The sequence below is a fragment of the Cystobacter fuscus DSM 2262 genome, assembly GCF_000335475.2.
In the GTDB taxonomy this organism is placed as follows: domain Bacteria; phylum Myxococcota; class Myxococcia; order Myxococcales; family Myxococcaceae; genus Cystobacter; species Cystobacter fuscus.
The window spans coordinates 114,177-171,847 of record NZ_ANAH02000074.1; the positions used below are offsets into that span (position 1 = coordinate 114,177).

At 70.1% G+C, this 57,671-nt stretch carries 38 protein-coding genes, 1 tRNA gene and 1 pseudogene (1 of these 40 only partly in view); 16 read left to right on the plus strand and 24 right to left on the minus strand.

The genetic code is table 11. The annotated features are described in order from the left end of the window. Positions 1–34 precede the first annotated feature (34 nt). Positions 35–487: a hypothetical protein gene (locus D187_RS48485; RefSeq protein ID WP_002632551.1), complete on the plus strand. Its 453-nt coding sequence runs from the start codon at positions 35–37 to the stop codon at positions 485–487. Between the two features lie 25 nt (positions 488–512). Here the strand turns inward: D187_RS48485 and D187_RS48490 are convergent, their stop codons facing one another. From D187_RS48490 to D187_RS48500, 3 genes are all read right to left on the minus strand, one after another. Then, positions 513–2,723, minus strand: a complete 2,211-nt coding sequence (locus tag D187_RS48490) for an RCC1-like domain-containing protein (protein WP_245592023.1) — start codon at positions 2,721–2,723, stop codon at positions 513–515. Positions 2,724–2,854: 131 nt separating this feature from the next. Then, on the minus strand, positions 2,855–4,915 hold the full coding sequence (locus D187_RS48495; RefSeq protein ID WP_245592024.1) for an RCC1 domain-containing protein: 2,061 nt from the start codon (positions 4,913–4,915) through the stop codon (positions 2,855–2,857). Positions 4,916–5,053: 138 nt separating this feature from the next. Continuing rightward, positions 5,054–7,285 carry an RCC1 domain-containing protein gene (locus D187_RS48500; RefSeq protein ID WP_002627718.1) on the minus strand — a complete coding sequence of 744 codons (2,232 nt, stop codon included), beginning with the start codon at positions 7,283–7,285 and terminating at the stop codon, positions 5,054–5,056. Between the two features lie 575 nt (positions 7,286–7,860). Between D187_RS48500 and D187_RS48505 the strand changes: the two are divergent. After that, a pseudogene (locus tag D187_RS48505) lies at positions 7,861–8,995 on the plus strand (hypothetical protein); the annotation flags it as partial. A 3-nt stretch (positions 8,996–8,998) separates the two neighbouring features. Here D187_RS48505 and D187_RS48510 read toward each other — a convergent pair. From D187_RS48510 to D187_RS56915, 5 genes are all read right to left on the minus strand, one after another. Continuing rightward, on the minus strand, positions 8,999–10,261 hold the full coding sequence (locus tag D187_RS48510) for a Gfo/Idh/MocA family protein (protein WP_002627725.1): 1,263 nt from the start codon (positions 10,259–10,261) through the stop codon (positions 8,999–9,001). Positions 10,262–10,413: 152 nt separating this feature from the next. Next, positions 10,414–11,010: a thioredoxin family protein gene (locus D187_RS48515; RefSeq protein WP_002627727.1), complete on the minus strand. Its 597-nt coding sequence runs from the start codon at positions 11,008–11,010 to the stop codon at positions 10,414–10,416. A gap of 47 nt (positions 11,011–11,057) precedes the next feature. Further along, positions 11,058–13,310 (minus strand): protein-disulfide reductase DsbD family protein, encoded by a 2,253-nt coding sequence (locus tag D187_RS48520; protein WP_002627729.1) that lies wholly within the window; start codon positions 13,308–13,310, stop codon positions 11,058–11,060. A 111-nt stretch (positions 13,311–13,421) separates the two neighbouring features. Continuing rightward, the gene (locus tag D187_RS48525) at positions 13,422–14,660 is read right to left on the minus strand and encodes a vWA domain-containing protein (protein ID WP_043435750.1); all 1,239 of its coding nucleotides are present in this window, start codon (positions 14,658–14,660) and stop codon (positions 13,422–13,424) included. A 307-nt stretch (positions 14,661–14,967) separates the two neighbouring features. Continuing rightward, positions 14,968–15,129: a hypothetical protein gene (locus D187_RS56915; RefSeq protein ID WP_002627733.1), complete on the minus strand. Its 162-nt coding sequence runs from the start codon at positions 15,127–15,129 to the stop codon at positions 14,968–14,970. Between the two features lie 415 nt (positions 15,130–15,544). On the opposite strand from D187_RS56915, the gene D187_RS48530 reads away from it, so the two are divergent. Further along, positions 15,545–17,749 carry a (Fe-S)-binding protein gene (locus D187_RS48530; RefSeq protein WP_002627735.1) on the plus strand — a complete coding sequence of 735 codons (2,205 nt, stop codon included), beginning with the start codon at positions 15,545–15,547 and terminating at the stop codon, positions 17,747–17,749. A gap of 95 nt (positions 17,750–17,844) precedes the next feature. Here D187_RS48530 and D187_RS48535 read toward each other — a convergent pair whose 3' ends face one another. The 3 genes from D187_RS48535 to D187_RS48545 all read right to left on the minus strand — a co-directional run bounded on the left by D187_RS48535 (position 17,845) and on the right by D187_RS48545 (position 19,631). After that, complete coding sequence (locus D187_RS48535) at positions 17,845–18,825, minus strand: TolB family protein (protein ID WP_002627736.1); 981 nt, start codon at positions 18,823–18,825, stop codon at positions 17,845–17,847. A gap of 133 nt (positions 18,826–18,958) precedes the next feature. Next, on the minus strand, positions 18,959–19,486 hold the full coding sequence (locus tag D187_RS48540; RefSeq protein WP_043435817.1) for a non-proteolytic archaemetzincin-like protein: 528 nt from the start codon (positions 19,484–19,486) through the stop codon (positions 18,959–18,961). A 74-nt stretch (positions 19,487–19,560) separates the two neighbouring features. Beyond that, positions 19,561–19,631, minus strand: a tRNA-Gln gene (locus tag D187_RS48545). A gap of 159 nt (positions 19,632–19,790) precedes the next feature. Between D187_RS48545 and truB the strand changes: the two genes are divergently transcribed. Continuing rightward, on the plus strand, positions 19,791–20,690 hold the full coding sequence (gene truB / locus D187_RS48550) for a tRNA pseudouridine(55) synthase TruB (protein ID WP_002627738.1): 900 nt from the start codon (positions 19,791–19,793) through the stop codon (positions 20,688–20,690). Between the two features lie 4 nt (positions 20,691–20,694). Here truB and D187_RS59060 read toward each other — a convergent pair whose 3' ends face one another. Next, entirely contained in the window at positions 20,695–24,534 is a 3,840-nt protein-coding gene (locus D187_RS59060) for a serine/threonine-protein kinase (protein ID WP_002627739.1), read from the minus strand. A 214-nt stretch (positions 24,535–24,748) separates the two neighbouring features. Here D187_RS59060 and D187_RS48560 point away from each other — a divergent pair, with 214 nt between their 5' ends. The 8 genes from D187_RS48560 to D187_RS48595 all read left to right on the plus strand — a co-directional run bounded on the left by D187_RS48560 (position 24,749) and on the right by D187_RS48595 (position 33,401). Beyond that, complete coding sequence (locus D187_RS48560; RefSeq protein WP_002627740.1) at positions 24,749–25,498, plus strand: energy transducer TonB; 750 nt, start codon at positions 24,749–24,751, stop codon at positions 25,496–25,498. Between the two features lie 55 nt (positions 25,499–25,553). Then, positions 25,554–26,312: a MotA/TolQ/ExbB proton channel family protein gene (locus D187_RS48565; RefSeq protein ID WP_002627741.1), complete on the plus strand. Its 759-nt coding sequence runs from the start codon at positions 25,554–25,556 to the stop codon at positions 26,310–26,312. Further along, complete coding sequence (locus D187_RS48570; protein WP_002627742.1) at positions 26,296–26,709, plus strand: ExbD/TolR family protein; 414 nt, start codon at positions 26,296–26,298, stop codon at positions 26,707–26,709. The genes D187_RS48565 and D187_RS48570 overlap by 17 nt, the downstream gene beginning before the upstream one ends. Positions 26,710–26,721: 12 nt before the next feature. After that, positions 26,722–27,159 carry an ExbD/TolR family protein gene (locus tag D187_RS48575; protein WP_002627743.1) on the plus strand — a complete coding sequence of 146 codons (438 nt, stop codon included), beginning with the start codon at positions 26,722–26,724 and terminating at the stop codon, positions 27,157–27,159. Positions 27,160–27,257: 98 nt separating this feature from the next. Continuing rightward, the gene (locus D187_RS48580) at positions 27,258–30,191 is read left to right on the plus strand and encodes a TonB-dependent receptor (protein ID WP_002627744.1); all 2,934 of its coding nucleotides are present in this window, start codon (positions 27,258–27,260) and stop codon (positions 30,189–30,191) included. Between the two features lie 33 nt (positions 30,192–30,224). Then, complete coding sequence (locus D187_RS48585; RefSeq protein WP_002627745.1) at positions 30,225–31,610, plus strand: beta-helix domain-containing protein; 1,386 nt, start codon at positions 30,225–30,227, stop codon at positions 31,608–31,610. Positions 31,611–31,987: 377 nt separating this feature from the next. Then, the gene (locus tag D187_RS54525) at positions 31,988–32,281 is read left to right on the plus strand and encodes a hypothetical protein (RefSeq protein ID WP_155894093.1); all 294 of its coding nucleotides are present in this window, start codon (positions 31,988–31,990) and stop codon (positions 32,279–32,281) included. Positions 32,282–32,285: 4 nt separating this feature from the next. Next, positions 32,286–33,401, plus strand: coding sequence for a LysM peptidoglycan-binding domain-containing protein (locus D187_RS48595; RefSeq protein WP_002627747.1), 1,116 nt, complete (start codon positions 32,286–32,288; stop codon positions 33,399–33,401). Positions 33,402–33,503: 102 nt separating this feature from the next. Here the strand turns inward: D187_RS48595 and D187_RS48600 are convergent, their stop codons facing one another. Further along, entirely contained in the window at positions 33,504–34,019 is a 516-nt protein-coding gene (locus tag D187_RS48600; RefSeq protein WP_002627748.1) for a hypothetical protein, read from the minus strand. 257 nt (positions 34,020–34,276) lie between these two features. On the opposite strand from D187_RS48600, the gene D187_RS48605 reads away from it, so the two are divergent. Beyond that, entirely contained in the window at positions 34,277–35,017 is a 741-nt protein-coding gene (locus D187_RS48605) for a hypothetical protein (RefSeq protein WP_002627749.1), read from the plus strand. A 166-nt stretch (positions 35,018–35,183) separates the two neighbouring features. Further along, positions 35,184–37,751: a serine/threonine-protein kinase gene (locus D187_RS48610; protein WP_020918790.1), complete on the plus strand. Its 2,568-nt coding sequence runs from the start codon at positions 35,184–35,186 to the stop codon at positions 37,749–37,751. A 327-nt stretch (positions 37,752–38,078) separates the two neighbouring features. On the opposite strand, the gene gyrB is transcribed toward D187_RS48610, so the two are convergent. Both gyrB and D187_RS48620 read right to left on the minus strand, forming a co-directional pair. Then, on the minus strand, positions 38,079–40,538 hold the full coding sequence (gene gyrB, locus D187_RS48615) for a DNA topoisomerase (ATP-hydrolyzing) subunit B (protein ID WP_002627751.1): 2,460 nt from the start codon (positions 40,536–40,538) through the stop codon (positions 38,079–38,081). A gap of 126 nt (positions 40,539–40,664) precedes the next feature. Continuing rightward, positions 40,665–41,123, minus strand: coding sequence for a PH domain-containing protein (locus tag D187_RS48620; RefSeq protein WP_043435751.1), 459 nt, complete (start codon positions 41,121–41,123; stop codon positions 40,665–40,667). A 102-nt stretch (positions 41,124–41,225) separates the two neighbouring features. Here D187_RS48620 and D187_RS48625 point away from each other — a divergent pair, with 102 nt between their 5' ends. Beyond that, on the plus strand, positions 41,226–42,020 hold the full coding sequence (locus D187_RS48625; protein ID WP_043435753.1) for a GNAT family N-acetyltransferase: 795 nt from the start codon (positions 41,226–41,228) through the stop codon (positions 42,018–42,020). Here the strand turns inward: D187_RS48625 and D187_RS48630 are convergent. The 8 genes from D187_RS48630 to gnd form a co-directional block, all read right to left on the minus strand. Next, positions 41,968–43,587 (minus strand): hybrid sensor histidine kinase/response regulator, encoded by a 1,620-nt coding sequence (locus D187_RS48630; protein WP_002627753.1) that lies wholly within the window; start codon positions 43,585–43,587, stop codon positions 41,968–41,970. The two genes, D187_RS48625 and D187_RS48630, sit on opposite strands and share 53 nt — an antisense overlap. Positions 43,588–44,171: 584 nt before the next feature. Then, positions 44,172–47,297 (minus strand): ATP-binding protein, encoded by a 3,126-nt coding sequence (locus D187_RS48635; RefSeq protein ID WP_002627754.1) that lies wholly within the window; start codon positions 47,295–47,297, stop codon positions 44,172–44,174. A 192-nt stretch (positions 47,298–47,489) separates the two neighbouring features. Then, on the minus strand, positions 47,490–48,074 hold the full coding sequence (locus D187_RS48640; RefSeq protein ID WP_002627755.1) for an HdeD family acid-resistance protein: 585 nt from the start codon (positions 48,072–48,074) through the stop codon (positions 47,490–47,492). 193 nt (positions 48,075–48,267) lie between these two features. Then, a complete protein-coding gene (gene fusA, locus D187_RS48645; RefSeq protein WP_002627756.1) occupies positions 48,268–50,328 on the minus strand; it encodes an elongation factor G in 2,061 nt (686 codons plus the stop codon). Between the two features lie 463 nt (positions 50,329–50,791). Then, positions 50,792–51,595, minus strand: a complete 804-nt coding sequence (locus D187_RS48650; protein WP_076606364.1) for a protein kinase family protein — start codon at positions 51,593–51,595, stop codon at positions 50,792–50,794. Between the two features lie 26 nt (positions 51,596–51,621). After that, positions 51,622–52,497, minus strand: a complete 876-nt coding sequence (locus D187_RS48655) for a hypothetical protein (protein ID WP_155894095.1) — start codon at positions 52,495–52,497, stop codon at positions 51,622–51,624. 330 nt (positions 52,498–52,827) lie between these two features. Next, on the minus strand, positions 52,828–54,303 hold the full coding sequence (gene zwf, locus D187_RS48660) for a glucose-6-phosphate dehydrogenase (RefSeq protein ID WP_002627759.1): 1,476 nt from the start codon (positions 54,301–54,303) through the stop codon (positions 52,828–52,830). 3 nt (positions 54,304–54,306) lie between these two features. Further along, entirely contained in the window at positions 54,307–55,326 is a 1,020-nt protein-coding gene (gene gnd, locus D187_RS48665) for a phosphogluconate dehydrogenase (NAD(+)-dependent, decarboxylating) (protein WP_002627760.1), read from the minus strand. A 180-nt stretch (positions 55,327–55,506) separates the two neighbouring features. Here gnd and D187_RS48670 point away from each other — a divergent pair, with 180 nt between their 5' ends. Next, on the plus strand, positions 55,507–57,342 hold the full coding sequence (locus tag D187_RS48670) for a glycoside hydrolase family 15 protein (RefSeq protein WP_002627761.1): 1,836 nt from the start codon (positions 55,507–55,509) through the stop codon (positions 57,340–57,342). Positions 57,343–57,346: 4 nt separating this feature from the next. Here the strand turns inward: D187_RS48670 and D187_RS48675 are convergent, their stop codons facing one another. Next, positions 57,347–57,671 carry the 3' portion of a hypothetical protein gene (locus D187_RS48675; RefSeq protein WP_002627762.1) on the minus strand. The gene runs 206 nt beyond the window's last position, so only the last 325 of its 531 coding nucleotides appear in the window; its start codon lies beyond the right edge, outside the window; it ends in the stop codon at positions 57,347–57,349.

Here is a 57,671-nt window from a genome sequence, read left to right on the forward strand (position 1 = left end):
CCTTGGGCATGGAACGCCAGACGAGGAGAGGCACGTGTCGGACGAGAAGGAATCGCCGGGGGACCGGGTGGGGCCGTACCTGCTGGGGGAGCGGCTCGAGTTGATGGGGAGCGGGGTGGGCCGCCTGTGCCTGGCGCACCATGTCCACACGGGCGCGCGGACCGTGCTGCTCTTCCCCGAGAAGCACCTGGAGGAGCTGCTCCAGGGCTCGTGGGAGGTGAGCCTCTCCGGCGGGAAAGAGTCGTCCTCGGTGAAGATGAAGGTGGAGCGCTCGGCCAGGCCCGTCCCGGCGAAGGAGGTGGCCGATGCGCTGCGGCTCATCCTCCAGGCCATCGCGCGCGTGGAGGACAAGGATCGGCTGTACCAGCACCTCCTCGCGAAGCCGGTGGAGCGACGGGGGCGTTGGGGCTCACGCTCCGGCTGGGTGCGCGCCGCGCTGGTGGCCCTCGCGGTGGTGGCGGTGGGGCTGGGCGTCTGGCTGTTCTAGCCCCAGGTGCCAACCACCGGGCCAATCAATACAGCAAGGAGCGAATGGCGGTGGTGGCGTACAAGGGGGGCCCATTGCCCAGCTGGCCGAAGGAGTTGTAACCCCAGGTCCACACGGTGCCGTCCGAGCGCAGCGCCAGCGAATGGCTGGAGCCCACCTCCACGGCCACCACCCCGCGCAGCTGTTGCACCTGCACCGGCACCAGTTGGTTGGACGACGTGGTGCCATCCCCCAGCTGGCCGTAGAGGTTGAAACCCCAGGCCCACACGGTGCCGTCATAGCGCACCGCCATCGAATAGTCGGAGCTCGCGGCCACGGACCCCCTTCCGCTCAGCCCTGTCACCTGCACCGGCGCCGAGCGCTGGAACCAGGAGCCATCCCCCAACTGGCCAAAAGAGTTGTAGCCCCAGGCCCACACGCTGCCGTCATAGCGCACCGCCAGCGAATGGGAGTCGCCCGCGGCCACGGACACCACTCCGCTCAGCCCTGTCACCTGCACCGGCGCCGAGCGGTTGGTCCAGGAGCCATCCCCCAGCTGGCCGTTGTCATTGCGGCCCAAGGCCCACACGGTGCCGTCGGAACGTACCGCCAGCGAGTGGAGGTTGCCCGCGGCCACGGCCACCACTCCGCTCAATCCTGTCACCTGCACCGGCACCAAGACGAAGAGCGAGGTGAACGTCCCCAGCTGGCCGTAGCCGTTGTAGCCCCAGCCCCACACGGTGCCGTCATTGCGCACCGCCAGCGAGAAGGAGGTGCCCGCGACCACGGCCACCACCCCACTCAGCCCCTGCACCTGCACCGGAACCAGGCGGTCGGTCGTGGTGCCATCCCCCAGCTGGCCGGAAGCGTTGGAGCCCCAGGCCCACACGGTGCCGTCGGAACGTATCGCCAGCGAGGAGGAGGCGCCCGCGGACACGGCCACCACCCCACTCAGCCCCTGCACCTGCACCGGCTCCGAGCGATTGCTCGTGGTGCCCTCCCCCAGCTGACCGGAGGCGTTGGAGCCCCAGGCCCACACGGTGCCGTCCGAGCGCACCGCCAGCGAGTGGGCATAGCCCGCCGCCACGGCCACCCCCCCGCTCAGCCCTCGCGCTTGCACCGGAAAGGCGCGGTTGCTCGTCGTCCCCTCTCCACGCTGGCCGTAGTCGTTGGAGCCCCAGGCCCACACGGTGCCGTCCGAGCGCAGCGCCAGCGAGAGGGAGGAGCCCGCGGCCACGGCCACCACCTCGCTCAGCCCCAGCACCTGCACCGGCGTCGAGCGGCTGGTCACGGTGTCATCCCCCAGTTGGCCGGAAAAGTTGTAGCCCCAGGCCCACACGGTGCCGTCATTGCGCACCGCCAGCGAATAGCCGGAGCCCGCCTCCATGGCCACCACTCCGCTCAGCACCTGCACCGGCACCAGGCGCTTGGTCGTGGTGCCATCCCCCAGCTGACCGGAAGCGTTGGCGCCCCAGGCCCACACGGTGCCGTCCGAGCGCAGCGCCAACGAATGGCTGGAGCCCGCCTCCACGGCCACCACCTCGCTCAACCCCAGCACCGGCACCGGTACCAGGCGGTTGGTCGTGGTGCCCTCCCCCAACTGGCCGGAAGCGTTGGCGCCCCAGGCCCACACGGTGCCGTCCGAGCGCAGCGCCAGCGAATGGCTGGAGCCCGCGGTCACGGCCACCACCTCGCTCAGCCCCTGCACCTGCACCGGCACCAGGCGCCTGGTCGTGGTGCCCTCCCCCAGCTGGCCGTTGGGGTTGTCGCCCCAGGCCCACACGGTGCCGTCATCGCGCACCGCCAGCGAATGGTAGTGGCCCGCATCCACGGACACTCCCCCACTCAGCCCCTGCACCTGCACCGGCTCCGCGCGGGAGCCCAGGGAGCCATTGCCCAGCTGGCCGTAGCCGTTGTAGCCCCAGGCCCACACGGTGCCGTCATTGCGCAACGCCAGCGAATGGATGGAGCCCGCAGCCGCGGCCACCACCTCGCTCAACCCCAGCACCTGCACCGGCGTCGAGCGGTTGTCCCTGGTACCATCCCCCAGCTGACCCGAGCCGTTGTTGCCTGCGGCCCAGACAGTGCCATCCGGGCGCACGGCCAGAGAATGTCCGTCTCCTGCCGACAGACGGGCTCGCGACTGCGCGGCCCGCAACGGAGCGCTCCGCACCGTCTGCGCTGCTGACTCGGCAGTGGGTTGGCCACAACCCAACCCCATCCACACTCCAACCCAGACTCCCAGCAGTCTGGTCATCCATCTTCCTGCATGGCTTTGCATCGCATTGCTCCTGGTGAGTGAATCAACACAGCGGCGAAGTCACACCGCCAACGTCTCGAGCGACGGCCCCAGGTGCCAGGCACCTGGGGCCAAGGCAGGCATTGCCCTCAATACAGCAAGGAGCGAATGACGGTGGCGGTGTTCAAGGGGGGCCCATTGCCCAGCTGGCCGAAGGAGTTGTAACCCCAGGTCCACACGGTGCCGTCCGAGCGCAGCGCCAGCGAATGGCTGGAGCCCGAGGCCACGGCCCCCACCCCGCTCAGTTGTTGCACCCGCACCGGCACCGGCAAGTAGGTCGTGGAGCCATCCCCCAATTGGCCGTAGGCGTTGGAGCCCCAGTCCCACGCGCTGCCGTCCGAGCGCACCGCCAGCGAATGGTAGCCGCCCGCGACCACGGACACCACCTCGCTCAGCCCTGACACCTGCACCGGCACCAGGCGGGTGGTCGTAGTGCCATCGCCCAACTGGCCAGTCGAGTTGTATCCCCAGGCCCACACGGTGCCGTCCGAGCGCACCGCCAGCGAATGGTAGTCGTTCGCGGCCACGGACACCACCCCGCTCAGCACCGGCACCGGCACCAAGCGGTAGGTCGTGGTGCCATCCCCCAGCTGGCCATTGTTATTGCTGCCCACGGCCCACACGGTGCCATCGGAGCCCACCGCCAGCGAGTGGGTGTCGCCCGCGGCCACGGCCACCACTGCGCTCAATCCCTGCACCTGCGCCGGCACCAGCAGGCGCATGGAGCCCTTTCCCAGCTGGTTGCTGTCATTGCGGCCCCAGCCCCACACGGTGCCGTCATTGCGCACTGCCAGCGAGTGGTGATGTCCAGCGGCCACGGCCACCACCCCACTCAGCCCCTGCACCTGCACCGGCACCAGGCGGTCGGTCGTGGTGCCATCCCCCAGCTGGCCGGAAGCGTTGGCGCCCCAGGCCCACACGGTGCCGTCCGAGCGCACCGCCAGCGAATGGGCGGAGCCCGCGGCCACGGCCACCACCCCACTCAGCCCCTGCACCTGCACCGGCTCCGGGCGATTGCTCGTGGTGCCCTCCCCCAGCTGGCCGGAGGCGTTGGAGCCCCAGGCCCACGCGCTGCCGTCCGAGCGTACCGCCAGCGAGTGGTTGTCGCCCGCGGCCACGGCCATCACCCCGCTCAGCCCTTGCGCTTGCACCGGCAAGGCGCGGTTGTTCGTCGTCCCATCTCCACGCTGGCCGGAGGAGTTGGAACCCCAGGCCCACACGGTGCCGTCATAGCGCAGCGCCAGCACATGGGAGGAGCCCGCGGCCACGAACAGCACTCCGCTCAGCCCCAACACCTGCACCGGCGTCGAGCGGCTGATCGTGGTCTCATCCCCCAGTTGGCCGGAAGCGTTGGAGCCCCAGGCCCACACGGTGCCGTCCGAGCGCACCGCCAACGAATGGCTGGAGCCCGCATCCACGGCCACCACCTCGCTCAGTCCCTGCACCTGCACCGGCACCGGCACCGGCGAGTAGGTCGTGGTGCCATCCCCCAACTGGCCGGAAGAGTTGGCGCCCCAGGCCCACACGGTGCCGTCCGAGCGCAGCGCCAGCGAATGGCTGGAGCCCGCGGCCACGGCCACCACTCCGCTCAACCCGGGCACCTGCACGGGCACCAGGCGGTTGGTCGTGGTGCCCTCCCCCAGCTGGCCGGAGGAGTTGGAGCCCCAGGCCCACACGGTGCCGTCGGAGAGCACCGACAGCGAATGGTATTGGCCCGCCTCCACGGCCACCACCCCGCGCAGCCCTGGCACCTGAACCGGCTGCGCGCGGAGGGCCCCGGTGCCCTCCCCCAGCTGGCCGTAGCTGTTGGCGCCCCAGGCCCACGCGGTGCCGTCATTGCGCACCGCCAGCGAATGGAGGAAGCCCGCGGACACGGCCATCACCCCGCTCAACGACCCCAAGCGCACGGGCGTCAAGCGGTTGTACGCGGTAGAATCCCCCAGTTGGGCCGAGGCGTTGCCGCCTACGGCCCAGAGGGTGCCATCTGGGCGCACGGCCAGAGAATGTGAGCCTCCCGCCGCGAGCCGGGCTCGCGACTGCGCGGCCAGCAGCGGAGCGCCCCGCCCCGTCTGCGCTGCCGGCTCGGCCGTGGGCTGACCACAACCCACCCCCATCAGCACTCCAACCCAGACTCCCAGCAGTCTGATCATCCATCGTCCTGCATTGTTTTGCATTGTTTTGCTCCTGGTCAAAGGAGGTCTCTTCACATCCCACCGCGTGAGGTGACGCCAACGCCTCGAGCGACGGCCCCAGGTGCCAGACACCCGGGGCCGAGGCAGGCATTGCCATCAATACAGCAAGGAGCGGATGGCGGTGGTTGCGAACAAGGGGGAGCCATTGCCCAACTGGCCGAAGGAGTTGTAGCCCCAGGCCCACACGGTGCCGTCGGAGCGCACCACCAGCGGATGGAGGGCGCCCGTGGCCATGGCCACCACCCCGCTCAGCCCTGGCACCTGCACCGGCACCGAGCGCCTGGTCGTGGTGCCATCTCCCAACTGGCCATAGGAGTTGTAACCCCAGGTCCATACGGTGCCATCGGAGCGCACCGCCAGCGAATGGGAATTGCCCGCGTCCACGGCCACCACCCCGCTCAGCCCTTGCACCTGCACCGGCACCGAGCGACTGGTCGTGGTGCCATCCCCCAGCTCGCCGAAGGAGTTGGAGCCCCAGGTCCATACGGTGCCGTCCGAGCGCACCACCAGCGAATGGAAGCCGCCCGCGGCCACCGCCACCCCTCCGCTCAACCCCGGCACCCGCCCTGGCACCAGGCGGTTGCTCGTGGTGCCATCCCCCAGCTCGCCGGAAGAGTTGGAACCCCAGGCCCACACGCTCCCGTCCGAGTGCACCGCCAGCGAATGGAAGGAGCCCGCGGCCACCGCCGCCACTCCGCTCAGCCCCTGCACCTGCACCGGCACCAGGCGGTTGCTCGTGGTGCCATCCCCCAACTGGCCGTAGAGGTTGGAGCCCCAGGTCCATACGGTGCCGTCCGAGCGCACCGCCAACGAATGGTTGGAGCCCGCGGCCACGGCCACCACCCCGCTCAGCACCTGCACCGGCACCAGGCGGTTGGTCGTGGTGCCCTCCCCCAGCTGGCCATAGGCGTTGGAGCCCCAGGCCCACACGCTCCCGTCCGAGCGCAGCGCCAGCGAATGGTCGAAGCCCGCGGCCACGGCCACCACCCCGCTCAGCCCCTGCACCTGCACCGGCGAGGTGCTGTTGCGCGTGGTGCCATCCCCCAGCTGACCGGAGTCGTTGGAGCCCCAGGCCCACACGCTCCCGTCCGAGCGCGCCGCCAGCGAATGGTTGAAGCCCGCGGCCACGGCCACCCCTCCACCCAGCCCCTGCACCTGCACCGGCGAGGCTCGGTTGTTGGTCGTCCCCTCTCCACGCTCTCCGGAGAAGTTGGAGCCCCAGGCCCACACGGTGCCGTCGGAGCCCACGGCCAGCGAATGGGAGGAGCCCGCGGTCACGGCCATCCCCCCGCTCAACCCTCGCACCTGCACCGGCACCGAGCGGCTGGTCGAGGAGTCATCCCCCAGTTGGCCGGAAGAGTTGTGGCCCCAGGCCCACACGCTCCCGTCCGAGCGCAGCGCCAGCGAATGGTAGGAGCCCACATCCGAGGCCACCACGCCGCTCAGCCCCTGCACCCGCACCGGCACCAGGCGGTCGCTCTTGGTGCCATCGCCCAGCTGGCCGAAGGAGTTGGCACCCCAGGTCCACACCGTGCCGTCGGAGCGCACCGCCAGCGAATGGGCGGCACCCGCGGCCACGGCCACCACTCCGCTCAGCCCCGGCACCTGCACGGGCACCAGGCGGTTGATCTTCGTGCCATCGCCCAGCTGGCCGGAAGAGTTGGCACCCCAGGCCCACACGCTCCCGTCGGAGAGCACCGCCAGCGAGTGGGAGGAGCCCGCGGCCACGGACACCACCCCGCTCAGCCCTGGCACCTGCACCGGCACCAGGCGGTTGCTCGTGGTGCCATCCCCCAGCTGGCCGGAAAAGTTGGAGCCCCAGGCCCATACGGTCCCGTCCGAGCGCACCGCCAGCGAATAGGAGGAGCCCGCGGCCACGGACACCACCCCGCTCAGCCCTTGTACCCGCACCGGCGTCAGGCGCATGGTCGTGGTGCCATCCCCCAACTGGCCATCGGAGTTGGAGCCCCAGGCCCACACGGTGCCGTCATGACGTACCGCCAGCGAGTGGGAGGAGCCCGCGGCCACGGCCACCACCCCGCTCAGCCCTGGCACCTGCACGGGCGCCGAGTGGTTGGTCGTGGTGCCATCGCCCAACTGGCCCAAGTCGTTGGAGCCTGTTGCCCAGACGGTGCCATCCGGGCGCAGTGCCAGGGAGTAGGAGCTTCCCGCCGCGAGGCGGGCTCGCGACGGTGCGTCCCGCAGAGGAGCGCCCCGTGACGTCTGCTCTGCGGACTCGTCGGTGGGCAGACCGCACCCCACCCCCATCAACACTCCGATCCAGACTCCCAGCAGTCTGCTCATCCATCGTCCTGCATTGCCTTGCATTGCGTTGCTCCTGGTCAGAGAAAGAGGTGGGCATCACAGGCCGTGAGCCTTCGCGGAGTCGCCACGAGTCGTGGCATCACCGACGAGACACCAGAACCCGCGGAGGCGAAGGCATCCTTCACAGAGGGAGAGTGAACCATCACGCCATGTCCGTCAAAGCGCAAACCCGGCCGACGTGTCGCCATACACGTGTCACAACCCTTGTTTGACTTTCACGCGTATTTGCCGCCACGAGTGCATGTCTCGGCCGAAGGCGCCAGTCAGCGGAAGACATGTGACGCCCATGCGCGGAGTTCCGTCTCCTGGGCAGCTTCTGGAGAGATGGCCCGACAGAACACCCACTCGCTCCTTCCCTCCTTCGCCGCGCTCCTGCGCATGGCGGGTTGTGCCACGGGCTCATCACCTGGGAGCCCGCTGTTCCACCCGGAGGCCCTGAGGGAAACAGGTGGTCTCCCTCGGGTTGCCCGTTCCTCCGAGGGAGACATGAGGTGCCCATCCAGCGGATCCGCCTCATCTACGAGGGCGGTGAACTCAAGCCCAAGAACGTGGCCGACCTGGACGCCGCCGTGCGAGAAGAGGAGCGGCGCGACGAGAACAGCATGGGGCTTGGGCTCTACCGTACGAAGTGGCCTGCCTTGGACATGGCCCTGCGGCTCTCGTTTCCACCCCGGCCCCCCCGAATTGAGCATCACGGTCAAGGTGAAGCCTCTCTCCTTCTTCACAGAAGAGGAGCGCTGCCACTCATTCGTGGAAATGGTGCGCACATGGGCCTCTCGCTACCCGGTGACTCACGCCGCGGCCCACAGCGCGGATGACACGGAACTGACGAACGCCCCGAGTTTCGGCCGCGACAAGCAGAGCTGGTACCGGGACGGGTTCGACAAGGTCTACGAGGTGTTCTGGCTCAACGTCTTCGGTCCGAAGCTGGTGGAATCCATCGGCCGCGAGCGCGTGCTGTCCACTCCGGCCTGGCGGGTGGAGGAGTTGCCCAACGGCTGCGTCCTGCTGGTGACTCGGCCCACCGCCTCGGACTTCGCCAGCGACGAGGCGCGTCTCGCCCAGGCTCGCGCCCACGTCCACCTCCGTCCCGACCTGGACTTCGACACCGTGCTGCGCACCCTGCGCGCGCGCAGCGCCACACTCGCCCCCGTCCAGCCCCTCTTCCCCCCGGACGTGGCGCCGCTCCTCTCCCGCGTGGTGGACCACGTCGCCAGTCACCAGCGCCAACGCACAATCGCCGAGCTCAACACCTGGCGGCCCCCCGAACCCGAGGAGTGGCGCCCCTCCAGCTCCGCACTGCCCCCGGATGTGGAGGACCCGGAGCGCGCGTGCGAGCACTATCGCCACCTCGCCGAGCACCTCGTGGCCCTGCTGCACACCGAGGTGCCCTCCGTCTTCGACGCCACGCCCGAGTCCCTCACGGAGGTCGACTTCTACCTCTGGCGCGAGGAGTTCCCGACGAGCCGTCCGCGCGAGGCCATCGACGCTCATGCGGTGCCCGCCCTGGGTGCCTACCTGGGCGAAGTCCTGGTACGCCACCTGGGTGGCCAGTGGCTCCCACGCCAGAAGCTCGAGGAGGCCCAGGTGCGCGTGGGCCCCCGCCTCTGGTTGCCCTTCATCCGGGCACGCCACGCCCTGAGCTCGCGGCAGGCACTGCTCGACGCCTCCCTCACCCAGCTCTACCGGGTGGCCGAGCGGCACCGCGGCTGAAACTCATCCCTCTGCCGAGGGCGCCGGTCCGCGGAAGGCGTCCTGCTTGCCCACGGCCTCCAGCTTCTGCGACTTGCCCTCGCGCGCCGCGCGGTAGAGCGCCTCGATGATGCGCATGTCCTGCAGGCCCTCCTCCCCGGGCGTGTGGGGCTGGCGGTTGTTCTGCACACACTCGGCGAAGTGGTCCATCTCCCGGGCGAACTGGCTGGGCTGGGGCAGGCTGCGCTCCACGGTGTCCGACGCCTTGGGGTCCTCCGGAGACTTGCGGGAAATCCGCATGCGCAGACCGCTGTAGGCGAAGGCGTTGTCCATGTCGACCCACGCCTCCGAGCCCATCAGGCGCATGCGCCGGCTGTCATGGTGGCCGTAGCCCGTGGTGCACTGCGCGAGGAGCCCCGAGGGAAAGCGCAGGGTGAAGAGGAAGTTCTCCTCCACCTCCTTGAAGCGCGCGTCGCCGGGGGTGCTGTACATGGAGCCCCACACCTCCACGGGCTCCTCGCCGCTCAGGTAGCGCGCGGCGCTCAGGCAGTAGATGCCCACGTCCGGCAGCGCGCCGCCGCCCGCCTGGGCCTTCTTGTGCCGCCACTGCGCGTCCGGCGCCTGGTTCTGTCCATTGTCCGCGCTGAAGAGCTTGAGCGCCCCGAGCTTCTTGCTCCGCGCGAGCTGGATGGCGGTCCGGTGGTGCGGCTCGTACTGGAGCCGGTAGGCCACCATGAGCTGCTTCTTCGCCGCGCGGCACGCGTCGATCATCTGCTGGCACTCGGCCACGCTGTTGGCCATGGGCTTCTCGCACAGCACGTGCTTGCCCGCCTTGGCCGCGCGCACCGTGTACTCGGCGTGCATGTTGTTGGGCAGCACGATGTAGACTGCGTGCACCTCCGGGTTGTCCTTGAGCGCGTCGTAGTTCTTGTAGTCGTAGAGGTTCTTCTCGGACACGCCGTACTGGGCCGCCACGGTGCGCGCCTTGTCCTTGTCACCGCTCACCAGCGCCACGAGCCTGGCCTTCTTGCACTCGCCGAAGGCGGGCAACAGCTCCTCGAGCGACAGCCGGCCCAGGCCCACGATGGCGAAGCCCACGCGCTTGTCGGGCGCCTGCGGGGTGGGCAGCGGGGACTCCACCTCGGTGGTGGCCTTCATGGGGGGCAGCTTCACCTCGCCCGCGGCCGCCAGGGCCGTCTCGGGGAGCCAGAGGCTCGCGCCGAGCAGCCCTCCCGTCGTCTCCAACAGCCTGCGTCGGGTCCAGCGCCGGGTCTCGTCGAATGACATGTGCCTGCCTCATGGTGGGGACGCGCGCGGCGCGTCTGGAGTGGCGGCAGAGCACCTGAAACGCACACGCCCCTCCAGCGACAATCGCGGGAGGGGCGCGGGAGCGTGGGCTGAGCGACAAGCCCACGCGTGTCAGTGTCGGACCGTGGGCGTTAGCTCTTGTACTTCACCGAGCAGCCATAGGCCTCGGTGGTGGCCGAGGGCACGGGCTTGCCGGAGAGCAGCGCGTCCACGGCGCCCTTCACGTAGTTGGTGGGAGCGGCGTCCTTCTTGCTGCCGCGCGGGTCGTCGTCGATGGCGCCCTCGTAGCGCAGCACGCCCTGCGCATCGATGACGTACATGTGCGGCGTCGTCTTGGCGGCGTACTGCTTGCCCACCTGGCCGCTGGGGTCCTGGAGCACGGGATAGGTGAAGCCCTTCTCCTTCTTCCAGGCGGCGGACTTGTCGGGGGCGTTGGTCGCGGTGGAGTCCACCGCCAGCCACACCACCTTCTGGGCGTCATAGCCGCCGAACGTCTTCTGCATGGTGTTGGCGGTGTAGTGGCGCTTCACGAAGGGGCAGTCGGGGTTGGTCCACTCGAGGACGACCACCTTGCCCTTGTACTGCGCGAGCGAGTGCTCCTTGCCCGACTCGTCCTTGAGGGTGAAAGCGGGAGCGGGCTTGCCCACCTGGGCCGTCTCCGCGGCGAACGCCACCACGGGGGAGACCAGGGACAGCGAGAGGGCGACAGCGGAGAAGAGATTTTTCATCGGTCAGCGCTCCTTCGGGTTGAGGGGGGACTGCGTGGACAACGCGTTCAGGTGGCATCCGCCACGCGGCCCGAGGCGCGGCGAATGGAGTCGATGAGGGAGTCGGCGGTGAGCAGCTCGCTGAGCACCTCGGGCTTGCCTGGCGCGGAGGGACTCACCAGCAGGTACATGGGGACGCCCGCGCGGCCGAACGCGGCGAGCTTCGCGCTGATGGCCTCGTCACGCCGCGTCCAGTCCGCCACGAAGAAGGCCACGTTGTGCTGGGCGAAGGCGGCGCGCACGTCCTCGCGCTGCAGCACGGTGCGCTCGTTGAACTTGCAGGTGAGGCACCAGTCGGCGGTGAAGTCGATGAAGACGGGCTGGCCGGCCGCGAGCGCCGCGGCCACCGCCTCCTCGCTCCACGCCTGGGCCGAGGCCTCCCTGGGCGCCGAGCCACGCAGCTCCTCGAAGCGCAGGAACCCGGCGCCGCCTCCGACGAGCAGCGCCACCACCGCCACCAGGCCCACCACCTTGCGCCCACCGGTGGAGTCCTGCAGGAGGCCGTAGATCCACGCGCCCAGCGCCACCACGGTGAGGAAGGCGAGCAGCCGCGCCATGCCGTCCACGCCCGCGAGCCCGCCCATCACCCACACGAGCCACACCGTGGTGGCCAGGAGCGCGAAGCCGAGCAGCTTCTTGCCGTGCTCCATCCACGGGCCGGGCTTGGGCAGGCGTTTGGCGAGCCCCGGCACGAGCACCAGCAGGCAGAAGGGGAGCGCGAGGCCCAGTCCCATGAAGAAGAAGGTGGCGAGGACGGTGGCGGGCCCCTGCGCGAGCGCGAAGCCCACCGCGGTGCCGAGCAGCGGCGCCGAGCAGGGCGTGGCGAGCACCACCGCGAGCACGCCCTCGCCCGCGCTGCGCGTCAGGCCGTGGCTCGAGTCCACCTTCTCCACGAGGGCGGTGCCGTCGGTGCCCACGTTGAAGACGCCGAAGAGGTTGAGGCTGAAGGCCACGAGCACCGCGGCCACCGCGGCGACGAAGAGCGGCTCCTGGAACTGGAAGCCCCAGCCCACCCCGTGTCCGGCCGCGCGCAGGCCCAGCACCGCGAGCGCCAGCACCAGCAGCGAGCCCACGATGCCGCCCGTGTACGCGAGCGCGTGCGCGCCCACCCGGCCACGCGACTCGCCCACCGTGCGGGTGAAGCCATAGGCCTTGAGCGCCAGCACCGGGAAGACGCACGGCATGAGGTTGAGCAGCGCGCCGCCGAGGAAGGCGAAGAGGAACACCAGTCCGAGCGACAGGTCCGCGGAGCTGGCGGCGGACGCCGGAGCGGTCGCCGTGGCCACCCCCTTGGGAGCCACCTTGGGAGCCGCCGGGGAAGCCGGGGCCCCGGCCACCACGGGCGCGAGCGGCAGGTCCAACGCCAGCGCGTGCGAGGGCGTGGCGGCGGGCCCCAGGCGCAGCACACCCAGCAGCCGGGGGTGACTCGGGGGCACCTTGAGGGAGGCCTTGCCCTCCACCTTGAAGGTGCCGGGCTGGCCCTTCACCTCGGACAGGGCGAGCTGGGCGATGCCGGGGATGCGATCGGGGACGAAGAAGTCCTTGTCCACCGAGGGCACTGGCGCGCCCTCGGCGCCCTTGAGCGTGAGGGTGCCGGTGAAGGGCTTGCCGGTGGTGAGCGTCTGCGAGTCGAGCGCGAGCGACACCTGGTAGGGGGTGGACTCCGCCGCAACCGGCACGCGCGCGTGCGCCGCGTCGAAGGCCGGCACGTGCTCGGCGTCCTTCACGGTCGCCGGGCCCACGGGCACGTTGCGGGTGAGCATCAGCTGGGCGGGCAGACAGTTGATCTCACACACCAGCACGTCCGCCGCGGCCGACAGCTGCAGGAAGCCCTCGGCCTTGTCCGAAGCCCGGGCCTCGGCGGCCAGCAGCACCTCGCCCTCGTAGCCGTAGGTGGTGATGAAGCCGTCCGCGGTGCGCAGGGTGGAGGGCAGTGGCCACTCCAGGGGACCCACGGTGGTGCCCGGCGTGTCCCAGACGATCTCCGAGGGCAGGCCCGCCTCGCCGGGGTTCTTCCAATAGACGTGCCAGCCCGGGTTCAGCTCGAAGCGCACCCCCACCCGGAAGGAGTCCCCGGGCTTCACCTCGGTGACGTCCGTGAGCAGCGTGGCCTTCACCCGGGGCACGCCCTCGTCCAGGGCGCCCTGGCCCACGGCCGTGGCGGGAGGTGGCGCTCCCCACGCGCTGGAGGCGAGCGACAGCCCTCCCAGACAGAAGACAAGTGCTCCCCAGCTTGAACGTCCTACCCGTGGCCGCGTCATGTGCCTCCCGTTAACCCACCGGCCTGCCCTCCGCCATCCTTCCCTTCGGCGAAGTGGCGCCCATCAACTCTTCGAGCGGACGGGCATTCCCGGTGGCGGTGGGCAGGCCCCTCAGCGTCCCGCCTTGCTGGGGGCGGGAAGGTGCTGCACGATACTCAATCCCGTGCGCGCGTCCTCGGCCCGGGCGCGGCGCACGAGCAACGCTGGCAGCTCGGCGCCCTTGCGCTCCACCGCCCGCCGCAGGTCCACCAGCCGCTCCTCGTGCCGCCTGGGGGGCACCTCGTCCACGCCCAGCTCGAAGAGTTCACGCAGGGCGGATTCGGCCGTCACCAGGGCCTGCTCGGCGGCGGGGGGATTGCGCCGCAAGAGCGCCTTCCACGAGGCGGACTCGGCCGCCACCAGGTCCAGTTCCACGCCCACCGCGCGGATGAGCCGGCCCTCGGGGCTGTCCGGCAGGGCGCGCTGCACGGGCACGGTGACGCGGCGCGTGTCCCCGTTCTCCATCCACGTGGTCGTCACGCCGAGCGACCAGTCGGCCGACTCCAGTCGTCCGGTGAACAGGGCCCGGCGCGCGAAGGCATGCGACAGCGAGCCCAGCCCCACGCTCAGCGCATCCACTTCCGAGCGCGCCGGGTAGCGGTGGCGGCAGAGCAGCTCGGAGAAGCCCGTGGGGCGCACGAAGATGCGGCCATAGGTGCCCACCTCGCCGAAGAGCTCGGCCACCAGGGCCGCGGTGGCCAGGGGCAGCCCCTCCGCGTCGTCCACGTGGGTGAAGCCCGTGCCCGAGGGGCCGGTGAGCGCCTCCAGGATTTCCGGCAGGTAGTGCCGCCCGAGTCCCAGCGCGTGCAGGGAGATGCCGGACTCGGCCACCGTGGCGCCCAGCGTGCGGAACTCGGCGAGGGCGCGCGGGCCCACCGAGGGCTCTCCATCGGTGAGCACCAGCATCTTCGGCCGCGCGCCCGGGACGAACAGCCGGCGGATGGCGGCGGCGCCGGAGTCCACCGCCTCGTGCAGCGCGGTGCCCTGCCCCGTCTTGAGCGCCGACAGGCGCTCGACGAGCTGGGCGCGCGCCTCCGAGTCCATGATGCGCAGGGGCGCGAGCTGCTCGGGCACGCCATCGAAGGCGAGCAGGCCCAGGTAGTCCTTGGGACCGGCGCGCTCGACGAGCAGCAGCGCGGCCTCCACCGCGGCGGCCATGGGCGCGCCCCGCATGGAAGCACTCCGGTCGAGCACCAGGTTCACCGCCACGGGAGCGCGGGGAGCATCCGCCTCGGCCTCCACGGTCACGAGCAGGTGAACGTCCCGACCCTTCCCCCCGTCGCGCTCGACCGCCCAGGCCGTCAGCTTCATCGCGTCTTCCTCCGTACGCGGCACCCCCGGGCGCCTCGCGGGCCACCGCCCTCAGAGCCTCCCAGTATCACCTACCTCACCCCGCATGGGGAAACCGTCCGGGAGTCGCGCCGGGCCCTCACCGCGCGAGGAGAACGAAGACTTTCGGGAGAGGCCAGAGAAGCGGCGGGGGCTTCATGCGGCTCCAGAAGTCATGGGCCTGGAACCCTCACGGCCCACCCGGGCCACTTCGTCTGACCGGAGCCGGACCAGGGTCCGACCGGATGCAACCGCCCCCACGTCAGCGCGCGACGTGGGGGGCGCGGCACTACTCGGCGTCGTAGCCGCCGTAGCTCTCGTCGGCACCCCACAGGTGGCCCGACGGTCCCACCTGGACCCGGCCCGTGGGATCCAGTTCCTCTTCTCCGCCTCCCAGCGTCACGTACTCCAGGCCCTCGTCGTCCAGGTACGTCCGATCGTCGTGCACCATGGCTCCTCCTCGGGGTGTCCGCCCGGCTCCACCGGTCATCCAGGGCCCACTCCATGTGGAGCCCCTTCCCAGCCATTGACCGATTTACTTACCAGGGTGGACATTACGCTCCGCGTTGTAAAGCCCTTGGGCACGCAATCAATCAGGGGAAATCCTGGCAACGAACAGAGAGAGCGCTTTTCTGGGCGCTCGGGGAACAAGGAGGCGACCCGTGGGGAGGGGGGACGTTGGGCGTCCAACGCTCCGGAATCAGAGTGATGGGAGAAGCGCCCCGGGAGTGAAATCACCACGGCCCCGTCCCGGACAGGTGCTTGATTCGGGAATCAACCTTGTTAGGGTGGGTTTTTCCCATGGTGCCGCAACGCGGCATCCGGACCTCCTTCCCGAGCGAATCCACGAGGTTCACCGAACCGCCATGAGTCCCATCATCACAGGCCTGCTGCTCACCGTCGGAGTCTCCGTCTTCGTCATGACCATGGCCGGGCGCATTGGCGCCCTGCTGGCGATGAAGCCGGAGAACCGGTTGGATCGCCTTCCCCAGCGCGCGATCGCGCTCCTGAAATTCGGCCTCGGACAGAAGCGCATGGTGGACCCGGAGGAGCGCACCGCGGGTCTCATGCACGTGTTCATCTTCGCGGCGTTCATGGTGCTGGCGCTGCGCACCATCATGATGTTCGTGATGGGCTTCTCCGAGACGGCGCTCGAGGTGCTCACGAACCTGCAAGCGCCCTTCTGGGCCGAGCAGCCGGGCCTCTTGCTCGTCTACAAGCTCTACCTGCTCACCAAGGACGGGGTGGCGGCGCTGGCGCTGCTCGGCTCGGCCTACTTCGTGTGGCTGCGCGGCAGCGTGAAGCCGGACCGGCTCAGCCCCTCGTGGGAGGCGTTCCTCATCCTCGGCTTCATCTCCGGCCTGATGGTGACGGAGTTCCTCTTCGGTGGCAGCCACATGGTGCCGCGCGAGCAGACGATGCCGCTGGCCACGGGCAACTTCGTGTGGTGGGAGCCCGTCACGAGCGTGTTCGGCATGGTGATGCGCCCCATGGGCTACCCGGTGGCCCACGTGCTGGGTGTGGCGGGCTTCTGGATCCACCTGGCCATCATCCTCGCGTTCCTCAACTTCCTGCCCGTGGGCAAGCACTTCCACGTCATCACCGGCCTGCCCAACGTCTTCTTCCAGCGCCTGGCGCCCAAGGATGATCCGCGCACCACCCAGAGCGCCAAGCTCACCACGCCCAACCTGGAGAAGGAGGAGTTCGGCGCCGCGACGATCAAGGACCTCACGTGGAAGCAGGGCTTGGATCTGTACTCGTGCACCGAGTGCGGCCGCTGCCAGACGCACTGCCCCACGTACATCACCGGCAAGCCCCTCACGCACAAGGGCGTGAACCAGGACCTGAAGCACTGGGTGTGGGACCACCAGATGTGGGTGGAGGAGGGCCGGGGCCCGTCGGGCACCACCGAGCCGCTGCCGGAGATGATCGGCAGCGCGCTGAAGGCGGAGACGGTGTGGGCGTGCACGAGCTGCGGCTGGTGCGAGACGGCGTGCCCGGTGTTCATCGAGAACGTGCCGCGGCTCATCGACATGCGCCGCTACCAGGTGCAGGTGAAGGCGGAGTTCCCGCCGGAAATCCAGCGCGTGTTCGAGGGCATGGAGCGCCAGGGCAACCCCTGGGGCCTGGGCCAGGACCGGCGCGACGAGTGGGCGGAGGACCTCGCCCTGCCCACGTGGGGTGATGGCGGCGGCCCCTACGAGTACCTCTTCTTCGTGGGGTGCGCGGGCAGCTACGACGACAAGCAGAAGAAGGTGAGCCGGGCGCTGGTGAAGATCCTGCGCGAGGCGGGGGTGAGCTTCGCCACGCTGAGCAAGCAGGAGATGTGCAACGGGGACTCGGCGCGCCGCATGGGCAACGAGTACCTGTACCAGACGCTGGCCAAGACGAACGTGGAGACGTGGAACGCCATGGGCGTCAAGGCGGTCATCACCCAGTGCCCGCACTGCTTCAACACCATCAAGAACGAGTACCCGGAGTTCGGCGGCGAGTACCAGGTCATCAACCACACGCAGCTCATCAACCAGCTGCTCAAGGAGAAGCGCATCAAGCTCTCCCAGGTGATGAACCAGAAGCTCACCTACCACGACCCCTGCTACCTGGGCCGGCACAACGGCGTGTACGACGCGCCGCGCGAGGTGCTCAACGCCATTCCGGGCCTGGAGGTGGTGGAGATGCAGCGCAGCAAGCGCGAGGGCTTCTGCTGCGGCGCGGGTGGCGGGCGCATGTGGATGGAGGAGCACATCGGCACGCGCATCAACCACAACCGCGTCAACGAGGTGGCCCTCACGCTCAAGCACGCCGAGGACCCGAGCACCCCGTACCCGGACGCCACGGACAAGAAGAAGCCGGGCATGGTGGGCGACTACAAGGAGCCGGGTGGCAAGGGCGTGGTGGCGGTGGCCTGCCCCTTCTGCTCGACGATGCTCAACGACGCGGTGAACGACACGGGCCGCGAGCAGAACATCAAGGTGAAGGACATCACCGAGCTGGTCGCCGACGCCATGGAGGTCCGCAAGGGCGCGGGCACCGTGGCCCCGGGCAGCGCGGTGAGCGCCAAGCCGGAGTGAAGCGAGGGGCCGGGCCACTCGGCCCGGCCGACCCGTGAGAGAAGGCCCGGGAGACCCGAAGTCGTGGGTCCCCGGGCCTTCGTGTGTCCGGGGGACTACGTGCCGCCGTAGGAGGGCTCGAGCGCGCCCGGCACCAGGAGGGTGCCCGCGCCGGTGGTGGCGGTGCTGATGCGGTAGATGTTGTCGTTGCCGCCCGAGTTGGACAGGAACGTCACCTCGGTGTTGCCGCGCCAGCTCGGCCAGGTGTCCATCACGAAGCTCTCCCCGGTGTGCCGGGTGAGCTGCGTCACGCTGGAGAGGTTCTGGCTGCCCAGCTGGCCCACGAAGATCTGCGAGCCGTTGTTCGTCTGCCCATCGAAGGCCACGCGCGTGCCATCCGGGGACACCACGGCGCGCGACACCACCGACACCGCGCCCGTGTTCCCCAGGCTGCTGGTGATGACGTTGGAGGCGCCCGTCGTCACGTTCACGTTGAGCAGCGTGTTCAACTGGCCGGCGCCGTAACCCGCCGCCATGAGCACGCTGCTTCCATTCGGGTAGAAGGACGCCGCGCCGTAGCTGGCGTAGTTGCCCGTCACGAGGATCCGGAAGCCCGTGCCGTCGATGTTCACCCGCGCCAGCGCGGGGGTGTTGTTACTCGTCAGGGTGAAGACGATCGTCTCCCCGGTGGGGCTGATCGTGGGGTAGCGGAAGTTGGAGCACCTCGGGCAAGAGGTGCTCGTGCTGGAGACGACCGTGGAGGCCCGGCCCGTGCCCGTGGTGGGCACCGTGCGAATCTCCCAGCCCGAGTTCGAGCGGTACACGAACGCCACGAGCAGGCCGCTGCGCGACACGGTGGGCTCGTACGCCCCGCCCTCGGTGGTCAGCCGCAGCGGCAGGTTGGCGTTGCCGTCCTCATCCACCGCGTACACGTTGCGGCCATCCGTGCCGTTGCGCACGAAGACGAAGCCACTGCTGAAGGCTCCGCCGCCGCCACCACCACCACCGCCGTCACCCCAATCGATATCCAGCGGCTCGCACGCCGCCGCCAGCCCGGCCACCGCGGCCAGTCCAAGAATCCGTACCAACGCCTTCATTCGCCATGCTCCCGTGTCGTCCGGCCCGAGGCGCGGCGCTCCACGGGATGCCCGGGAACGCTCGCGCGCGCGAGGGACGCCCCCCGCGCGCCGCGCATTCAATCACGGACGACCCGGACGGGCGCGACGCGGGTCAGCGGGAGAGCTTATTGAACTCGTTGCGGCAGTTGTTGCAGGGCGACATGTGCTTGCGGTCGCAGTCCTGGGGCGTCTGGGCGAAGAACATCACGCACCGCGCGTCCTCGCAGTAGGACAGGCCCAACAGGTGCCCCGCCAGGTGGATGGCCTCCACCTGCACGCGGCGCTTGAGCTGCTCGCCCTCCACGCCCTGGCGCAGCCGCGACACGCTCAACACCGCGCTCTTGGATTCCCGGTCCGCCTCCCCCAGCACGAAGGGCGAGTCCGGTACGAACAGGTCCACGTCCGTCACGCCCATCACCATGGCGTGGCCCGGCTCCATCAACGTCACCAGCCGCCGCATGATGGCGTTGCAGTGGTACTGCGCCCGGTCCTTGTTGAAGGCGTAGGTGGGCGTGGACAGGGCCGTCTTGCCCACGACGACCCGCAGACCCAGTTGCAGCGCGAGGGGCTCCTCCAAGTCCCGCAGGAGTACCGGTGGCGGATTGCCCACTGGCACCAGCAGGAGGGCCTTCTGCGGCATCGCCATCTGCTCACCGTCCTTGAGGCTCAGGGGAGCGCGGCGCGCTGCGCCACCCGGATTGGGAACAAGGGTGACTGGGGCGCAAGGATTCGAACCTTGATAATCAGATTCAAAGTCTGACGTCCTGCCATTAGACGACGCCCCAGCAAGATCGCATCACTACAGCTCGCCATCGGATTGTAGGCCATCCAGTCCCATCCGGAAACAATTCTCTCGCGGGGTTGACTGAATGACAGCGGGGGGGCCGGACGGGTAGGAGGTTGGCACCCCGCCCCTTACGTCCCTCCGAGGAGCCCCCCACCCCATGAAGCCCGGCATCTATCTGGCCCATAAACCGGTGGGCGTCACCAGTTTTTCCCTCGTGCGGGCCTTCATGGAGGAGGTGGAGGCCGCGGGCCTCACGCGCAAACAGCTCCCCGTGTGCCACGGGGGCACGTTGGACCCGTTCGCCGAGGGGCTCCTGCTGCTGCTCGCCGGCCCCGCCACCCACCTCATGGACGGACTGCACGCCCTGCCCAAGACGTACGAGGCCGAAGTCGTCTGGGGCGTGGAGACGGACACCGGGGACGGGCTCGGCCAGCCCACCCCGCTCGGCTCCACCGCCCACCTCACCCCCGCCACCCTGGACGCCGCGCTCGCTCCCTTCCTCGGGTGGACCGACCAGGTGCCGCCCGCCACCAGCGCCAAGAAGGTGGACGGCGAGCCCGCCTACAAGAAGGCCCACCGGGGCGAGGCCGTGGAGCTCCCCCCCTCGCGCGTCTACCTGCACGAGGCGCGCTGGCTCGCGCATGAGCTGCCCCACCGCAGCCACCTGCGCATCACCTGCCGCGGGGGCTACTACGTGCGGGCGCTGGCGCGCGACCTCGGCCGGGCGCTCGGGTGTGGCGCGCACCTGTCCCGGCTGCGCCGTACCGCCATCGGCCCTTGGGAGGATCCCGGCCCGAACGGCCGCGTCGCCCTGCACGGCCCGGCGCTCCTGCCCTGGTACCCCTCCCGCGCCATCGCCGGCGACGAAATCAACGCCCTCAAGCACGGGCGCACCCTCCCCCGGGGCGAGCTCCGGCCTCCCGAGTGGTCCCTCCCCCCGGGATTCCCGCCCCCCGAGCCGCTCGTGCGGGCCCTGCAACGCGGGCGCTTCGTCGCGCTGCTGCGCGAGCAGGACGGCGCCCTCCAGGTGCACACCCACCTGTGGGCCGGACTCTAGACGCTCACGCCGCGGACGGCTCGCGCGAGAGCAGGGCCTCGGCCTGACGCGCGAGCCCCGCGCACCCCAGTGCCGTGAAGCCCTCCCGCGCCTGACGCAGACAGCTCCCGCGCTCCGGCGAGCCCGGCTCCAGCACACGGCCCAGCTCCAGCCAGCCAAGCGCCTCGTCCAGGGGCATGCCCAGCTCCCGCGCCCGCCGTGCGCTGCGCTTCAACGCCCAGCGCGCCCGCCACGCGCGGCCCGCCAGCCAGTGCATCCGCCCCTCGCACCGCAGCGCCATGGGCCGCGCCAGGGGGAAGCGGTTCGAGAACAACGACAGCCGCTCGCACGCCGCCCGCGCCTCCTCCGCCACCGCCGGGGCGGGCTGGCCCGGCACCCGCTCGCGCTCCCACAACGTCAGGTACGTGCGCGCCGCGCCCTCGTAGCCATGGCCCTCGGTGAAGAGCATCGGCGGATAGCGCCGCGCGAGCGCCATCACCCGATCCGCCTCGTCCCGCGCCACCTCCCACTCGCCCCGCTCCAACGCGGACACCGCCAGCAGCCCCCGGGTGATGATGTGCGAGAGCGGATCATGCTTGCCCTCGAGCAGCCCCGCCGAGTCGCGCAACAGCACCCGCGCCTCGTCCCCACGGTCCAGCACGAGCAGGCTGCGCGCCATGGTGTACATGCTCCACACCATGTGCTGGAAATGCCCCCGCTTGCGCGCCGTCTCGCGCAGGCGCGCGAAGCGCTCCAGGGCCTGCTCGAAGTGTCCCGTGAAGAAGTCCACGTGCCCGAGCAGCACCTCCGTCAGCTCGAACTCACCCTGGTTGCCCAGCAGCAACAGCGTCCCCTGCGCCTCGCTCGCCTTGAGCGCGGCACGCGGCCAGCGCGCGAAGCTCGCGTGGAACATCGACTCGGAGATGAGGCCGAAGGCCATGGCGCTCGGATCATCCAGCGCCCGGTCCTCCTGCTGCGCCCGGCGGAAGTACGAGCGCGCCAGCGCATCCAGCCGCACGAAGCCCGCGATGGAGCCGAGCTGCCCGTACAACCGCAGCACCTTCTCGTCCCGCCCCGCGCGCTCGGCCAGGTTGGTGGACAAGAGCGCCGTGGCCATCATCCGGAACGAGTCGTAGCGCCAGTAGTAGCACTCGGCCAGCCGCAGCGCGGAGAGCGCCGCGTCCCCCATCCGCTCGCGCGCCTGCCGGTCCGCCACCCGCCGCCAGCGCTGGGGCATCAGCAGGTGCAGCACCTGCCGCGCCGCCTGCGCCAACAGGAAGCGCCCCCACCCCTTTTCCGTGGTCGGCAGGGGCTCGCCCAGCTCCGCCAGCGAGCGCTCGCAGTGGACGATGCAGCCATCGAAGTCGGACAGGCCGTGCAGGGCCTCGGCCAGCAGCCGCTCCCAGCGCGCGCGCCGCGCCGCGTCCAGGCGCACGCCCCGGTCCCGCCCACGCCGCACTTCCAGCTCCAGCGCCCGGTTCAGGTAGCCACACGCCTCCACGTTCGAGCCCGCCGCGAGCGCGTGCCGCGCCGCCTTCTCCAGGTACTCGAACGTCCACACGTCGTCCTGGGCCTGCTCCCAGTGGTGCGCCAGCACGGGGTAGAGCGCCGGCGACACCCCGCCCCACACGTCCTGCGCCTCCAGCGCGAGCGCCGCCGCGCGGTGCAGCGCGCGCCCCCGCTCGGGCGAGATGCCCTCGTAGGCGAACTCGCGCAGCTTGTCGTGCACGAAGCGCAGCCGTCCGTTGCCCGCGTCCTCCACCACGTGCCGCGCGCGCAACTCCTCCAGCGCCTCCAGTTCCTGCAGGTCCTCCAGTCCGGCCGCCGCCGCCAGGATGTCCGAGTCCAGCTCGCGGCCGAGCACCGCCGCCACCTCCAACAGCCGGCGCGCCTCGGTGCCCAGGCCGTCCAGACGCCGGCACACCAGGTCGTGCAGCGAGCCCGGCAGGGGCAGCGCCTCGTGCAGCCGCGCCAGCGCGTCGTCCCGGGCGGCCACCTGCCACTGGCCCAGGGAATCGCGGTACAGCAGCCGCTCGTCGATCGCCGTGCGCAGGTACTCCGCCACGAAGAAGGGATTGCCCGCCGAGCGCGTGGTGAGGAAGTTGACGAAGGAGGCCGGAGGCGAGGCCATCGACAGCATGTCCTCCACCATGCACGCCACCACCGGGGCGTCGAACTGGCCCAGCACCCGGTGCTCCACCCCCGGCGACTCGATCAACCCGCGCAGCGCCGTGCCCAGCTCCTCGGTGCGGTAGGTGCCCATCACCAACAGGGACGCCCCCCGCAGGAAGCCCTCGCGCAGGAAGTCCAGCGCGCCCAGCGACAGCTCATCGGCCCACTGCAGGTCGTCCATCACCAGCAGCACGGGCTCCTTCGCGCAGAAGGCGGCGAGCGTCTCGGCGAGGCAGCGCATGAGGCGCTCGCGCGCGGCCTGGGGCGGCAGCCGCGGGGGCTCGGCCCACGCGTCCTGTCCGGGCAGCTCCGCCAGCGAGGGCTCATAGAGGGCGAGCACCTTGCCCCGCTCGCCCAGCAGGTGCTCCGTCTCGTGCAGCCCCCGGTGCCGGCACTCGTCGGCGATGGCCTGGAGCACCGGCTTGAAGGCATGCAGCGGCTCGCCATGGCGCGACTCGCCCCCCGCTCCACCCGACAGCGGAAGACAGCCGCCGGTGACGACCCGGAAGGCGCGCCGGCTGGCGAGCACCGCGCACTCCATCACCAGCCGCGTCTTGCCCGCGCCACTCTCCCCACCGATGAACAGACACCCGCCCGTCTGCTCCCGGACCCGCTCCAGCCGGGCCTCCAGCTCCTCGAGCAGCCCGAGACGGCCCACGAACTCCGGCCGGTACAGGTAGGGCCTCGGGGCCGACGCGGCGTCCTCGGTCAGCGCCCCGGAGCACAACCCGGTGAGCACCGCGCCCACGTCCGCCACGTAGCCGAGGCGCTCGCGCGGCACCTTCACCAGCATGCGCGACACCAGCGCATCCAGCTCCGGCGGCACCCCGTGCACCCAGCGCGAGAGCGCGTGGGGCGCCTCCTTCAGGTGCCGCCGCAACACCTCCCAGCCCAGGCCGGAGAAGGGCGGCTGGCCCACCACCAGCTCATACAGGATGCAGCCGAGTGAATAGAGATCCGCCCGCGCGTCCACCAGCCCGCCCTTGATCTGCTCGGGCGACATGTAGACGTACGAGCCCTCCATGGTGCCGGACACATCGAGCGACTCGCGGCTGAGCGGCCCACCGAAGTTGGAGGCCAGGCCGAAGTCCACCAGCACCGGCGTGCCGTCCGGACGGATGACGATGTTGTCCGGCTTGAGATCCCGGTGCACGAGCCCCTCGCCATGAAGGAAGGCGAGCGAGGAGCACAGGCGGCGCACCAGCAGGAGCACCTCGTCCAGACGCCCCAGGGCGGCGGGCCGCCGCTGCTCCTCCGGAGGTGGCCCGTAGGCCTGGAACACCATCCGTCCCTCCCCGGGCGTCAGGGGCGTGGGGGCGGAGACGGCCTGGGTGATGACCTCCTGGGTGATGCGCGCATCGCGCCGCCACAGCACGTCGATGAAGCGGCGCAGGGTCATGCCCTCCAGCAGCTCCATGGCGTACCAGGGCAGCCCGTCCTGCACGCCCTCGGCGAGCACGCGCACCACGCCCGGGTGCTGGATGCGGCGCAGCGCGTGGATCTCCCGGCGGATGCCCCGGAGCATGGCCACCTCGGGCACGCGCACCGTCTTGAGCGCCACCAGCTCGCCGGTCTCCTCGTGACGGGCACGATACACCACGCCCATGCCTCCCGCGCTCAGCCTGCCCAGAAGGCAATAGGGACCGATCCTCCCCTGCTCTTCATCCTGCTGGTGGAGCGCCGCGGCCGACATGGTAGGCGCAAGACTCGCACGGTTCGCTCCGGGGAACCAAGAACGCGCCCCCCGGTGGAGGCGCCCGTCCGGCTGGCTGCCGGGAGGCGCGATTGGCGACAAGACGCCAGAAGTCGTCTCGAGCCCCTCGTGACCCTTCCGTCACGCACCCAGCCACGAAATGTCACCGGGTGGGTACGGGACCGAAACATGCCCTCGCTATACGACGCTCGACATGTTCGAGACCTTCGATAGCGCCACCGATGTGCAGTCCGCCCGCCGGTTCGCGCTCTCCACCGTGACTTCCCTGGGCGTGTGTGCCCTGCTCGGCGTCGCCGCGGTGACGGTGGGCTCCCAGGTCAAGGAAGTCCTCAAGGAGAAGCGCGTGGACGTGGTGTTCCGTCCCCCGCCGCCTCCCCCGGTGGTGGTCGAGGTGAAGCCGCCTCCGCCGCCCCCTCCTCCTCCGCCCAAGCCCAAGGCCAAGCCCCCGCCTCCTCCGCCGACCGTCGCCGCGCCCGCCGCGATGCTCGCCCCCAAGGAGATTCCCGAGGAGAAGCCTCCCGAGGCCGACGCCGCCAACGCCGTGGCCGCCGCGCCCATCGCCGTGGGCGGCACGGGCTCGCTCGTCGCCGGAGCCATCGTCACGGGCATGGACAGCGCGGGAGTGGCCGGCTCCGGTGGCGCGCGCCGCCCCGCTCCCATCAACCTGCCCGAGTCCGCCACGCCTCCGCGCGAGCTGGACTCCAACGTCGCCCCCGAGTTCCCCGCCGACATGCGCGCCAAGGGACAGGAGGGACTGGTCATCCTGAAGATCGTCGTCGAGGAGGACGGCCGGGTGAGCGCCGTCAAGGTGATGCGCGGAGAGGAGCCCTTCGTGGGCGCCGCCGTCGCCGCGGTGAAGTCGTGGCGCTACTCGCCCGCGCTCGTCGCCGGCCAGCCCACCGCCGTGTTCCGCATCGTGAAGATTCCCTTCCGTCTCAAGTAGCGCCCGCAGCGCCCGCGGTCCCAGTACCCGCCGTTTCCACGCCGGAGCCCCCGAGATGAACTTCAATCTGATCGACATCTACCACCACATGGGCCTGTTCGCCCGGTGCATCGCCTACACGCTCGTCGCGTTCGCGCTGGCCTCGCTCATCGTGTTCTTCGAGCGGCTCTTCTTCCTCTTCCGCACCAAGAGCGCGGACCGCAAGTTCATCGCCAAGGGTGGACGGATGCTCGAGGCGCAGCAGCACGAGGCGTTCGTCGTCGAGGCCTCGAAGGCACGTTCGAGCAGCCTGGCGAAGCTCCTGGGTGGCGGGGTGAAGACGTATCTGGTGCGCAAGGACGCGCCCCAGGGCAACCTCGGCGCGGTGGAGCTCACCCGGCGCGAGCTGGAGCGCATCTACGAGCGCGTGGGCGCGGACGTGCGCCGCGGCATGAGCGTGCTCGCGTCGGTGGGCTCGGTGGCCCCGTTCGTCGGACTGCTCGGCACGGTGGTGGGCATCATCGAGTCCTTCGCCGGCATCGCCAAGACGGGCTCCGGTGGCCTGGGCGCGGTGTCCGCGGGCATCTCCGAGGCGCTCGTCGTCACGGCGCTCGGCCTGCTGGTGGCCATCCCCGCGGTGTTGATGTTCAACCTGCTGTCCACCCGCGCCGACGCGCTCGTGCTGTCGCTGGACCTGGCGCGCCGCGAGTTCATGGACCACCTGGAGGACCTGCACCCCACGGGCGGCGCTCCCGTCGCTCGCGGTGAGGGCGCCGTGGCCCTGGACGTGGAGCGCGCGGCTCGCCGGGAGGGTCACGATGTCCGCCCGGCGTAAGGGCGCCGGGCTCGTGCCCGAGATGAACGTGACGCCCCTGGTGGACGTGGTGCTCGTCCTCCTCATCATCTTCATGGTCGTCACTCCCCAGCTCGAGGCCGGCGCGGCGGTGGATCTGCCCGCGGCGGCCAACGTGGACAAGGGCGAGGAGAACTCGCTGACGCCCACCACGGTGAGCCTCACCTCCCAGGGCGCGCTCTTCATCGACAAGCACGAAGTGCCGCGCGCCCAGCTCGTCGAGAAGCTGCGCGGCGTGTTCGAGAAGGATCCCCAGGCGCGCGTGGTGCTCAAGGCCGACCGCGCGGTGCGCTACGCCGAGGTGCGCAACGTCTTCAAGACGCTGCAGGACGCGGGCTTCCCCGGCATCTCGCTGCAGGTCATCGACCTCAAGAAATAGGGACCAACTGTCATGGCTTTCGACCTCGGTGGTGGCAAGGGCGGCATCCGCCCCGCCATGAACGTGACGCCCCTGGTGGACGTGGTGCTCGTGCTGCTCATCATCTTCATGGTCGTCACCCCGCTGATGACCAAGCAGATGTCCCTGGACGTGCCCGGCAAGTCGGACGAGAAGATCGAGACGCCGCCTCCTCCGGGTGCGCTGCCTCCGCTGGTGCTCACGCTCTCCAAGAGTGGCGCGCTGCGCATCAACCGTGACGAGGTGCCGCGCGACCAGCTCGTGACCCGGCTGCAGCGCATGCTCAACGCCCGTCCGGACAAGATCGTCTTCTTCGACGCGGAGAACGACGTGCCCTACGGCAGCGCCATGGACGTGTTGGACCTCGCGCGCGGCGGCAACATCACCGTCGCCGTCGCCCCGGACGCCGTCGCGGAGCCCAGCGCTCCGTGACCTGAAGTTCAACTCCGCTTCGCTCCCCTTTCACCTTCCCTTCCTCTGGTTGCCACGGACCTCGCGTTGTCTGCGCGAGTCCGCCGGTGAGGAGACCCGTGTTGTCTTTCCATCCCGACATCCTCCGCGCCCCCTTGATGGCGCTGCTCCTGATGGCCTCGCCCGTGCTGGCGCAGGCCCCGATTCCCGAGGGGGCCGTGACGCCCCCGCCCGCGGACGCCCCCGTCACCGCGCCCACCACCGACGTCCTGCCCGCCCAGACCGCTCCCGTGGAAGAGGCCCCCGCCGAGCCGCCTCCGGCCGCCGAGGAGCCCGCGGCGCAGGTGGCCGACGAGGCCATGGACGAGTCGATGGGGGAGGCCTCGGCCACGCCCCCGGAAGGCTTTACCGGCGTCTACGGCCAGGTCACCGACGCGCAGACGAAGGAGACCCTCATCGAGGCCACGGTGAAGGTGGTCTCGGGCGCGCAGAAGAGCGTGCTCACCGACGTGGACGGCAACTACCAGCTCGCGCTGCCGCCCGGGACGTATGACCTGCGCGTCTTCTACGACGTCTACGAGGGCCGCCGCGTCACGGGCGTGCGCGTGGAGGCGGGCAAGGCCACGCGGCTGGACGTGCAGTTGAGCGCCGACGCCGCCGCCGTGCAGGAAGTCGTCGTCGAGGCCAGCTCGGACCGCCGCGCCGAGAGCGCGCTGCTCCAGGAGCGCAAGAAGGCCGTCACGGTGTCGGACGCCATCAGCTCGCAGGAGATCGCCCGCACGCCGGACTCGAGCGCCTCGGACGCGGTCAAGCGCGTGGTGAGCGCCACGGTGGTGGAGGGCCGCTACGTGCTGCTGCGCGGACTCGGAGGCCGCTACGCGACGACGCTGCTCAACGGCGCGCTCCTGCCCAGCCCCGAGCCGGATGAGCCCTCGGTGCCGCTGGACCTGTTCCCCACGACGCTGCTGGCCAACCTCAACGTGGTGAAGAGTTACACGGCGGACCTGCCAGGCACCTTCGGTGGCGGCACGCTGCTCATCGAGACCAACACCTACCCGAGCAAGTTCGAGTTCAAGCCCCGCCTCACCCTGTCCGGCGACAGCCTCTCCACCTTCCGCCCGCGCAACACCCAGCCGGGCAGCTTCCTGGAGACGCTGGGCTTCACGGGCCCCGGGCGCCAGTTGCCCGCGGGCGTGCCGCGCGACCAGCGCCTGGGCTCGTCGGTGGACACCTGGAAGAGCTTCTCCAACGTCTGGTCCGCGCGCCAGACCACCGCGCTGCCCAACCTGGGCCTGGGCGCGTCCGTGGGTGACACGCTGCGCTTCGGCAACCAGCGCCTGGGCTACCTGGCGGCCGTCAACTACGGCCACCGCGAGGGCGTGCGCCTGGCCCAGTACGCCCGCGCCGTCAACACGCTGGATCAGGTCGAGGAGCGCGATGGCGCCCAGACCCAGCTCGGCACCGAGGGCGCCAACCTCAGCGCGCTCGCGAGCGCCGGCTACCAGTTCAACCGCGACAACGAGCTGACCCTCTTCAGCCTCTACACGCGCGGCACGGACATCTCCAGCTTCACCTCGCGCGGCGTGAACAACGAGCGCTCGGAGACCTACGAGGGCACCCGCCTGCAATTCGTCTCGCGCGTGCTCTCCTTCAACCAGGTGCGCGGCTTCCACCGCCTCAATGGACTGGGCGATGCGGAGATCGACTGGCAGGCCAACTTCAGCCGCGTGGACCGGGACGAGCCGGACACGCGTGACACCCTCTACGCCGACGACCTGGGCAGCCCCAGCGGCAAGTACTCCTTCCCCAACCAGCCCAACAGCGGCGAGCGCTTCAACGTCACCCTGGGCGAGAACTCCACCGGTGGCAGCGCGAGCCTCACCCTGCCCCTGTCCGCGGTGCGCCTCAAGGCGGGCGGCCTCGCCCAGGTGTCCTTCCGCGACTTCTCCAACCGCCGCTTCCGCTACCAGCTCACCGACGAGCCGGTGGATGCCTCCCTGCCGCCCGAGACGCTCTTCGGCCCCGACATCCTGGGCACGGGCATCCGCATGCGCGAGACCACCCGCCCGGATGACGCCTACGACGCCTACCTCGGCATCTTCGCCGGCTACCTGACGGCGGAGGCCAGGCCGGTGGAGCCCCTGCGCCTGGTGGGCGGCGTGCGCCTGGAGAACTCGCGGCAGCAGCTCACCGCGCACAGCCCCTTCGACGTCACGCCCACGGTGAGCAGCGAGGCGAACTACCTGGACGTGCTGCCCTCCTTCAACGCCATCTACGCGCTCACCCCCGAGGTGAACCTGCGCGCCGGCTACAGCTACACGCTCGCGCGGCCCACGTTCCGCGAGCTCGCGCCCTTCCTCTTCTACGACTTCGCTCGCCGCCGCAACGTGTCCGGCAACCCCAACCTGGTCGAGACGCGCATCCACAACGTCGATGCCCGCGCGGAGTGGTTCCTCGGGGAGAACGAGGTGCTGGCCGCCAGCGCCTTCTACAAGCAGTTCCGCGACCCCATCGAGCGCGTCATCAACAACCCCCAGGCCGGAGACCTCGGCTTCGAGAACGCCGACGGGGCCTCCAGCTATGGCCTGGAGTTGGAGGCGCGCGCATCGCTCGGCCGCATCACCCCCGTGCTCGCCAACTTCCGCGCCGCGGCCAACCTCACGCTCATCCAGTCCAACATCATCCTGACGGATCCCATCAAGCTGGGCGCCCAGACGAACAGCCGCCGGCCGATGCAGGGCCAGTCGCCCTACGTCGTCAACCTCAACCTCGGCTACGACCGGCCCGAGAGCGGCACCGAGGTGGCCGTGCTCTACAACGTGTACGGCCCACGCATCAGCGAGGTGGGCGTGCAGGGCCTGCCCGACGTCTACGAGCAGCCCTTCCACCGCGTGGACCTCACCGTGAGCCAGAAGCTGGGCGCGAGCACGCAGCTCAAGCTCACCGGCTCCAACCTCCTCAACTCCGCCGTGCGCATCCAGCAGGGCGGCATCTCCGTCGTCAACTACCGCCCGGGCATCGCCTTCTCCGCGTCACTCGGCTGGGCGATCTGACCCTTTCCCCAACAGTCCAAAGGAAGCCACCCCATGAAGCGTCTCGCGCTTGGCATCACCCTCGGCATGTCCCTGCTCGCCGGTTGCGACGGCGGAGAGCCGCAGCCCGGCCCCGGCCCCGGCCCGACCCCCTCGAGCACCGTGGAGGTCACCGAGGCCATCACCCAGGACACCACCTGGAAGGCCGACAAGGTCTACTCGCTCAAGAAGTACATCTTCGTGGAGGGCGGCACGCTCACCATCGAGGCGGGCACGAAGGTGCTCGGCAACGATGGCAGCGCGCTCGTGATCACGCGCAACGCCAGGCTGAACGCGGTGGGCACGAAGGACAAGCCCATCGTCTTCACCAGCGCCCGGGAAGAGGGCTCTCGCGAGCCGGGCAACTGGGGTGGCGTGGTGCTGCTCGGCCGGGCGACCATCAACTCCGCGGGCGGACAGAACAGCATCGAGGGCTTCGTCACCAACAGCGCGGATGAGCGCACGAAGTACGGCGGCACCGACGACGCCCACGACTGCGGCAAGCTCAAGTACGCGCGCATCGAGTTCGCCGGCTACCAGCTCGCGCCGAACAACGAGCTCAACGGCCTGACCACGGGCGGGTGCGGCTCGCAGACGGAGATCGACTTCGTGCAGGTGCACAAGGGCGCGGACGACGGCGTGGAGATGTTCGGCGGCACGGCGAACCTCAAGCACATCGTCATCACCCAGCCGGACGACGACGGCCTGGACTATGACCTGGGCTACCGGGGCAAGGTGCAGTTCCTGGTGGTGCAGCAGAACAGCAAGGTGGGCAACCGCGCCATCGAGGCGAGCGGCAACAGCTCCGCGAACGCGGCCACCCCGCGCTCCATGCCGGAGATCTGGAACGCCTCGTTCATCGGCTCCAGCCGGCCCGTGGCGACGAGCGGCACCAAGCAGGAGGGCCTCGTCTTCAACACCGGCGCGGGCGTCAAGCTGCGCAACAGCCTCGTGGTGAACTTCGCGGACCAGGCGGTGGACGTGGACGGCGCGGCGTCCGTGGCCATGTTCGAGGCCGGCTCGCTGTCCATCGAGAACACCTTCTTCTACAGCAACCGGGGCGACACCACGAGCATCCCCTACGCCGCCAACCCGGTGAAGGACTCGGCGGGCACCGTCACCAACCCGGACGCGTCGCGCTTCGCCAACGACACCATCTTCAAGGAGCCCGAGCAGTTCCTCGTCGCGGCCCTGCACAACCAGGTGGTGGAGCCGAAGCTGACGGCCTCGCAGGACCTGAAGGCGCCGAACTTCGCGCCCCAGGCGGGCTCGCTGGCGCTGGATGCGGCGAACGCCGCGACGCCGCCCGCGGGTGGCTTCTTCGACACCTCGGCCCGCTTCGTGGGCGCGGTGGGCACGGACAACTGGCTGGCCGGCTGGACCGCGTACCCGGAGAACTGAACAAGTCCTCGCAGCACCCGGGGCCGTCCCTCGCGCGGCCCCCATCGCCCGGATGCACGAACATCCCACGGAGGGGGCTCCGGGGGATCGGCGTGCCTCCGGGCGGCGTTTTTTCCAGCGGGGCCCCCTCGGTGGCGCACGCCCCTTGCCGGTATCATGCCGGGATGATGAGCGCGTCCTCCCTGAAGGCTCCATGCCCGGGTGCTCGGGCGTTGTTGGGACTGCTGGCGGTCCTGGCCGCCTGCACACGCCACTCCCCGCTGCCGCTCACTGCATTGCAGACTCCGGAGCAACTCCGTGAGCTGCTCGGGTGCACGCCCCAGCGAGACCATGGACCAGGGGCTCCCGTGTCCACCAACCTCGATGAGGAGTGCGACATGAAGATGGACGCACTCCTCTACCTCCAGGCGGCGAAGAGCACGGGCCGCTTCCCCGACGATGACACCCAACGCGGGCTGGGAGTCTCCATCGAGCCCCAGGGCTTCTCACCAGAGGAGCTGGGAAGCTCGGTCGAGTTCCGGGGATTCGAGGTGATCAACCCCCTGCGAGGGCCCCACCTGCTCCGGGCCCGGCTGTCCTCGGGAGTGGAGCTCGCCTTCTGCTGCGGCAAACTCAAGGCCCGCTGCCAGGAGCAGCCGTGCACGTGTTCAAGCGACTGTAACGGGGAGTGAGTGGATGAAGACCCACATCGTCAAGAAGGGCGACTCCATCTGGTCCATCGCCAGGGCGCACGGCTTCGCCGACTGGCATCCCATCTACGAACACCCGGCCAACCAGGCACTGCGCAAGCGGCGTCCCGATCCGGCGCTCATTCAACCCGGGGACCGGATCGCCATCCCTGACCAGAAAGCCAAGCCCTCCGCCTCGCCAGCGGGCCAGAAGCAGCCGCTCAAGGTGGAACCCCAGAAGGGGCCCGCGGAGTCCACCGACCCCTTCAAGCAGTACCTGCACCACCTGTCCAAGCTCGAGCAGGCGGCCATCGCGGAGGGGCACGGTTCCTTGAAGCGGCGCATCACGGACTTCCGGCTCATCTACTATCCCAATGGAGCGCCCGCCCGAACCATCCTCGGGGTCGTCGTGGGTGGAGGAACCTGGAGCCTCCTCATCCCGGGCGCCGCCGCGGATCGGGAACCTCGGAGCTGGGCCTCGCCAGAGCTGGCCGCCTCTCGTGAATTCCTGCGCAAGCACAAGGTAGTGAAGATCAAGGGGAGCGAGGTGGACCTCGGCCATTTGTTCGCGGGGCTCGATGCGGGCAACCACCCCACGCCTCTGTCACTCGGAGGAATCGTCCACCTGAAGTCCAACATGGCGGCGGCCACGTACGCGGGCGATCTCGGCAGCGTGGTGGCCGAGTACGTCCTGAGCAGCAAGGCGTCCGTCCATGACCTGGCCAGCCGGGTCGACGCCGGCAGGCTCCAACAGAAGTACACGGAGTTCATCAGCCCGGAGGACACGGCGGGAAACGCGGACGCGTACGCGATGGTGCTCAACCTCTCCCGGAGCGTCGCCCAGAACCTGACGGACTACTACTCGGCCACGTCCGACGGCGTCGCCCAACGCTATCCGCGCTTCATCCAGCGGGCCCATCTCACCAATCACTCGCGGCTCGTGGATCTGATCTTCAACTCGGCCCTGGCCTACATGGCCTCCAACGGCCGTCGGGATCAGGTGCTCGCCATCATCAGCAAACCCGGTCCACAGCTCTTCGGCTACTCGCTCTGGGAGCTGTATTACAACGTCAGTCAATGGACGGCGGAGCTGTTCCTCTCGAAGATGAAGAAGGGCGGCTAGCGCCTCCGGGTTCCGTTCTGGAGCGAGGCACCAAAGAAAACGGGCCCGGGCTCCCAAGGAGTCCCAGGCCCGACGGTCCGGAGTCCGTCCGCAAGCCCGCCCTCACGCCGCCACGGGGCGCGGAGTCACCGCCGCCGCGCTCACGCTCGGCTCGGCCGCGACAGTGGCCTCGGGCGCGCTTCCATCGGAGAACAGCGGCGCGCTCGGACGCGTCTTCGGCGGACGGCCCCGGCGGCGCGGCGAGTTCTCCTCGTTCTGCGCGCTCGCCTCGGGCGCCACGCCCGTCTCCACCCGCACGCCCCGCTTGGGCAGGCTGATCGCCTCCAGCTTCGCGCTCAGCTCCGCGTCCTCCTCGGAGAACACCCGCGCGTACGCCAGCGCCCGCTGACCCTTCTGCAACAGCGCGTCCTGGCTGTCCGCCAGCGCCTGGCGCGCCGCCTCCAGCGCCGCCTGCGCCCGCGCCACCGCCTCCGCCTGCTCCCTCACCCGGCTCGCCCCCTCCTCCAACACCTCCGTGTCCACGTCCGGAAACTTCACCTCGGACAATTCGGTGGAGAACACCTCGAGCAGCGCCCTCATCGCGGGCGAGATAGGATCGTTTTCCGTCGCGTCGAACATGGTCGGGGCTTCCCTTCGCGTGCTGCGTGAGGCCCCCTATCTGCACAGATGTGCAGTGTCAGATCAAGGGGGTACGCTGCGAGGCCGATTTGTCGGCCCTCCGGCCCGCTCGCTCGCCCGCCCTCCAGCGGCGCCGCGCCGGATGACCTTCCAGTGGGCCCCATTGACCCCCCCCTGGCGTCGCATGGGCCTCCACGAGACACGCGCTAGGATCTCCCTCCGGCCCCCGACCGGGCCCCCTGCCGGAGGAAGAAGCCGTGGACTGGATGCGAGTGCTGGAAGTATCGCTGCAGTACCTCGCGGTGGCCCTCATCGGCGCCTGCGTGGGCATTGGAGAGCTCGTCTCGCGCTACCAGGACAACCCCTACGAGGCCATTCGCAACCGGCACGCCGTGCTCTACACGGTCATCAATGTCCTCGCCGCGGTCGTCGCCCTGCTGGCCCTCAACACGGTGAACAACAAGGATCCCCTCGGGGATCAGAACGCGGCCCACCGCATCGGCTACACGCTGCTCGCCGGCTTCGGCGCCATGAGCATCCTGCGCTCCTCGGCCTTCACCCTGCGCTCGGGCAACAACGACATCTCCATCGGACCGAGCGCGCTGTTGCAGATCCTCCTCTCCGCCACGGACCGGGCCGTGGACCGCGCGCGCGCCACCGTGCGCGCCGAGCGGATGGCCAAGACGATGAAGGACCTGGAGTTCAGTCAGATCTCCACCGCCCTGCCCCAGCTCGCCTTCACGATGATGCAGAACGTGACGACGGAGGAGAAGCTGGACCTGGCCAATGAGATCTCCCGGCTGCGCGAGCAGGACATGGACGCGGTGATGAAGAGCATCTGCCTGGGGCTCGCGCTCAGCAACATCGTCGGGCAGAGCGTGGTGGACGCGGCCGTGGCGGCGCTGCGCCAGAGCCACAAGCCCGACAAGGCCCCCGCCCCCACCCACGCCACGCTCCTGGCCATAGCCCCCGCCGTGCCCCCCGCCGTGCCGAAGTGAGGAGCCCGGGGCAGGAGGGGGAGCAGGCGGACCCGGGCTCCCCAGCCCCGTCCCGGCCCCCGCTCCTGCCCGCCCGGGCCCGGGGCTCCGTCCCGTTTCGCGATTATTTGGGCGAAGCGCGGTATGCTGAACCTCCGGATTCCCCCTCAACGACACGACGCGCAACGTGGCCCCCAACGCAGCCCGGGACTTTGGCAGATACGAACTGGTGTCGAAGCTCGCCTCGGGCGGGATGGCGGTCACCTATCGCGCGACGATGAGGGGCGCGGCGGGGGTGACCAAGCCGGTGGTCATCAAGCAGATCCTCCCCCACTTCGCCGATGACCCCGCCTTCGTGGAGATGTTCATCAGCGAGGCGCGCGTGGCGGCGGCGCTCACCCACGGCAACATCGCCCAGGTCTTCGACTTCGGAGAGATCGACGGCCAGTACTTCCTGGCCATGGAGTTCGTGCACGGCCAGCCACTGTCCAAGGTGCTGCGCCGCGCCCAGCGCGCGGGCCTCCCGGCGCTGCCCATCCCCCTGGCGCTCTACATCGCCTCGCAGATCTGCGACGGGCTGGACTACGCGCACCGCCACCTGGACGAGCGCGGCGAGCCGCTGGGGCTGGTGCACCGCGACGTGTCCCCGGACAACGTGCTCATCTCCTACGAGGGCCAGGTCAAGGTCATCGACTTCGGCATCGCCAAGGCGACGAGCCTGGTGGAGGAGAGCACCTCGCCGGGCATGGTGAAGGGCAAGTACCCGTACTTCTCCACCGAGCAGGCCCGGGGCGATCAGGACCTGGACGCGCGCTCGGACACGTTCGCCGTGGGCGTGGTGCTCTACGAGATGCTGTGCGGCCGCCGCCCCTATGACGGCGACTTCGTCACCGTGCTGCCGCGCCTGCTCGCCGGCGACTACCCCAGGCCCTCCACGCTCAACCCCGCCATCGCCCCCGAGGTGGAGCTGGTGCTCGCCACGGCGATGGCGCTCGAGCGCGAGCAGCGCTACCCCACCGCCCAGGCCTTCTCCGAGGCGCTGCGCGAGCAGCTCTACTCCGCCTGGCCCCGCTTCTCGCCGAGCATGGCGTCGCAGCTGCTCGGCCACCTGTTCGCCGAGGATCTCGCGGCCGAGGGCCGCCGGGTGGAGGTGACACCCGCCTTCCTCGAGCAGTTGGCCGAGTGGCAGCACCAGACGAGCGCGGCGCCCCGCGCGGCCTCGGCGAGCACCAGCCGTCCCCGCGCCAGGCCCGCTTCCGACGGGGAGATCAGCGGGCCGATGCTGAGCAACCCCGGCGCGCGCCCCTCGTCGCGCCCCAGCTCCAGTGGTGCGGCCCGCGCCTCGCAGCCAGGGGGCGTGCGCCCCATCAGCGCGACCACGGGGCGCCGGGTGTCGAGCGCGGGCGTCGTGCGCGTCCCCTCCTCCACCGCCCCGCGCGAGGCACCGGCCCCCGAGACGATGGCGAGCCCGCTGACGGCCGCCCGCGTCCTCGAGAGCCCGAACGAGCCGCACGACAACACGCCCCTCGATATCGAGGTGCCGTCGGTCACCCACATCACGGCGCTGGAGTCCACCCCGGGCGATCCGCGCGAGCAACGGGCCCGCGAGGAGAAGGAGCGCGAGGAGAAGCAACGGCGCATGGTGCGCCAGCTCAGCATCCCGCTCTTCGTCCTCGCGCTGCTCGGCCTGCTCTACCTCGTCTTCTCACCCAAGAAGGCCAGTGAAGAGGAAGCCGCCAGGAGGGCCCCGTTGTGGCTCACCTCCACGCCGCCGGGCGCCACGGTGAAGCTCAACGGCCAGGACGTGCCCGGCGTCACGCCGCTCTTCGTGCCGGATGTGCCGATCTACGAGGCCAGCACCTTCGTGCTCACGCTGCCGGGCTACCGGACGTGGACCAAGCGCTTCACGCCCACGGCCAGCGACAAGCCCACCCTGAACGCGGTGTTCGAGCCGCTCGAGGTGGAGCCCCCTCCCCAGGCACCGCCCCCCGAGCCCGCTCCCGCGCCCGAGCAGCCCGACCTGTCGCGCAACGCGGTGGACTACCCGACGCGGCTGTTCGTCCTGCGCCCGCGCTACAACGCCTTCGTCGTGGACGGGCTCGCCACGGCCTCCCTCGAGCTCAACCCCCGGGTGGCCTACGCGGTCAGCACCGACGGCAGCGCCTCGCTGGCCTCCGGGCGGGGCGGGGCCACGGGCACGCTCGCCTACTTCGCCGAGGGCGACGACCTGTCCGCGGACGAGACCTTCGGGCTGCTCGGCCCGTCCACGCGCACGCTCAAGGGCGTGCGCCGGCTGCATGTCTTCCTCCTGGACGATGACCTGGCGGACAACAGCGGCACGGTGCGGGTGAACCTGCGCCAGTCCCAGTTCGTCGCGCCGCGCAGCCTCACCTTCGAGGCCACCCGCCACGCGCTGGTGCTCGCCCCCGAGCAGCAGTTCGTCCTGCGCGGGCTCAACCCGGACGCCGTCTACATGCTCACCGTGCGCGATGACGTCGCGGAGCTGCGCGTGGGCCCCACCGGCCGCACCCGCCGCGTGTTGTGCGTGGAGAGCAACTCGAAGTCCGCCCGGCGCTCGCACCGCCTGCTCGAGTCGGGCAAACGCTTCCAGATGACGGGCGCGGACACCCTGCGCTGCGCCTTCCCGGATGTGCGCGTGGAGGACAACGCGGGCGCCTTCGAGGTGGACCTCGTCGACGTCACCGAGATGTCCCGCAAGGAGCGCGCCGACGCCCTGCGCGGCCCCCTGCGCTGAGCCGCCTCCCCCGAGGCGAGGTAGGGAGCGGGCGGACAGGCGCCGATGCCATCCGACATGAGCGCCCAAACGCCCACCAGCCAAGCATACTTTGAGCACCGTTTTTCAACGGAACGGTGCATACTCTAGGGAAGGGCCTGGATCACCGGGTCCCTCCAAAAACCGAAGGATTCCTTCCGTAAGGGCTTGCTCGCGGCGGTGAGGCGATCAGGTTCAACAAGGACGGGAAAGGCACGTGGGCGCGGAGCCATTCATGGCACCGGGCCCACATGTCTTTTTGGGGCCACCCGCTCCCTCGAGAGGGAGGGAAGCGGGGGAGAAGGCGGCTCAGATGTCCAGGTTCTGCACGTTGAGGGCGTTGCGCTCGATGAACTCGCGCCGCGGCTCGACGGCCTCGCCCATGAGGAGCGAGAAGATCTCATCGCTCTCCACCGCGTCCTCGACGCGCACCTGCAGGAGCGTGCGGGTGGCCGGGTTCATGGTGGTCTCCCAGAGCTGCTCGGGGTTCATCTCGCCCAGACCCTTGTAGCGCTGCAGGCCGAGTCCCTTCTGGGCGTCCTTGCGCACGGCCTCGAGGACTTCCTGGACGGACAGGGCGAGCACCTCGCCATCGCCCACCTTCACCTTGTAGGGCGCCTTGCCCAGCGAGGCGAACGCGTCGTGCAGGCTCGCGAGCTCCTGGTACTCGGGCGAGGAGAGGAAGGCGTGGTCGAACACGGACTGGCGCAGGCCGCCGTTGATGTCCGTCTTCACCACCAGCTTCTTCGCCTGGGCCTCGGGGTCGTCCACGATGGCCGTCTCCATGCGGCCGAGGGTGTCCGGCATGCGCATCTGGAGGTAGGCGCGCAGCTGCGCCACCTGCTCGCCGAGCAGGGCCTCGTTGGACAGGGTGGCCACGTTCAGGCTGCTGCCCTGCACCAGGGCGTCCACCACGCGCGCGTCCCGCCGCGCCGCCAGCTTCTCCAGGCGCTCCTCGTAGGTGAGCACCTTCTCCAGGAGCGAGCGCAGCTCCGAGCCGCCCAGCTCCCCGCCCGGCGTCACCACGCGCGAATGGTCCGAGGCGATGCGCAAGAGGTAGTCATTGAGGCCGCGCTGATCCTTGACGTACAGGTCCTTCTTGTTGCGCGTGACTTTGTAGAGCGGCGGCTGGGCGATGTAGAGGTAGCCGCTCTGGATGAGCTCCGGCATCTGCCGGTAGAAGAACGTGAGCAGCAGGGTGCGGATGTGGCTGCCGTCCACGTCGGCGTCCGTCATCAGGATGATGCGGTGGTAGCGCGCCTTGGTGGGATCGTAATCCTCGCGGCCGATGCCCGTGCCCAGCGCGGTGATGAGCGTGACGATCTCCGCGCTGGTGAGCATCTTCTCGAAGCGCGCCTTCTCCACGTTGAGGATTTTGCCGCGCAGGGGAAGGATGGCCTGGTTGCGCCGGTCGCGGCCCTGCTTGGCCGAGCCGCCTGCGGAGTCACCCTCGACGAGGTACAGCTCGCTCTCGCTCGGATCGCGGCTCTGGCAGTCGGCGAGCTTGCCCGGCAGCGAGCCGCCATCGAGGATGCCCTTGCGCCGCACCGTCTCGCGCGCCTTGCGCGCCGCGATGCGCGCGCGCGTGGCGTCGCCAATCTTCATGACGATCTTCTTGGCGACGATGGGGTTCTCCTCGAGGAAGGTGGCGAGCTGGTCATTGACCATCTGCTCGACCAGACCCTTGACCTCGCTGTTGCCCAGCTTCGTCTTCGTCTGCCCCTCGAACTGGGGGTTGGACAGCTTCACGGAGATGACGGCGGACAGGCCCTCGCGCGCGTCCTCGCCGGTGGGCGTCTCCTTGAGGTCCTTCCACACGCCGCTCTTCTCCGCGTAGGTGTTGAGCGTGCGGGTGAGCGCGGCCTTCATGCCCGACAGGTGCGTGCCCCCCTCGTGCGTGTTGATGTTGTTGGCGAAGGTGTAGATGCGCTCGTCGTAGCCATCGTTCCACTGCAGGGCGATCTCCAGCGCCAGGCCCTCGCGCTCGGTGCTGAAGTGGATGGGCTTGTCGTGCAGCGCCTCCTTCGCCTTGTTGATGTACTCCACGAAGGACACGATGCCGCCGTCGAACTTGAACTCGTGCTCCTTGCCGATGCGCATGTCGCGGATGACGATGCGCAGGCCGGCGTTGAGGAACGCGAGCTCGCGCATGCGCTGGCTGAGCGTCTCGAAGTTGAAGTCCACCACCTCCATGATGGTGGGGTCCGGCTTGAACGAGATGAGCGTGCCGCGCTTGTCCGTCTCGCCCACCACCGTCACCGCGTCCTGCGGCACGCCGCGCGCGTAGGAGTGCTCGTACACCTTGCCAGCGCGCTGGATGCGGACCTTGAACCACTCGGAGAGGAAGTTCACGCACGTGACGCCCACGCCGTGCAGACCGCCGGACACCTTGTAGGCGCCGTTGCCGAACTTGCTGCCCGCGTGCAGCTCGGTGAGCACCACGTCCAGCGTGTCCTTGCCCTTGAACTTGGGATCCGGGTGGGGACCTACCGGAATGCCGCGGCCGTTGTCCTGCACCGACAGCGAGCCATCCACGTGGATGACCACCTCGATGTCCGTGCAGTGGCCCGCGAGCGCCTCGTCGACGGAGTTGTCCACCACCTCGTAGACGAGCTTGTGCAGCCCGTAGTGGACGGTGTCGCCGATGTACATGCCCGGCCGCTTGCGAACGGCTTCCGCGCCTTCCAGCTTCGTGATGGCACCGGCGTCATAGTCCCCGGACGACGACGACGGAGCCGCCGGAGTGGCGGGGGTGGGGAGGTTTTCCATGTGCGGAGATCCTTCGGAAATCACAGGTCGGGAAGCCCGGGTGCCTACCATTGGAAGATACCCCGGACAAGAATGTGGAGAACACGCAAGGCGTGGAAAAGATTCACGAAATGTCCCGAAATGACGCTAGGCGTCGAACCGGGGGACGGGCTTGCGTTCCTCGAGAGCGGACGCGAGCTCGCCATAGGTGTTTTTGGAGGCGAAGAGGTGCCGGGTGACGAGCACCCGTCCCCCCTCGTCGAGGAACAGGCCGAGCACCTCGCCGTGGCGGCCGATGCGCCGCACGGAGTCGATCTGCCCCCAGGACAGCTGAATCCGGCCGGTGGAAAAGGGACGAGCCACTTCCACGCCCCGAGCACTGAGTGTAACGCCCCAGCCTGACCGGGGCCGCAAGCGATGCCAGGCGAACGCGAAGACGAGCATCAAGCCTCCGGTGACGCCCGCCCGGGCCACGGCCAGGGGAGGGTTGCCCTGTGAGCGGGCATCCGCCAGGGACCAGGCGCTGAGAATGGCCAGCACACACGCGCCCAGGAACAGGGCGCGGCGCGAGAAGCGGGGATCGAAGGCGTAGAAGCGGGGCTCCATGCGAGCAGCCTGCACCCTACCCTCCCCGAGGGCCCGCCGGGTATTTTCCCGCCGCCCGCACTGTCCACCCGCAAGCGCCCGCGCACTCCAGGAGAGCCCCCCATGACGGACGCTGAACTCACCGCGCGGCTGCGCGCCAACCTGCTGGCCTTCAAGGCGATGCAGACGCGCACCACGGCCCTGCGCGGGCTCGAGATGCCAGGAGTCCGGGCCCTGTGCCTGCCCGGCCGGGGTGTTCCCCTCTTCCAGCAACAGGTGCTGTACGCCCACCCGGAGGCGCTCGCGCCCGCCCTGCCCCGGCTGGAGGCCTGGTACCGCGACCAGCACGTGCCCGCCTGGCGCGTGCTCGTCACCCCGGGGGACTCGCACGCCGAGTCCGCCCTGGCCGCCGCCGGCTACGCGCCCGAGGGCGGCATGCCCGCCATGGGCCTGTGCCTCGCACCCACTCCGCCCTCCCGCCTCCCCCCGGGGCTCTGCCTGGAGTCCTCCGAGGACCCGCGCGAGGTGATTGAACTCAACAGGCTGTGCTACCCCCCGGGCGTCATGGACTTCCTGGGCGTCTGGGGGGGTGGATCGCCGCCGGACGTCCCGCTGTACGGGGTGCTCGTGCGCGAGGCGGGCCGGGTGCTCTCCGGGGGACTGGCGCTCGATCTGGACGACACCGCGGGCGTGTACATGGTCGCCACGCACCCCGAGGCGCGCCGCCGGGGACTGGGCGCGCGGGTGATGGAGGCCCTGCACGCGCGGGCGCTCGCGCGCGGCCGCGCCGCCTCCGTCCTCCAGTCGTCCGAGGAGGGCGTCGCCATGTACCAGCACATCGGCTACCGGCACCTCGGGACGTGGGTCAACTGGGTGCGCCGCGCCGGGCAGGCGGCTCCAGGGGCAGCTCCAGGGTGAAGCGCGCGCCCCCTTCCGGGCGATGCTCCGCCCAGACGCGGCCGCCATGAGCCTCGGCCGCCCGGCGCGCCAGGTACAGCCCCAGCCCCAGTCCCCCGTACGAGCGCGAGGACACCGCCCGCCCGAAGCGCTCGAAGATGCGCTCCAGGTGCGCCTCCGGCACGCCGATGCCCTGGTCCTCCACCACCACGCGCGCCCGGCCCCCGGCCTCCTCGCCGCGCACCTCCACCGGCAGGCGCGGACCGAACTTGAGGGCGTTGGCCACCAGGCTCGACACCACCTGCTCCACGCGCATCCGGTCCCACTGGCCCACCAGCCCCGGAGCCACGTTCACCCGCAGTCCACAGCCCACCGCCTCGGCCTCCGCCTGGAAGCGCTCCAGCACCTCGCCCACCAGCTCGCCCAGGTCCACCCGCTCGGGGGACAGGGGCAGCTCGCCCGTGGACAACAGCGACACGTCCAGGAGCGACTCCACCAGCGTGCCCAGGCGCCGCACCTGGCGCAGCCCCCGCTCCAGCCGCTCGCACAGGGCCGGGGACTCGCGCCGGGAGCGCTGCACGAGCGAGCCGAGCTGCAACCCCAGCGTGGTCAACGGCGTGCGCAGCTCGTGCGCGGCCACGGCCAGGAAGTCGTCGCGCAGGTGGATGGCCTCCTGCGCCTCGCGGTAGAGCCGCGCGTTCTCCAGCGCGAGCGCGGCGCGGCGCCCCACGTCCTGGAAGAGCGCCAGGTCCTCCGCCGTGAAGGCCGCCCGGTCTCCCGTGGCGAACAGGGTCATCACCCCCTGGCTCTGCCGCCGCCCCCGCAGAGGGACGCAGACGGCCGAGTGCAAGCGCAGCTCGGTCACCACGCGCAGGTGCTCCGGCGAGCGCGCCCAGGCCAGTAACTCGGCCCGGAACTCCGGCACCCACTGCGCCTGGCCCGTGCGCCAGGTATACGCGGAGCCCGAGGTAGCATCCGGCACGAGCGGGAAGAGCCGGTCCAGGTCGCGACCCCGCTCCACCCATTCGGGGTCCTCGTGCGCCAGCACCACCAGCTCGAGCTGCCCCTTGTCGTCGGGAGCGTAGACGGAGCACCAGTCCGCCAGCTCCGGCACCATCAGCCGCGCCACCTGCTGCAGCGTCTCCTGGAAGTCCAGCGAGCCCGCCAACACCTCGCCCACGCGCGCCATCAGCGAGCGCTCGCGGCGCAGGCGCGACACCTCCAGCTCACGGGCCACCACCGCCGACAGCCGGTCCAGGCTCGCCCGGGAGAAGCAATCCCGTGCCCCCGCCTTCATCACCTCACCGGCCCCGCGCTCGTCCAGGTGCTCGGAGAGGACCAGGAGCGGAATCTCCAGGCCGCGCGCGCGCACGGCGTCCAGCACCGTCACGGCGTCGAGGCCCGGCGGGCCCTCGCCACACACGAGCACCTCCCACGGCCCCCGCTCCAGCGCCGTGCCCAGCTCCCCGGCGGTGCGCACGACGCACGCCTGGATTTCACCGTGGCCGCCCTCGCGCAGGGCCTCCACCACCCGAGCCTCGTCGTTCGGCTCTCCCGCCACCAGCAGGACGCGCAGGGGCGCCGTCATCCACGAGCCCCCGGCCCCCAACCCTGGCCGGCACCCGTCCCGAGGCGCACGCCCGCCCGGGGCACCTCGTCCTCACGCAAGAGGGATCGCTGGATGTACATGCTCGCAACTCCACGCCTTGGACCCAAGGACAAGCCTATAGCGGGTCCCTTCCGTGTCGTCCGCCAGGAAGCAACCCCCCTGGTCCTGGAACGCTCCCCGGTGAACGTCTCGCGGCGAGCCGGCGGCGCCGGAGCCTGAAAAAAGTCTGGAAAATGCCCGTCAGGACTCGCGCCCGGGTCCCGTCCCCGTCCTCATCGGAACGCCCGGCCGGAAAGGCCCCACACGCCCCATCGTCCAGCCCTGAAAAGGCCCTCTCCCATCGAGAGAGGACAACGAAACCGATGGCTTTCCCACTCGGGCGTTCCGTCCCCTTCCACACCCGCTTCTCGCGTCCGGCCGAACAGGCCCCACAAGCCCACACTCTCCGTGTCGCCGGTTCGACTCCGGCTCTCCCGATACGCCGCACCGGGAGATAGCTCAGGGGTAGAGCAAGAGACTCCCACTCGTGGCTTGTTCACTCGGACGCGGTCTTTCCTTCCGCCTCACGCCCGCAGGACACTGCCCTCCAGCTCCAGCACGCGCTGCTCGAAGAGGCGCAAGGCCTCGCGCAGGTCGGACGAGGCCGCCTCCGCGGGAGCGTTGCGCGCGTTCATCAGCCGTCGCCGCGCCGCCAACAAGGCGCGCTGCCCCTGCTCGGTGTGCGGAGCGCTCCCGGCCTCCGCCAGGTCCACCGCCACGCGCAGCACCGAGGTGAGCTCGCGCAGCACGAGGTCGTCCTGGAGCTCCGGGGCCTGGGTGAGCGTGGAGAAGCCCTGCCGCGCGGCCACGAGGTTGCCCTGGGTGGCCTGCACCGCGGACAGGTGCGCGCTGAAGCGCAGCGAGTGCCACCGGGACACCCGGGCCAGCAGCCCCACCGCGTCCTCCAGGCTCCCCCGCGCGGAGGCAAGCGCGCCGAGCGCCACCAGCGCCCGGCCCTGCTCGCCCAGCGCCACGCCCTCCACCAGCCGCATGCCGAGCTGCCGCCCCATCCGCACCGCCTCGCCCAACTGCTCGCGCGCCTCCGCCGCCCGGCCCGCGTCGAGCAGGAAGCAGCCCAGGTTCACCAGCGCCAGCGCCTGGCCCGAGCGGTCTCCCACGCGCGCCGCCTTCTCCAGGGCCTCCTCCAGCAGCGTCACCGCCTCCGCCGTGCGCCCGTGCTCGCCAATGGCCAGCGCGTAGTTGACGAGGAAGCCCACCTCGAACGCAACGTCGCCGATGGCCCGGAACAGCTCCAGTGCCGAGCGCAGGTGCGGCAGCGCCGGCTCCACCCCGCGCCGTCCCAGCTCCAACAGGCCGAGGTTGCCCACCGCGTACGCGTCCAGCCAGAGGTCTCCCCCCGAGGACAGCTCCAGCGCCTCCTGGATGAGCGTCCAGGCCGCGCCCGTGTCGCACTCCTCCCGGGCCACGATGCACAGGTCCACCAGGACGCGCTTCTCCCGCTCCCCCGCGCCCAGCTCCCGGTAGATGGAGCGCGCCTCGCCCAGGTCCGTCCACGCGGCCGTCATCCGGCCCTCCATGTGGTGCACCCGGCCCCGGACGGCGAGCGCCTCGGCGCGCAGCAGCGGGTCCACCTCCACGTGGACCGACAGCTCCAGCGCCTTGTCCAGACGCGCCAGCGTGAGGCCCACCGGCCCGCGCGCCATCACGTCCGGCTCCAGCGCCACCAGCGCGCCCAGCGCCCGCTCCAGCGTGCTCGCCGTGACGGGCGCCACCGCCAGCGCGTTGTCACACGCCGCCAGCAGGTTCTCGCGCTCGAGCACCAGCCGGCGGAAGGCCATCTCCCCCGCCCCTCCCCCGCCCCGCTCGCTCAAGCGCCGCGCGAGCGCCAGGTAGCACGCCGCGTGGCGCGCCGCGACCGTCGCCCCCTCGCCCCGCTCCGCCAGGCGGCTCGAGGCGTACTGGCGGATGCTCTCGTACATGCCCAGGCGCAGCTCCCCCGGGAGCCCATCCGGCGTGAAGACGCGCAAGAGCGACTTGGAGCGCAGCGAGTGGATGATCTCCAGCACGTCCGGCCCGCCCGGGGGGAACACCAGCACGGCCTCGGCCGACTCCAGGGTGAAGCCGCCGCGGAACACCGAGCACTGCGCCAGCGCCGCGCGCTCGGCGGGCTCCAAGAGGTTCCACGACCAGTCGATCGCCCCCCACAGCGTGTTCTGCCGCGCCGACACGTCGCGCCGCCCGCCGCGCAACAGCTCGAAGCGGCGCGAGAGCCGATCTTGAATCTGACTCACCCCGAGCAGGTTGGTGCGCGCCGCCGCCAGCTCGATGGCCAGGGGGATGCCGTCCAGCTTGCGCACGATGTCCGCCACCAGGGGGGCCTCCGTCTCCGTCAGCTCGAAGCCCCCGCGCACCGCGCGCGTGCGCTGCACGAACAGGTACACCGCGCCACAGGCGAGCAGCACCGGCAGCCGCGTCTCGCCCTCCTCGGGCACCCTCAGGGGCTCCAGGTCCACCACGCGCTCGGTGGGCAACTGGAGCGCCTCGCGCGAGGTGACGAGGAAGCGGGCCCGGGGCGCCAGCTCGCGCCAGCGGCCCAGCGTGGCGGGCATGCGCTGGATGACGTGCTCCACGTTGTCGAGGATGACCAGCACGTCCCCGCGTCCGGCCAGGGCGCGGCCCAGCCGGTCCGCGGGCTCGCTGTCCTCGCCCGAGCGCGTGAGCGCGACGCCGAGCGCCCGGCCCACGGCATGACAGATGTCATCCACCGTCACCGCGTCCGACAGCTCGCACAGCCACACCCCGCCGTCCCACGCCTCCGCCTCCAGGTTGCCGAAGCGCGTGGCCAGCCGGCTCTTGCCCATGCCACCCGGGCCCAGCAGCGTCACCAGCGAGTGGCCCTCGGCGAAGCAGCGGCGCAGCTCCTTGAGCTCCTCGTCGCGGCCAATCAGCTCCCCCGTCTCGCCCGGGAGGTTGCCCCGCCGGGCCTTCTGCACCCGCGGCGCCTCGAAGCGGCGATCCGCGAGCCGCGCGGGCAGCACCTCCACCAGCGCCATGGGCTCCTCGATGCCCTTGAGGAGATAGTCGCCCAGCGAGCGCACCACGGGGCCACCCAGCGCCTCCCACGCGTCCGCCACGCGCGTCCACGCGCTCGCGCTCACCAGCACCTGGCCGCCATGGCCCGCCGAGGCGATGCGCGCCGCCGCGTTCACCATCCGCCCGTAGTAGTCCATGTGGCCAGTGCGCTCATCGAGCCGGCACTCGGGCTCGCCCAGGTGCACGCCCATGCGCACGCGCAGCCCCCGGTGCATCACCCCGTGGGGGCCCCGCTCCACCCGCGCGTCCGGCTCGGCGAGCAGCACCTCGGGCCAGGGCGCCTCCAACAGCGCCTGCTGCGCCTCCAGGCACCAGCGCACCGCCTCCACCACCGACGCGAAGGCCACCATGAAGGAGTCCCCCTGCGTCTTCACCTCGTAGCCCCCGTGCACGTCCAGCAGGGCGCGCAGCACCTCGTTGTGCACGTCCAGCGCCCGGCCCATGTCGGAGGGGCAGCGCTCCCACAGCCGGGTGGAGCCCTGCACGTCCGTGAAGACGAGCGCGACCGTGCCCGTGGGGGCCACCACGGGGGAAGCGTTGCGCACGGGGAAGTCCCCGGCGCTCGGAATCTCGATGGCACCGGCCGGTGGAAACATGCGCAAAACGATCCCCATCACCAGTCCCCTCGCCTGGGGTCATGATGACCACGCGAGCGCGCATTGGCGCCTGCCCAGCTTTTCCATCCGTGCACCAGCGCACGGATTTCCAGGGGCCAGGACGAGACCCCAGGGGGGTTGAAACATCCACCCGTGAACAGCCCCCGGCGAGCGGGGGCCACCGGGGAGGGATCATCCCTCGGGGGTCCGACGCATCAGGCCACGCACCACGAGTGCGCCGGCCAGCAGGGACAGTCCGCGGGTGAGCAGTTCCACCCCCACCACGACGCCGAGCACCCACAGGGACGCGGAGGGCATCCGGCTGAAGATGAGGGCGCCGAGCATCACCGACACCGCGCCCTGGGCGAAGTCCCAGCCCCAGCCCGGGTGGCGATCCGAGCTCGCGGTGATGACGCGGAAGAAGCCACTGGCGAAGAAGTACGCGGCGAGCAGCAACGTGAGCGACATCAGCCCCGCACCCGGCTGGGTGAGGAGGAAGCCCCCCACGAGGAACGACAGCAGGCCCCCGAGGACGAACAGGAGGAAGGGGCCGGTGTCGCGGTTGCGCAGGCCGTGGACGATCTCCAACAGCCCCGCCACCATCAGCACCACACCGTAGAAGAGGACGGACAGGGCGCTGGTGAGGGTCGCGCTGCCCAGCGCCAGCACGCCGAGCAGGGTGACGAGCACCCCCATCACCAGGGGGCCCGTCCACAGTGCGCTCGGATGCCAGGGGCGACGGGGAGGCGGCTCGAGGGAGGAGTCGGGGGTGGCCATGGGGGGCGCTCTCCGGAACGGCGGGTGGGGCTGTGCCTCGAACGTGGGAGTCGGTCCGGAGGCCGACAAGGGACGACCGAGGACTCCCAGGAGGCGGATGGCTCCTCGGTCCGGATGACGAGCGGGCACGGGTCGCCGGGAAGAGAACGCGGGGGCCTCGGAAGCCGCGGCTCCCAAGGCCCCCTTTTCCGACTCAGGCCCGCGCCTCCAGCACAGAATCCTGGAGCGCGTCGGGGACGGGCTCATAGGCGGACAGGCGCAGACTGGCCGAGGCGCGTCCCTGCGTGCGGCCCCGGAGGCTCGTCACATAGCCGAAGAGGTTCGCCATGGGCACCCGCGCGGAGACGCTCCGCGTGGCCCCATGGCCCTCCAGGCCCCCCACCCGTCCGCGCCGAGAGGACAGGTCCCCGAGCACGTCGCCGAGGAACTCCTCGGGCGTGGTGACCTCCACGTCCATCACGGGCTCGAGCAACCGCACACCCGCGTGGCGCGCGGCCTCCTGGAAGGCGAGCGAGCCGGCCATCATGAAGGCCTGCGGGGTGGAGTCGCGCACGTGCGTGCTCCCATCGAGCAGCCGCACCTCCACGTCCACCACCGGGTGGCCCGAGAGCACCCCGCGCCGCATGGCGCCCTCCACGCCCTTCTCGATGGCGGGGATGAATTCCCGGGGGATGACGCCGCCGTGGGTGTCGTCCACGAAGACGAGCCCCGCGCCACGAGGCGCCGGACCGACCTCGAGCACCACATGGGCGTACTGACCAGGGCCTCCGCTCTGCCGGACATGACGGTACTCCTGACGCACCCGGCGGCGCAGCGTCTCGCGCCAGGCCACCTTGGGTTGTCCCACTCGGGCTTCCACGCCGTACTCGGTTCTCAGCCGGTCCACAATGATCTCCAGGTGCAGCTCTCCCATGCCGGAGAGCAGTTGCTGTCCGGACTCGGCATCCACGCCCACGTGCAGCGAGGGGTCCTCCGCGGCGAGCCGGGCGAGCCCCTCCTCCATGCGCTGCTGGTCCGCGCGCGAGGCGGCCTCCACGGCGAGCTGGATGACGGGCTCGGGGACGTGGAGCGACTCGAGGAGCACGGGGGACTCGGGGGAGCAGAGCGTGTCGCCGGTGCGCACGCCCTTGAGGTTGAGCGCGGCGCAGATGTCGCCCGCGTGCACCTCGTCCACCTCCTCGCGCTTGTTGGCATGCATGAACATGAGACGTCCCACGCGCTCGCGGCGCTGTTGACGGGTGTTGAGCACGGCCATGCCCGTGCGCAGCGTGCCCGAGTAGACGCGCAGGAACACGATGGTCCCCACGGCCTTGTCGTGCATGAGCTTGAAGACGAGCGCGCTCACGGGCTCCTCCTCCGCGGACGCACGCACGTCCGACGGCGCGGGCAGGTAGTTGACGATGGCGTCCAGCAACATGCGCACTCCCTTGTTCTTGAAGGCCGCCCCGCACAGCACGGGCACGAGCCTCCTCTGGAGCGTCCCCGAGCGCAGCGCGCGCTCCAGCTCCTCCTCGGTGATGTCTCCCCAACGCCCGTCCACGTACTTCTCCAGCAGCGTGCCGTCCTCCTCGGCGCACGCCTCGATGAGCCGCAGGCGCAGGGCCTCGGCCCACTCGCGCAGGGACGCGGGGATGTCCTGTCCCTCGCGGGTCTCGCCGCCCTCCTCGTCGAAGAAGAAGGCGCGCATGCGGACCAGGTCGATGAGGCCGCGGAAGTCCGCGCCCTCGCCGATGGGCAGTTGCACCGGCACGGACCGGACGCCCAGCCGCTGACGGATGGAGTCCACGCACATGCCGAAGTCCGCGCCCACCTTGTCCATCTTGTTGAGGAACGCGATGCGCGGCACGCCGTGGCGATCCGCCTGGCGCCAGACCGTCTCGGATTGGGGCTCCACGCCCTGGCTGCCGTCGAACACGGCCACGGCCCCGTCGAGCACGCGCAGCGAGCGCTCCACCTCGATGGTGAAGTCCACGTGCCCCGGCGTGTCGATGATGTTGAGACGGTGCTCGGTGCCCGAGAAGGGCCCGCGCATGGGCTTCCAGGAGGCGGTGGTGGCCGCCGAGGTGATGGTGATGCCGCGCTGCTTCTCCTGCACCATCCAATCCATCTCGGTGGAGCCGGTGTGCACCTCGCCCATGGCGTGGATGCGGCCGGTGAAGAAGAGGATGCGCTCGGTGAGCGTGGTCTTGCCCGCGTCGATGTGGGCCATGATGCCGATGTTGCGGTAGCGCTCGATTCGAGTGGTGCGAGACATAAAGACTTCCCGTTCCCGGCGGAGGAGAGCCTCCGCGGGTTGAAGACAGACACTGGTTGGAAATGGAGGGAGCGGCGGGCCTGGCGGGCGGACGCACGCATGCCCGGAGCGACCCCTCGGGGCGGCTCAGGACGACGTGAGGACACACGAGGGCCCGGCGGGATCAGGGGCGGAAGCTCAGACTCCAGGGGCACACGGGAACCAGCCACCCGCGCACCCGGAGCACCGAGTCCGCCTGCTCAAATGTCGAGCAGCACCTTGTTGCGGGACAGACGCACGTCCACCGTCGACGCGGAGACGCGCTCGGACGGCACACCCAGGATGGTGGTGACGGGCTTCATGACCAGGACATATTGCAACAGCTTTCCCGGTTGTCAATCCCGTGCGTGTCTGGGCCTGGAGGAGCGCTCTCTTTATTCCACGAATTCCGTGGCGCCGCCCACCACGTACTGGGAAGCACGACCTACGGCTTTCCGGACTGACGATCCCAGGAGTACAGCAGCGCGAGCAAATCCGACGTGCACGCACCGGACACGCGCTCGAACGCAGGTGGAGGGAGCGCGGCGAGGCGTTCGCGCTGGAAAGCAGGATCGGCTACCACATCCCGATGCTTCAGGTTGCGTGCGAAGGAGAGCGCATGGGGCATTTGCCGGAGGATGGCCTCGATGCAGTCTTCCCGGGTCGCTCGTGCCATGCGCTCCGCCGCTGCCGTCAGGCGCTCGCGCACTGGGGTTTCCCCTCCTGGGCACCAGGCATCCATGGCCCAGTCACAAGTGGCTTCCATCAATTCATCCAAGGTGAACGGAGCACCTAACGTCTTGAAGAGGTAGCGCGCCCCCTGGAGCGGCTCCCAGAAACGCAGCACGGCCTGGAGGCGCAGCGCCGTGCGCTCAGCACTCACCGGGACCATGGCCGAAGTGGCGAAGTACAGCGCGCCCCAGGCGGCATCGAGGAAGCCCGCCTCGTACGCATCCCTGGCGGGGAATGTGTTCTGACCCTCCAGTGCTTCGGACAAGCCGCTCATGACATGGGACACCATGTAAAGCCGCCATGCTGGGCGCTCGTGCTGTAGATCCGCCCCCTCGTGCGTCAGCACCACATCGCTGAGGAGCACCTCCTGCATCTGAAGAGGAGCAGGAAAGGAGCCGTCCTTCCCGTACAGCGCGCCACACCGCAGGCCCTCTTTCCGAGTCTTCCGCTGCACTGAGGAGAAGGTGCCATGCAGGAATGACGGTAGTTGCAGAGAAACTGGCGGTCCAGGCGTCATGACGCGCGTCCTATCAAACCGGGTCATCAGCGAGAAAGAGGCATGCTCGCGGCGGCGGGCACTCGCGATGGGGTCGCAGCAGGTGTCGGTCGCGCTGGAAAGGGGACAACCTGTCCACCGCCCTGGTGCGGGGGTTGTTGAGTCCCTGAGCCCGAACTCATCCGGCCCAGAATCGCACTCGAGAAGAACCCCGTCGCGGCAGTGCCAACGACCTCAATGACGATGCCGACCACACCGCGCAAGGTAGCGAGCCGTTCGCGCCGACTGACCAGTCCTTCCACGGCTTGTCCAACCCACCCACCGTATTGCCTAATCTCCTGTTCGGTGAGCACCACCCAATGGCCAGCATCATATGCCGCGACCTCGGACTCGAAGAGCTGCTGGCTACGAGTCCACCGGTACTGGACCACCCCTGGCTCGTTGGTCCGCCACTCCAGACGCCAGATGTATTGCCCTCGCGCGAAACGTATCAGGACCTCGCCTTGGAACTCCGTTCCCCCCAAGAAGCTCGCTTCTGGAGAAACGGCCCGGTTCAGCACGGCCAGATAGACTTGCACTTCCTGTCGGCCTTCCAGAAGACCTTTCTCATTCCAGGGCTTGATCTCGAAGACGTACAAAGCGGTAACATCGGTGATATCTGGGCGGAGCTTGCGCTCATTCGGGAGCAGACGGTACTTGTCCCCGAGCCTCGCGTCCTCAAGGATGGCATCAATTGTCTTTGTATTATAGAACGCGCGATTCTGCGGGTAATGCACCCCGTACATATATGCGATCAGCCTGTGCGCGGCGTTACCAAGGAAGAACTCCCAAGGCATTTCTGAATTCGGATTGCGGCCAGGGACGTTGTAGCCCTCATGCAACGGATGGGAAGATTCGCCACCTGCCTCTGAGCCATCGCTCATGGCCAGCAGAAGTCGCGGCGACACAGCGGGTATGAATGAAGGAGTGAAGCGTCCCCTCTCCACGCTTCGGGCAGGAAGAAACTGAGTGCCGGAGGTCGTGGCACAACCGACGAGCATCCACGCGAGAAGGAGGGCCGCCCAAACGCACGCGGCCCGAAGCCTGGACAGACTCCTGATGCAAACACCCACGAACACCTCCCACTTCACCGCCGGGCAGGCGTGAAGTCGGGAAGCAGTAGAATCCGAGAGACGACAGGGCACGCCAGAGGATTGCCAGGAGGCAACCAGCTCCCCAAGTGCCGATCGGGTTCCCGCGGAACTCCTCTGCACTCACGGCCGGGCCGGTTTGACGCGGGGCGTGCCCTCCTCGTGTCCCTCGCGGCTGCGTGGGTGCTCGTCACGCGAGTCCCGGACCACGCTCACGCCCCCCGAGTCCCGCAGCACCGTGCGCCACGAGCCCTGGGGCGCGAGTACATCCGCCTCGCTCGGCCCCCAGGTGCCCGGCTCGTACTCGTACACCCGGCTGCCATCGTCGAGGATCGGGTCCACCACCCGCCACGCCTCCTCCACGCTCTCCTGTCGCGCGAAGAGCGACACGTCCCCGCGCATCGCATCCCCCAGCAGCCGCTCGTAGGGCTTCACCACCACCTCGGGCAGCTCGCTCGCCACCAGGTCCACGTCCTCGCCCTCCATCGTGCTGCCCGGCTTCTTCGCCCTCGCCCCGAGCGAGATGCGCACGTCGGGGCCCAGCCGGAAGCGCACGAAGTTGGGCGAGGCCTGCGTCGGCTCCTCGAAGATGGGCCGCGGCGGGTGGTTGAGCTCGACGAAGACCTCGGTCGCATCGGTGGGCAGGCACTTGCCGGCGCGGATGTAGAAGGGCACGTCCGCCCATCTCCACGAGTCGATGAACAGCCGCACCGCAGCGAACGTCTCCACCTCGGACGTGGGCGACACCCCGGGCACCTGCCGGTAGCCGCGGAACTGCCCGCGCACCACGCTGTCCGGCGTGAGCGAGCGCATCGCCTTGAAGACCCGCGCCTTCTCGTCGCGCAGCGCCTCCGCGGACGAGCAGAAGGGCGCATCCATGGCGAGCAGCGCGACAATCTGGAGCAGGTGGTTCTGCAACACGTCGCGGATGGCGCCCACCTCGTCATAGAAGGCGCCGCGGCCCTTGATGCCGAAGCTCTCCGCGAGCGTCACCTGCACGCTGCGCACGTGCTGCCGGTTCCAGATGGGCTCCAGGAAGACGTTGGCGAAGCGGAAGAACAGCAGGTTCTGCACCGGCTCCTTCCCGAGGAAGTGATCGATGCGGAAGATGGCGGACTCGGGCAGGTACTGGTGCAGCGTCGCGTTGAGCTCGCGCGCCGAGGCCAGGTCGCGTCCGAAGGGCTTCTCCACCACCACGCGCGCCTCTTGCAGGCAGCTCGACTTCGACAGCCCCTCCACCACCGTGCCGAACAGGCTCGGGGGAATGGCCAGGTAGTGCAGCGGACGCTGGGCCTTGCCGAGCGCCTCGCGCACCAGGGCGAAGGTCTTCGGGTCCCGATAGTCCCCATCCACGTAGCGCAGGAGCTGACACAGGCGCTCGAGCGAGGCCGGGTCATCCTGGCCATGCGCCTTTATGCTCTCGTGGGCGCGCTGCCTCAGCCGCTCCAGGTTCCAGTCCGCCTTGGCCACGCCGATGATGGGCACGGACAGGTGCTCGCGCGCCACCAGCGCCTGGAGCGCGGGGAAGATCTGTTTGAAAGCGAGGTCTCCGGTGGCGCCGAAGAACACGAGGGCATCGGACACGGGCTGAGCGGTCATGACTCACTCGCCTCCTTTCTTCTCCAGGTGGCCGCCGAAGGCGAAGCGCATGGCGGACTGGATCTTGTTGGCGAAGTCCCCCTCGCCCTGGCTGGTGAAGCGCGAGTAGAGGGCGCTGGCGAGCACCGGCGTGGGCACGCCCTCGTCGATGGCGGCCTGCTGCGTCCACCGCCCCTCCCCCGAGTCGGACACGCGGCCGGAGAAGTCACTCAACTCGGGATTCTTGCCCAGCGCATGGGCCGTCAGGTCGAGCAGCCACGAGCCGATGACGCTGCCGCGCCGCCACACCTCGACCACGTCGGGCAGGTGGAAGTCGTACTGGTAGGCGCTCGGCTCGCGCAGGGGAGCGGTCTCCGCGTCGGCCTTGGGGGGATGGCGGCCCGCGTTGGCGTGGTGGAGCACGGCGAGCCCCTCGGCGTAGGCGGCCATGAGGCCGTACTCGATGCCGTTGTGCACCATCTTCACGAAGTGGCCCGCGCCATTGGGGCCACAGTGCAGCCAGCCCTGCTCCGCGGGAGACGGAGGGCCCTCGCGGCCCGGCGTCCGGGGCGCGGCGGCGACTCCCGGGGCCAGCGCGGAGAAGACGGGCTGCAACCGGTGCACGGGCCCCGGCTCGCCGCCAATCATCAGGCAGTATCCCCGCTCCTGGCCCCACACCCCGCCGCTCACGCCCACGTCCACGTAGTGCAGGCCCCTGGCCCGCAGCTCCGCCGCCCGGCGCAGGTCATCCCGGTAATGGGAATTGCCGCCCTCGATGATCGTGTCTCCGGGCTCGAGCAGGGCCGCCAGGTCGCGCAGCGTGTCGTCCACCACGCCCGAGGGCAGCATCAGCCACACCGTGCGCGGCGCGGGGAGCTGGCGCACCAGGTCCGTCAGGGAGAAGGCCCCCACGGCGCCGTCGCGCTGGAGCCACTCCACATTCTCGCGGAGCACGTCGTGGACGACGCAGCGGTGTCCCGTCATGAGGAGCCGGCGCACCATCGAGGAGCCCATCCGGCCCAGCCCGATCATTCCCAATTCCATCCCTGTCTCCCCGCGTGCAGGCCGCCTGGACGCTCACCGTCTGACGGGTACCGTCCCTTCACACTGCGCACGCGGCGGCCTCCTGGCAGGACGCTCATCGGACCCGGGTCCAGGCAGCCAGGCGACGCGACGGGGTCCGCCGCGTTGCCAGGGGCCCGGCGGCACCCAAGCTTGAAGCCAATGTCTTGGCCCATCGAGGATTACGCCCTCATCGGAGATACGCAGACAGCGGCGCTGGTGGCCCGGGACGGCTCCATCGACTGGCTGTGTCTGCCGCGGTTCGACTCGGGCGCCTGCTTCGCGGCCCTGCTGGGGCATCCCGAGCATGGCCGTTGGAAGATCGCACCCGCGGGCCGAAGGGTGCCCCGGGTGCGGCGGCGCTACCGCGAGGACAGCCTCGTGCTGGAGACGGAATTCACCACGCCCGAGGGGGTGGTGCGGGTGGTGGACTGCATGCCGCCGCGCGACTGCACCCCGGACGTCGTCCGCGTGGTGGAGGGAGTACGGGGCCGGGTGCCCATGCACATGCAGCTCGTCATCCGCTTCGACTATGGCTCGGTGGTGCCCTGGGCGACGCGCGAGGCGGGCGAGTGGCGCGCGGTGGCGGGCCCGGACGCGCTCAGCCTCTACACGCCCGTGGCGGTGCACGGCCACCACCTCACCACGGTGGCGGACTTCACCGTCTCCGAGGGCCAGCGCATCCCCTTCGTCCTGCGCTGGCACCCCTCGCACGAGCCCGCGCCCCCGCCCCTGGATGGCCTGGAGGCGCTCGCGGACACCGAGGACTGGTGGAGGGAGTGGTTCAGCCACTGCACCTACCAGGGCGCCTGGAGCGAGGCGGTGCGCACGTCGCTGATGACGCTCAAGGCGCTCACCTACGCGCCCACGGGGGGAATCGTCGCGGCGGCCACCACGTCGCTGCCCGAGCGGCTCGGCGGCCAGCGCAACTGGGACTACCGCTTCTGCTGGCTGCGCGACGCCACCTTCACCCTGTATGCGCTGTCACTCGGGGGCTTCCGGAAGGAGGCCGAGGCGTGGCGCTCCTGGCTCATGCGCTCGGTGGCGGGCGATGCGTCCAAGCTGCAGATCATGTACGGCGTGGCCGGCGAGCGGCGCCTGCCGGAGCTGAGCCTGGACTGGCTGCCGGGCTATGGGCACTCGCGGCCGGTGCGCATCGGCAACGCCGCGGTCGATCAGCTCCAGTTGGATGTCTATGGCGAGGTGATGGACGCGCTCCACCAGGCGCACCGCATGGAGCTGAGGGATGACCCGCGCTCCTGGGACGTGGCGCTCGTGCTGATGGACTTCCTCGAGTCCGGCTGGAAGCAGCCCGACTCGGGCCTGTGGGAGGTGCGGGGGCAGCCCCAGCACTTCACCTACTCGAAGGTGATGGCCTGGGTGGCGTTCGATCGCGCGGTGAAGACGGTGGAGCGCTACGGCATGAATGGGCCGGCGGCGCACTGGCGCGAGGTGCGCGACGCCATCCACCGCGAGGTGTGCCAGCGCGCCTATGACTCGAAGCGAGGCACCTTCACGCAGGCCTACGGCTCGGACAACCTGGACGCGAGCCTGCTGCTGCTGCCCCTGGTGGGCTTCGTGTCCCCGAAGGATCCGCGCATGGTGGGCACCGTGCGCGCCATCGAGAACGAGCTCATGTACCAGGGGCTCGTGCGGCGCTACCACACCCATGCGACGGATGATGGACTGCCGCCCGGGGAAGGGCTCTTCCTCGCCTGTTCCTTCTGGCTCGCGGACAACTACGTGCTGCAGGGCCGCATGAAGGAGGCGGAGGCGCTCTTCGAGCGGCTGCTCGGGCTGCGCAACGACGTGGGGCTGTTGGCCGAGGAGTACGAGCCCTCGCTGCGGCGGCAGCTCGGCAACTTCCCCCAGGCCTTCTCGCACGTGGGGCTCATCAACACGGCGTTCAACCTCGAGCGCCACCACCGCAAGAGCCCCGCGATCCACCGGCGTGAGAATCACATCGGGGAGCCCGAGGCCCCGCCGCCCGCGCCGTGAGGGCTCAGAGCCGGAAGGGCACGGCGTGCACGGGGGGCCAGAGGACCCGGGGCTCGCCCTCCTCGGGGACGGTGGCGAAGGTGGCCCCCTCGAGCAGTTCCTCGCTCTCGAGCGCCTCGCGCAGGGTGCTCAGGGCGATGTCCACGTCCATGACGCGGAAGTAGATGTTCATGCGTCCGGGCTGGGACTCGGCGCCCTCGACCTCGCCGTTGCCCGTCCAGCCGAGCGTGTCGGAGATGACGGACTCGACGGTGTGGCGCTTCTCGAAGTCCTGACCGCTTCCCTTGCCCTGCAGGGCGTACTGGACGACGAGCGGCGCCATGGAGTCG

Bases quoted from the DNA above. Each gene is read 5' to 3' on its own strand.
- D187_RS48575 (WP_002627743.1), top strand. From the start codon at position 26,722: ATGGCTTTCGACCTCGGTGGTGGCAAGGGCGGCATCCGCCCCGCCATG.
- fusA (WP_002627756.1), bottom strand. From the start codon at position 50,328: ATGTCTCGCACCACTCGAATCGAGCGCTACCGCAACATCGGCATCATG.
- D187_RS48625 (WP_043435753.1), top strand. From the start codon at position 41,226: ATGACGGACGCTGAACTCACCGCGCGGCTGCGCGCCAACCTGCTGGCC.
- D187_RS59060 (WP_002627739.1), bottom strand. From the start codon at position 24,534: ATGTCGGCCGCGGCGCTCCACCAGCAGGATGAAGAGCAGGGGAGGATC.
- zwf (WP_002627759.1), bottom strand. From the start codon at position 54,303: ATGACCGCTCAGCCCGTGTCCGATGCCCTCGTGTTCTTCGGCGCCACC.
- D187_RS48670 (WP_002627761.1), top strand. From the start codon at position 55,507: ATGTCTTGGCCCATCGAGGATTACGCCCTCATCGGAGATACGCAGACA.
- D187_RS48515 (WP_002627727.1), bottom strand. From the start codon at position 11,010: ATGAAAAATCTCTTCTCCGCTGTCGCCCTCTCGCTGTCCCTGGTCTCC.
- gnd (WP_002627760.1), bottom strand. From the start codon at position 55,326: ATGGAATTGGGAATGATCGGGCTGGGCCGGATGGGCTCCTCGATGGTG.
- D187_RS48535 (WP_002627736.1), bottom strand. From the start codon at position 18,825: ATGAAGGCGTTGGTACGGATTCTTGGACTGGCCGCGGTGGCCGGGCTG.
- D187_RS48635 (WP_002627754.1), bottom strand. From the start codon at position 47,297: ATGTTTCCACCGGCCGGTGCCATCGAGATTCCGAGCGCCGGGGACTTC.
- truB (WP_002627738.1), top strand. From the start codon at position 19,791: ATGAAGCCCGGCATCTATCTGGCCCATAAACCGGTGGGCGTCACCAGT.
- D187_RS48510 (WP_002627725.1), bottom strand. From the start codon at position 10,261: ATGTCATTCGACGAGACCCGGCGCTGGACCCGACGCAGGCTGTTGGAG.
- D187_RS48525 (WP_043435750.1), bottom strand. From the start codon at position 14,660: ATGAAGCTGACGGCCTGGGCGGTCGAGCGCGACGGGGGGAAGGGTCGG.
- D187_RS48565 (WP_002627741.1), top strand. From the start codon at position 25,554: ATGAACTTCAATCTGATCGACATCTACCACCACATGGGCCTGTTCGCC.
- D187_RS56915 (WP_002627733.1), bottom strand. From the start codon at position 15,129: ATGGTGCACGACGATCGGACGTACCTGGACGACGAGGGCCTGGAGTAC.
- D187_RS48600 (WP_002627748.1), bottom strand. From the start codon at position 34,019: ATGTTCGACGCGACGGAAAACGATCCTATCTCGCCCGCGATGAGGGCG.
- D187_RS48585 (WP_002627745.1), top strand. From the start codon at position 30,225: ATGAAGCGTCTCGCGCTTGGCATCACCCTCGGCATGTCCCTGCTCGCC.
- D187_RS48640 (WP_002627755.1), bottom strand. From the start codon at position 48,074: ATGGCCACCCCCGACTCCTCCCTCGAGCCGCCTCCCCGTCGCCCCTGG.
- D187_RS48630 (WP_002627753.1), bottom strand. From the start codon at position 43,587: ATGACGGCGCCCCTGCGCGTCCTGCTGGTGGCGGGAGAGCCGAACGAC.
- D187_RS54525 (WP_155894093.1), top strand. From the start codon at position 31,988: ATGAAGATGGACGCACTCCTCTACCTCCAGGCGGCGAAGAGCACGGGC.
- D187_RS48560 (WP_002627740.1), top strand. From the start codon at position 24,749: ATGTTCGAGACCTTCGATAGCGCCACCGATGTGCAGTCCGCCCGCCGG.
- D187_RS48570 (WP_002627742.1), top strand. From the start codon at position 26,296: ATGTCCGCCCGGCGTAAGGGCGCCGGGCTCGTGCCCGAGATGAACGTG.
- D187_RS48530 (WP_002627735.1), top strand. From the start codon at position 15,545: ATGAGTCCCATCATCACAGGCCTGCTGCTCACCGTCGGAGTCTCCGTC.
- D187_RS48490 (WP_245592023.1), bottom strand. From the start codon at position 2,723: ATGACCAGACTGCTGGGAGTCTGGGTTGGAGTGTGGATGGGGTTGGGT.
- D187_RS48495 (WP_245592024.1), bottom strand. From the start codon at position 4,915: ATGATCAGACTGCTGGGAGTCTGGGTTGGAGTGCTGATGGGGGTGGGT.
- D187_RS48650 (WP_076606364.1), bottom strand. From the start codon at position 51,595: ATGACGCCTGGACCGCCAGTTTCTCTGCAACTACCGTCATTCCTGCAT.
- D187_RS48500 (WP_002627718.1), bottom strand. From the start codon at position 7,285: ATGCAAGGCAATGCAGGACGATGGATGAGCAGACTGCTGGGAGTCTGG.
- D187_RS48620 (WP_043435751.1), bottom strand. From the start codon at position 41,123: ATGGAGCCCCGCTTCTACGCCTTCGATCCCCGCTTCTCGCGCCGCGCC.
- D187_RS48655 (WP_155894095.1), bottom strand. From the start codon at position 52,497: ATGAGCGATGGCTCAGAGGCAGGTGGCGAATCTTCCCATCCGTTGCAT.
- D187_RS48520 (WP_002627729.1), bottom strand. From the start codon at position 13,310: ATGACGCGGCCACGGGTAGGACGTTCAAGCTGGGGAGCACTTGTCTTC.
- D187_RS48540 (WP_043435817.1), bottom strand. From the start codon at position 19,486: ATGCCGCAGAAGGCCCTCCTGCTGGTGCCAGTGGGCAATCCGCCACCG.
- gyrB (WP_002627751.1), bottom strand. From the start codon at position 40,538: ATGGAAAACCTCCCCACCCCCGCCACTCCGGCGGCTCCGTCGTCGTCG.
- D187_RS48595 (WP_002627747.1), top strand. From the start codon at position 32,286: ATGAAGACCCACATCGTCAAGAAGGGCGACTCCATCTGGTCCATCGCC.